At 37.8% G+C, this 57,671-nt stretch carries 41 protein-coding genes and 4 tRNA genes (1 of these 45 running past the window's edge); 31 read left to right on the top strand and 14 right to left on the bottom strand.

Translation table 11 applies throughout. The features are described from left to right. The 4 genes from H4J75_RS08100 to H4J75_RS08085 all read left to right on the top strand — a co-directional run. Window positions 1-89 carry the 3' end of a GntR family transcriptional regulator gene (locus tag H4J75_RS08100; RefSeq protein ID WP_070375969.1) on the top strand. Its footprint begins 580 nt before the window's first position, so the window shows 89 of its 669 coding nt (coding positions 581-669); its start codon lies off the left edge, out of view; it ends in the stop codon at window positions 87-89. 358 nt (window positions 90-447) lie between these two features. Beyond that, window positions 448-1,458: a UDP-glucose 4-epimerase GalE gene (galE, locus tag H4J75_RS08095; protein WP_182221829.1), complete on the top strand. Its 1,011-nt coding sequence runs from the start codon at window positions 448-450 to the stop codon at window positions 1,456-1,458. Window positions 1,459-1,574: 116 nt separating this feature from the next. Beyond that, window positions 1,575-2,336 carry a tRNA-uridine aminocarboxypropyltransferase gene (locus H4J75_RS08090; RefSeq protein ID WP_182221828.1) on the top strand — a complete coding sequence of 254 codons (762 nt, stop codon included), beginning with the start codon at window positions 1,575-1,577 and terminating at the stop codon, window positions 2,334-2,336. A gap of 83 nt (window positions 2,337-2,419) precedes the next feature. Further along, window positions 2,420-2,857 (top strand): DUF3010 family protein, encoded by a 438-nt coding sequence (locus H4J75_RS08085; protein WP_070375975.1) that lies wholly within the window; start codon window positions 2,420-2,422, stop codon window positions 2,855-2,857. Window positions 2,858-3,005: 148 nt separating this feature from the next. Here H4J75_RS08085 and H4J75_RS08080 read toward each other — a convergent pair whose 3' ends face one another. The 3 genes from H4J75_RS08080 to H4J75_RS08070 form a co-directional block, all read right to left on the bottom strand. Further along, window positions 3,006-7,109, bottom strand: a complete 4,104-nt coding sequence (locus H4J75_RS08080) for a hybrid sensor histidine kinase/response regulator (protein WP_182245216.1) — start codon at window positions 7,107-7,109, stop codon at window positions 3,006-3,008. Between the two features lie 308 nt (window positions 7,110-7,417). Next, entirely contained in the window at window positions 7,418-9,577 is a 2,160-nt protein-coding gene (locus H4J75_RS08075; RefSeq protein ID WP_182221826.1) for a M3 family metallopeptidase, read from the bottom strand. Window positions 9,578-9,852: 275 nt separating this feature from the next. Next, window positions 9,853-13,374 (bottom strand): BACON domain-containing protein, encoded by a 3,522-nt coding sequence (locus H4J75_RS08070; protein WP_182221825.1) that lies wholly within the window; start codon window positions 13,372-13,374, stop codon window positions 9,853-9,855. A gap of 191 nt (window positions 13,375-13,565) precedes the next feature. Between H4J75_RS08070 and H4J75_RS08065 the strand changes: the two genes are divergently transcribed. From H4J75_RS08065 to H4J75_RS08035, 7 genes are all read left to right on the top strand, one after another. Further along, window positions 13,566-14,012 (top strand): regulatory protein RecX, encoded by a 447-nt coding sequence (locus H4J75_RS08065; protein WP_182221824.1) that lies wholly within the window; start codon window positions 13,566-13,568, stop codon window positions 14,010-14,012. Window positions 14,013-14,056: 44 nt separating this feature from the next. Continuing rightward, window positions 14,057-16,681, top strand: coding sequence for an alanine--tRNA ligase (gene alaS / locus H4J75_RS08060; RefSeq protein ID WP_182221823.1), 2,625 nt, complete (start codon window positions 14,057-14,059; stop codon window positions 16,679-16,681). 412 nt (window positions 16,682-17,093) lie between these two features. Further along, a complete protein-coding gene (gene csrA / locus H4J75_RS08055; RefSeq protein WP_070375981.1) occupies window positions 17,094-17,303 on the top strand; it encodes a carbon storage regulator CsrA in 210 nt (69 codons plus the stop codon). 343 nt (window positions 17,304-17,646) lie between these two features. Continuing rightward, a tRNA-Ser gene (locus H4J75_RS08050) sits at window positions 17,647-17,738 on the top strand. A gap of 90 nt (window positions 17,739-17,828) precedes the next feature. After that, window positions 17,829-17,905 (top strand) — tRNA-Arg (locus tag H4J75_RS08045). Window positions 17,906-17,999: 94 nt separating this feature from the next. Next, window positions 18,000-18,076, top strand: a tRNA-Arg gene (locus tag H4J75_RS08040). A 178-nt stretch (window positions 18,077-18,254) separates the two neighbouring features. Continuing rightward, window positions 18,255-18,331, top strand: a tRNA-Arg gene (locus H4J75_RS08035). 912 nt (window positions 18,332-19,243) lie between these two features. Here the strand turns inward: H4J75_RS08035 and H4J75_RS08030 are convergent. Continuing rightward, on the bottom strand, window positions 19,244-22,060 hold the full coding sequence (locus tag H4J75_RS08030) for a diguanylate cyclase domain-containing protein (RefSeq protein WP_182221822.1): 2,817 nt from the start codon (window positions 22,058-22,060) through the stop codon (window positions 19,244-19,246). 237 nt (window positions 22,061-22,297) lie between these two features. Further along, entirely contained in the window at window positions 22,298-22,966 is a 669-nt protein-coding gene (gene mutH / locus H4J75_RS08025) for a DNA mismatch repair endonuclease MutH (protein ID WP_310733524.1), read from the bottom strand. A gap of 162 nt (window positions 22,967-23,128) precedes the next feature. Here mutH and rppH point away from each other — a divergent pair, with 162 nt between their 5' ends. The 4 genes from rppH (at window position 23,129) to H4J75_RS08005 (ending at window position 27,765) form a co-directional block, all read left to right on the top strand. After that, the gene (gene rppH / locus H4J75_RS08020; RefSeq protein ID WP_182216909.1) at window positions 23,129-23,635 is read left to right on the top strand and encodes an RNA pyrophosphohydrolase; all 507 of its coding nucleotides are present in this window, start codon (window positions 23,129-23,131) and stop codon (window positions 23,633-23,635) included. 113 nt (window positions 23,636-23,748) lie between these two features. Next, the gene (ptsP, locus tag H4J75_RS08015) at window positions 23,749-26,025 is read left to right on the top strand and encodes a phosphoenolpyruvate--protein phosphotransferase (RefSeq protein ID WP_182216907.1); all 2,277 of its coding nucleotides are present in this window, start codon (window positions 23,749-23,751) and stop codon (window positions 26,023-26,025) included. Between the two features lie 36 nt (window positions 26,026-26,061). Beyond that, window positions 26,062-26,883, top strand: a complete 822-nt coding sequence (locus tag H4J75_RS08010; RefSeq protein WP_070375985.1) for a sulfite exporter TauE/SafE family protein — start codon at window positions 26,062-26,064, stop codon at window positions 26,881-26,883. Window positions 26,884-26,931: 48 nt separating this feature from the next. Further along, on the top strand, window positions 26,932-27,765 hold the full coding sequence (locus H4J75_RS08005; protein ID WP_182216905.1) for a thymidylate synthase: 834 nt from the start codon (window positions 26,932-26,934) through the stop codon (window positions 27,763-27,765). A 58-nt stretch (window positions 27,766-27,823) separates the two neighbouring features. Here the strand turns inward: H4J75_RS08005 and H4J75_RS08000 are convergent, their stop codons facing one another. Then, window positions 27,824-28,069: a YfhL family 4Fe-4S dicluster ferredoxin gene (locus H4J75_RS08000; RefSeq protein WP_182216903.1), complete on the bottom strand. Its 246-nt coding sequence runs from the start codon at window positions 28,067-28,069 to the stop codon at window positions 27,824-27,826. Between the two features lie 7 nt (window positions 28,070-28,076). Then, the gene (gene yegQ, locus H4J75_RS07995) at window positions 28,077-29,477 is read right to left on the bottom strand and encodes a tRNA 5-hydroxyuridine modification protein YegQ (protein ID WP_182221821.1); all 1,401 of its coding nucleotides are present in this window, start codon (window positions 29,475-29,477) and stop codon (window positions 28,077-28,079) included. Window positions 29,478-29,748: 271 nt separating this feature from the next. On the opposite strand from yegQ, the gene H4J75_RS07990 reads away from it, so the two are divergent. Next, window positions 29,749-30,591: an HDOD domain-containing protein gene (locus H4J75_RS07990; RefSeq protein WP_182216900.1), complete on the top strand. Its 843-nt coding sequence runs from the start codon at window positions 29,749-29,751 to the stop codon at window positions 30,589-30,591. A 106-nt stretch (window positions 30,592-30,697) separates the two neighbouring features. Here the strand turns inward: H4J75_RS07990 and tolC are convergent, their stop codons facing one another. Beyond that, window positions 30,698-32,059: an outer membrane channel protein TolC gene (gene tolC, locus H4J75_RS07985; protein WP_182216898.1), complete on the bottom strand. Its 1,362-nt coding sequence runs from the start codon at window positions 32,057-32,059 to the stop codon at window positions 30,698-30,700. Window positions 32,060-32,254: 195 nt separating this feature from the next. Between tolC and H4J75_RS07980 the strand changes: the two genes are divergently transcribed. The 8 genes from H4J75_RS07980 (at window position 32,255) to arsJ (ending at window position 39,688) form a co-directional block, all read left to right on the top strand. Then, window positions 32,255-32,893 (top strand): NUDIX domain-containing protein, encoded by a 639-nt coding sequence (locus H4J75_RS07980; protein ID WP_182216896.1) that lies wholly within the window; start codon window positions 32,255-32,257, stop codon window positions 32,891-32,893. Continuing rightward, window positions 32,894-33,388, top strand: coding sequence for a DUF1249 domain-containing protein (locus H4J75_RS07975; protein WP_182221820.1), 495 nt, complete (start codon window positions 32,894-32,896; stop codon window positions 33,386-33,388). A gap of 5 nt (window positions 33,389-33,393) precedes the next feature. Then, on the top strand, window positions 33,394-34,155 hold the full coding sequence (locus tag H4J75_RS07970; RefSeq protein WP_220465267.1) for a metallophosphoesterase: 762 nt from the start codon (window positions 33,394-33,396) through the stop codon (window positions 34,153-34,155). 1 nt (window position 34,156) lies between these two features. Then, window positions 34,157-34,756, top strand: a complete 600-nt coding sequence (locus H4J75_RS07965; RefSeq protein WP_182216893.1) for a YqiA/YcfP family alpha/beta fold hydrolase — start codon at window positions 34,157-34,159, stop codon at window positions 34,754-34,756. A gap of 57 nt (window positions 34,757-34,813) precedes the next feature. Next, a complete protein-coding gene (gene parE, locus H4J75_RS07960) occupies window positions 34,814-36,700 on the top strand; it encodes a DNA topoisomerase IV subunit B (RefSeq protein WP_182175801.1) in 1,887 nt (628 codons plus the stop codon). A 211-nt stretch (window positions 36,701-36,911) separates the two neighbouring features. Further along, the gene (locus H4J75_RS07955; protein WP_182221819.1) at window positions 36,912-37,268 is read left to right on the top strand and encodes a metalloregulator ArsR/SmtB family transcription factor; all 357 of its coding nucleotides are present in this window, start codon (window positions 36,912-36,914) and stop codon (window positions 37,266-37,268) included. Window positions 37,269-37,290: 22 nt separating this feature from the next. Next, on the top strand, window positions 37,291-38,316 hold the full coding sequence (locus H4J75_RS07950) for an ArsJ-associated glyceraldehyde-3-phosphate dehydrogenase (RefSeq protein WP_182216890.1): 1,026 nt from the start codon (window positions 37,291-37,293) through the stop codon (window positions 38,314-38,316). A gap of 130 nt (window positions 38,317-38,446) precedes the next feature. Next, entirely contained in the window at window positions 38,447-39,688 is a 1,242-nt protein-coding gene (arsJ, locus tag H4J75_RS07945) for an organoarsenical effux MFS transporter ArsJ (protein WP_182221818.1), read from the top strand. 70 nt (window positions 39,689-39,758) lie between these two features. On the opposite strand, the gene H4J75_RS07940 is transcribed toward arsJ, so the two are convergent. After that, entirely contained in the window at window positions 39,759-40,922 is a 1,164-nt protein-coding gene (locus H4J75_RS07940) for a flagella assembly protein FlgT (protein ID WP_182221817.1), read from the bottom strand. Between the two features lie 195 nt (window positions 40,923-41,117). Here H4J75_RS07940 and H4J75_RS07935 point away from each other — a divergent pair, with 195 nt between their 5' ends. Further along, window positions 41,118-41,774 (top strand): FlgO family outer membrane protein, encoded by a 657-nt coding sequence (locus tag H4J75_RS07935; RefSeq protein WP_070375998.1) that lies wholly within the window; start codon window positions 41,118-41,120, stop codon window positions 41,772-41,774. A 36-nt stretch (window positions 41,775-41,810) separates the two neighbouring features. Further along, window positions 41,811-42,281, top strand: coding sequence for an LPP20 family lipoprotein (locus H4J75_RS07930; RefSeq protein WP_259368898.1), 471 nt, complete (start codon window positions 41,811-41,813; stop codon window positions 42,279-42,281). Between the two features lie 17 nt (window positions 42,282-42,298). On the opposite strand, the gene H4J75_RS07925 is transcribed toward H4J75_RS07930, so the two are convergent. From H4J75_RS07925 to fldB, 4 genes are all read right to left on the bottom strand, one after another. Next, the gene (locus tag H4J75_RS07925; protein ID WP_259366344.1) at window positions 42,299-45,187 is read right to left on the bottom strand and encodes a TonB-dependent receptor; all 2,889 of its coding nucleotides are present in this window, start codon (window positions 45,185-45,187) and stop codon (window positions 42,299-42,301) included. A 107-nt stretch (window positions 45,188-45,294) separates the two neighbouring features. Further along, complete coding sequence (locus H4J75_RS07920) at window positions 45,295-46,356, bottom strand: FecR family protein (protein ID WP_182216884.1); 1,062 nt, start codon at window positions 46,354-46,356, stop codon at window positions 45,295-45,297. Between the two features lie 184 nt (window positions 46,357-46,540). Beyond that, the gene (gene srmB / locus H4J75_RS07915; protein WP_070376001.1) at window positions 46,541-47,782 is read right to left on the bottom strand and encodes an ATP-dependent RNA helicase SrmB; all 1,242 of its coding nucleotides are present in this window, start codon (window positions 47,780-47,782) and stop codon (window positions 46,541-46,543) included. A 90-nt stretch (window positions 47,783-47,872) separates the two neighbouring features. After that, window positions 47,873-48,421 (bottom strand): flavodoxin FldB, encoded by a 549-nt coding sequence (gene fldB, locus H4J75_RS07910; RefSeq protein WP_182216882.1) that lies wholly within the window; start codon window positions 48,419-48,421, stop codon window positions 47,873-47,875. A gap of 296 nt (window positions 48,422-48,717) precedes the next feature. Between fldB and dsbC the strand changes: the two genes are divergently transcribed. From dsbC to lysS, 4 genes are all read left to right on the top strand, one after another. Next, window positions 48,718-49,527 (top strand): bifunctional protein-disulfide isomerase/oxidoreductase DsbC, encoded by an 810-nt coding sequence (dsbC, locus tag H4J75_RS07905; protein WP_182221815.1) that lies wholly within the window; start codon window positions 48,718-48,720, stop codon window positions 49,525-49,527. A 100-nt stretch (window positions 49,528-49,627) separates the two neighbouring features. Continuing rightward, window positions 49,628-51,373, top strand: a complete 1,746-nt coding sequence (gene recJ, locus H4J75_RS07900; protein ID WP_182221814.1) for a single-stranded-DNA-specific exonuclease RecJ — start codon at window positions 49,628-49,630, stop codon at window positions 51,371-51,373. 151 nt (window positions 51,374-51,524) lie between these two features. After that, window positions 51,525-52,623, top strand: a protein-coding gene (gene prfB / locus H4J75_RS07895) for a peptide chain release factor 2 (protein ID WP_182221813.1) whose coding sequence is annotated in 2 segments (ribosomal slippage) — window positions 51,525-51,599 and window positions 51,601-52,623 — 1,098 coding nt in all. Because the reading frame shifts where the segments join, the coding sequence is not laid out codon by codon here. 63 nt (window positions 52,624-52,686) lie between these two features. Then, window positions 52,687-54,237 carry a lysine--tRNA ligase gene (gene lysS, locus H4J75_RS07890; RefSeq protein ID WP_070377186.1) on the top strand — a complete coding sequence of 517 codons (1,551 nt, stop codon included), beginning with the start codon at window positions 52,687-52,689 and terminating at the stop codon, window positions 54,235-54,237. A gap of 947 nt (window positions 54,238-55,184) precedes the next feature. Here the strand turns inward: lysS and H4J75_RS07885 are convergent. Beyond that, the gene (locus H4J75_RS07885; RefSeq protein ID WP_182221812.1) at window positions 55,185-56,489 is read right to left on the bottom strand and encodes a DUF3667 domain-containing protein; all 1,305 of its coding nucleotides are present in this window, start codon (window positions 56,487-56,489) and stop codon (window positions 55,185-55,187) included. Between the two features lie 243 nt (window positions 56,490-56,732). On the opposite strand from H4J75_RS07885, the gene H4J75_RS07880 reads away from it, so the two are divergent. Beyond that, window positions 56,733-57,281, top strand: a complete 549-nt coding sequence (locus H4J75_RS07880) for a YkvA family protein (RefSeq protein ID WP_182217566.1) — start codon at window positions 56,733-56,735, stop codon at window positions 57,279-57,281. Window positions 57,282-57,671: the final 390 nt, after the last annotated feature.

Genomic DNA, 57,671 nt, shown 5'->3' with positions numbered 1-57,671 from the left:
AGTCTGTTGCTTTGTTAAAACAGCATATTTTGGGTTCTCGTGATGAAATAAAAGCGTTCCTTTGTGCAAGAGAGCTCGCAGAAGGATAATGTTAATTCAGCCAAACCAATAAAGTAGCGGTAAAGTCTTGTCTGTACTTTATATTGTTGGATAGTAAAACATAACGGCTACTATGTTTATTTGGGATGTATTAAATCACTTATAATATTTTTGCGTAGAATTTAGCCTGATAATATTAAGCATTGAGGCTAAGGTTAACAGTCGAGAAGACACGGTAGACATTTAATTATCCAAAAAATCCTTAGTAAGTTTATCGCGACAGTGTCAGAATATCACTCATAACACAGTGATTAAATAAAGTATCACTTTCCCATCGTCATCCTGAATGAATTTCAGTATCAATATGACGGCTTTAAGATCTCGGATCTATTTAAACAAGGACTAAAAATGAGTTTATTAATCACCGGCGGTACTGGATATATCGGTAGTCATACCGTGGTAGAGTTACTTAAATTAGATAAAGATATTGTTATCGTTGATAACTTATCAAATTCATCTACCTTAGTCCTTGATCGCGTTAAAGCGATTACCGGGAAAACAGTAACCTTTATTAAAGCTGATATTTGCGATGAAGCAGCGCTCGATGCTGTTTTTGAGCAATATAATATCGAAGCAGTTGTGCACTTTGCTGGCTTAAAAGCGGTTGGTGAATCAAACGAAATTCCACTGAGTTATTATCAAAATAATGTCTCAGGCTCTGTTACTTTATTTCAGGTGATGGCTAAACATGGCGTTAAAAATTTAGTTTTTAGCTCATCTGCAACTGTCTACGGTGAGAATAACCCATCACCATTAGATGAAACTATGCCAACTTCTGCGACTAACCCATATGGGCAAACTAAATTAATGGTTGAGCATGTGCTGTTTGATTTAGCGAAAAGTGATAGCGAATGGTCAATCGTATGTCTGCGTTATTTTAACCCGATTGGCGCACATGAATCAGGGACTATTGGTGAAAATCCTAATGGTATTCCTAATAATTTATTACCTTATGTTGCCCAAGTAGCTGTAGGACGTTTACCTCAACTACAAGTCTTTGGAGATGATTACGACACGCCAGACGGCACCGGTGTTCGTGATTACATTCATGTGGTAGATTTAGCGATTGGTCATGTTAAAGCGTTAGAGAGTTTAACAAAAATACAAGGCTGTAAAGCCATTAATATCGGTACGGGAAATGGTACATCGGTATTAGAAATAGTGAATACTTTTGAACAAATTAGTGGTCAAAACATCGCTTATAAAGTTGTACCGCGCCGCGCGGGTGATATTGGCACTGTTTACGCTAATGCATCATTAGCAAACAGCCTATTAGGCTGGCAAGCAACACGTAATTTAAATACTATGATTGCTGATACTTGGCGCTGGCAGTCACAAAACCCTAATGGGTTTGAGTAAGTTAATTTATTCAGTAAACCGCAATTTTAAGCATTGCACATCAAACTAAAAATCACTAAAGTAGCGGCCTTAATTGCCGCTATTTTTTTATGTTGGAATTGGTCTTAATTACACTTATGCACGCTGTACATAAACTTCATCATTATCGTATGAGTCTGAGCACGACGACTTACAAGTCTCGTGGGCAACGTGTTGTACGTTGTGACTTATGTCGTCTAGCAAAACCTCATTGTATTTGTTCATATTCGCCAAAATCTACCAGTAATGCCGGTTTTTTATTATTGATGTATGACACAGAAGTACTAAAACCAAGTAATACAGGCAAGTTAATTGCTGATGTCGTGCCAGATACCTTTGCATTTCTTTGGTCAAGAACTAAAGAAAATAAAGAAATGTTAGCCATTTTAAACGACGAGCAATGGCAACCTTATGTTGTTTTTCCTCAACAGTATGCACAGGCTGAACGTGAGGTTTTTTGTAATGAAATGACCATACCTTCAGGTAAAAGACCACTCTTTGTTATGTTGGATGGTTGCTGGCGTGAAGCGAAAAAAATGTTTCGTAAAAGTCCTTACTTGAACCAATTCCCCATTGCTGCTTTTGACCCACATTTACTTGACGAAGCGGCTAATACCTCTCGCTATCAAATACGCATTGCCGAAGAAAACTATCAATTTGCTACCGCAGAAGTCGCGGCAAAAATGTTAACAATGGCAAAAGAACCGGTCAATGGACAATTATTGGATCAATGGTTTGATATGTTTAGTTATCAATATCAAAAAAGTGTTTGCCAGAAAAATAAAGGTAACCCCAAAGCCTTAGAAGATTATCTTGATTTTACTAAGCAAAAGGGGATTAAATTAAAAGCAACACTATAGGGTAATACAACTAATGTCATTAACTGTTTCGGTATTCACTGTTTCGGTATATAATGCGACCGCGAATTTAATGAGGGTAAGTTATGAGAATATGTGGTGTTGAATTAAAAGGTAATGATGCAATTATTTGTATTATGTCACGTGAAAACGGTTTGTATGATATTCCGCAAACACGCGTGCAAAAAATATCTTTAGTAGATGCAGGTGATTCCGAAGCAGTACAACACTTCCAATTTACCTTTGCTAAATTGATGGAAGACTATCACGTTGATAAAGTTGTTATCCGTGGTCGTGCTTTAAAAGGTAAATTTTCTGGTGGACCGATTGGCTTTAAATTAGAAGCGTGTATTCAACTTATAAAAGAACTACAAGTAGAAATTATTGCGGGTAGTTTTGTTAAGAAAACCCTGGTAAGAAGTCAAATAGATATTGATTTTCGTGATACCGGCTTGAAGCAATATCAAGAACCTGCCTTTGATACCGTTTTTGCTTTTTTTGAAAGTGACCCTTACATGAAGTAAGTGTTTCTTTTAGTTTAAGCTGATAAAAACCCCAGTAAGTTTGCACTTACTGGGGTTTTTACGTTTAAGACGAACAGTAGGATATGGTGCTAATAGCCGGATTAATATGCTTCAAATGTGCTAACAGATAAAATGATGAGAAACGTTATCAGTCACTTTTGTTAATAACCGTTAATAACGCCGCAATAAGCTCATGGGTGCTAGATTTAATAGCGGCAGAATTTTTTTTCTTAATTTTGGACTCTAAGCTCATTGCGACTCGTGTTATGTTGCTATAACCAAACATTTGTGCGGCTCCAGCTAGTTTATGTGCTTGCTTAGCAAGTGCATCATTATCATTCGTTTGGTTCAACAATATGAAGTTTTTATGTTCTGCAATTAAACCCACTTCAAATTTAGCAACCAAATCAGATATATCAATGTTGCTATTAGTTAGCGAGCTATTGTCTTCGTGGTTGGTTTTGATAGGCTGTTCAAAATACTTAGCGATGGTATTGATAAAGTTTTGTCGCTCAAAAGGCTTAGCTTGAAATCCATTAAATCCTAGCGCTAAATATTGTTCTAGATCTTTGGCTAAGGTATTTGCCGTTAATGCAATAATCGGTACTTCACAAGATCTAGCTCTTAGAATTTTTATCGCTTCTATACCATCCATTTTTGGCATCTGAATATCAAGTAAGATTAAATCAGGTTTATTTTTAAAGTAAGACGCTATTACTTCGTAGCCGTTTGTCGCAGTATAAACCTCAAAACCTAGTCCGGTCAGTAGCCTGCTCATTAAATGCCTATTATCATCATGGTCTTCAGCCAATAAAATAGCGCCACTGAAGGTCTTCTTTGTTACTTCGAATTCTTTTACAATCTCAGTTGAACTGGTGGGAGTGAACGGTAATATCAAGGTAAAAATACTGCCTTGACCTATCTCACTTTCAACATCGATTATTCCCCCCATGAAGTCTGCTAATTTTTCAGATAAATTTAGCCCTAAACCTGAGCCACCAAAGCGCCGACTAATGCTGGTATCTGCTTGCGTAAAGGCGTCAAACACTCTTCTTAATTGTTCATCACTGATACCTATGCCTGTATCACGTATTTTGAAGGTTAATTCGTTGATATGATTATAATGTTGCGCGTATATTTCAATAGCAACATCCCCTTTTTCAGTGAACTTAATGGCATTTGAACAAAGGTTAATAAGAATTTGCTTTAAACGAAAGCCATCAATATTGATCATAAAAGGGGAGGGCAAAGTATGGTATATGGTAAAATTTAAGCCTTTAGATTTAGCTTGTTCTGAGAAAATATTTTTAATGTCGACAAGTATTTGTATCAGATCTAAGGCCGTTATTTCTAATTCAAATTTATTTGCCTCTATTTTGCTTAAATCTAGGGTGTCATTCAATAAGCTAAGCAAGTGCAAGCTATTATTATATATGACTTTTATGCTGTCAGCACTGTTATCAATATCACCATGTAATATCGCTTCAGTTTGGCCAATAATAGAGGTTAAAGGTGTTCTTATCTCATGGCTCATATTCGCTAAGAATTGAGATTTAACTTCATTCGCTTTAATAACCTTTTTCGATTCTTGTTTGATTGAAGCCGTTTGTGTGGAAACTTGATGCTCTAATTGCTTAATAAGGTCACGTTCAAAAATTGCTTTTTTTTGATGAGCCCTAATAAAAAAGACTAATATGAACAAAGATGAGATGAAATATAAGGTATATGCCCACCAAGAGTTCCAGAACGGTGGTTGCACGGTTATTTTAAGTGAAACACCTTCTTCATTCCAAATACCATCAGGGTTGCTTGCTTTTACTCTTAGTAAGTATTCACCACCAGATAGATTTGTGTACGTTGCTCGGCGATTTTTATAATCGGTCATTATCCAATGGTCATCAAAACCTTCAAGCTTGTATGCATATTGATTTTTTTTTGGGGCAGAAAAATGTAAAGCACTAAACTCAAACGCCACTAAATTTTCTTTGTGGGTTAAAGTGATTGCTGATGTTGCATGGATCCCTTTCTCCAAAAAAAATGTACCATCTTCTGGTTTTGCCTTATTTTTATCGTGTTCTTTATTGGCATCGATAGCGACTGATTGATTCAACAATAGCATTTCGGTGAAAACGACCACAGGTTTATTGTTATCCTGAATTAGCTTATTAGGAAAAAATCGATTAAAACCATTAATGCCGCCAAAAAACAATTCGCCACTGTCACTCTTATAAGAAGCGCCAGCATTAAATTCATTACTTTGTAAGCCGTCGGCAACATCATAATTTTTAAACGTTTTAGACTTGGGGTTAAATTGAGATAAGCCTTGATTGGTACTTATCCATAAATAACCTTGCTCATCAATCTCTATTGCATAAATGGTGCTATCAGGTAATCCATCCTCTTCGGTAAAACGTACAAACTCCCCCGACTTCATATCCATAAGGTTTAAGCCATTCATGGTGCCTACCCAAAGGTTACCCTCGTCATCTAAAGCTATTGAGCTAATATAATTATGACTTAAACTGTTTGGTTGAGTCATATCATGACGATAATGAGTAAATACTTCAGTCTTCGGATTGAAATAATTAAGGCCCTCAACAGTAGCCACCCAAAGATTTTTTTGGTTATCTTCAGTTATTGCTAAAACATGGTTATGGCTCAAACTGTTTAAATTAACTTCACTATGCTGATAGGTCCTGAATTTTGCAGTTTTAGGGAGAAAATAATCTAGGCCATTAGCAGTACCTACCCAAAGGTTATTTTGGCTGTCTTCAGTTATCGCTTGGATACCTCTGCTACCTAAACTGTCTGAATCATCCAAGTTATGCCGATAAGTACTGAATACCTCCGTTTTGAGGGTGAATTTATTTAATGCACTCCTAGTGCTAAACCAAATATTGCCTTGGTGATCTTTAGTTATTGCGTTAACCCAGTTATTACTTATATTTTCTGGGTTAGTTTTATTTATACTATAATGCTCAAACTGCTGAGTTTTTTTATTAAAGCGATTAATACCTTCTGAATCAACCCCCACCCAAAGATCGCCTTGCTGGTCTTCAACGATCGCAGCAACCCAATTACTACTTAAGCTCCCGGGGGTAAAGGCATCTCGACGGTAATGACCAAACTGCTCTATTTTTGGATTGAAGCGGCTAAGACCCGCTTTGTTAGTCCCTGACCAAATATTACCTTCTCTGTCCTCTAAAATAGCCATAACATTACCTGAGCCTAGGCTATTTATATTAGCCTCTTCATGACGGTAATAGGTGAAAGCCTCAGTTTCAAGGTTCAGTCTATTCAATCCCATATTTGTCCCAATCCAAAGGTTGCCGTTTTTATCAGCTGCTAACGTTAAAACTACTCCATCACTTAAACTATTAGCATTATTAGCCTCATGGCGGTAATGAGTAAATTGCTCAGTCTGCAGACTAAATCGATTTAAGCCGTCTTCAGTAATCATCCAAAGATTATCTTGCCTATCGGTAATTATTGACCAAACTGTTCCTTGAGTTATGCTATTGGGGTCGTTAGCATTGTGAACGTAATGAGTAAATTGCTCGGTTTTTGCATTAAAGCGACTAAGACCAGCATGAGTGCCAACCCAAATTTCGCCGTTATTATCCTCTAATATTGCCCAGACATTATTATGGCTTAAACTCTTTGGATTATTTATATTATATTTATAATGAGTAAACTGCCCTGTTTTTGGATCAAAACGATTAAGTCCGCCCCGAGTACCAATCCAAATATTGCCTAAGCGGTCTTGAGTTATTGCATTGACAACATCATGGCTTAAGCTATTTGGCTTATTAGCATTGTGACGAAAGTGGCTAAACTGTTCAGTTCTCGGATTAAAGTGATTAAGTCCAACTTCTGTACCTATCCAGAGGTTAGCACTTTTATCTTCAAATATAGTTCGAATCACATTGCCTGTTAGTGAGTTCTGATTTTTACCACTATGTTTAAATACTTTAAACGTATAGCCGTCATAACGCGCTAACCCGTTGGAAGTCCCTACCCATATAAAGCCTTGTCTGTCTTGTAGTATTTGAGTTACATCACTTTGTGGTAGGCCATCTTCAATAGATAGACGCTCAAACCGAGTTGATTGCACTGCAGCGAATGAAACGCAGGAAGGAAAAAGTATCAGCAAAAATAAAAACAGCGAAGGCTTTATTTTACGGTTATTGAAAATAACACTCATTTTTACAAAACCTTTCAATATGAGTAATACAGCAGATTTTAACTTCATAATTGGGGGTTAACTTTAGTGAGCTATATGGCGATGAAAGAATATTATTATTACATTATTAGGTTATAAACAATACAAATAAACTTTTATTAAAAATTTTTAAAGCTGGACGTTATTCCGCTGAAAAGGACTTTATTGGATATAAAATCAGCATGTAAATATAAGCACTTAGCTTTTTTAGCAACCATAAAGCGCTATGTCAGTTAATATCTTTTTCAGTTATAAATCGTCATGCTGAGACTCATATAAATCTAGTATCAGCATGACGGAGTCTTAAATAACGGATATTAATAATATTAGGGTTAACGTTACTTAGTTGTCGTTAAACCACGACGGTCAAGCAAAGGTTGAACTTTAGGGTCTTGACCTCTAAAGCGACGGTACATTATGGTAGGATCTTCACTACCACCGGGCTCTAAGATATGCTTACGGTATAAATCTGCAGTTTTCTCATCGAATATGCCATTTTCTTTAAACGCTAACCAAGTATCTGCATCATAGATATTTGACCAAATGTAGCCGTAATAACCTGATGAATAACCGCCAGAGAATATATGAGAAAAGTAACCTGTTCTATAACGAGGTGATATCTCTTTGATTAAGCCAATTTCTGATAAGACCTTTTTCTCAAATACTGCAGCATCTTGCAACTCTGCTGTTTCTAAAGAATGCCAACTCATGTCAAGTAAAGCTGCACCAAGGTATTCAGTGGTACCAAAACCTTGATTAAATTTACCTGAAGCTTGAATTTTATCAACTAATGCCATTGGAATAACTTCACCGGTTTTATAGTGCTTAGCAAAGTTTGCTAATACTTCTGGTTCAGTCATCCAATTTTCCATGACTTGTGAAGGATATTCAACATAGTCACGTGGTAAAGCAGTACCTGTTTGTGAGCGGTAATAACCGTTAGACAACAAGCCCTGAATTGCATGACCGAATTCATGAAATAAAGTTGACGCTTGATCAAAAGTTAATAATGTTGGCGTATCACCGACCGGGCGTGGATAATTTAATACGTTGTAGATAATAGGGGTAACTTCTTCACCATACATACGATGTTGTTTACGGAAGCTGCTCATCCAAGCACCACCACGTTTACTTTCGCGCACGTAATGGTCAGTCATATAAATACCAACATAGCTGCCGTCTTTATCAAAGACTTCAAAGGTACGTACATCTTCATGGTATTTAGGTAAGTCGTTGCGTTCTTTGAAGGTTACGCCCCATAATTTCTCTGCGGTGAAAAATATTCCCTGTAAAGTACCTTCTAGCGAGAAATATGGCTTAGTTTCTGCTGCATCTATATCGTAGCGAGCTTTACGAATTTTCTCAGCGTAGTACCACCAATCCCAGGCTTCTATTTCAATTTTAGTGCCTTGTGAGTTAGCCAGCTTTTGCATATCAGCTGACTCTTCTTTTGCTCTCGCTAAAGCAGCTGGCCATACTTGATTTAATAAACCAAATACGTTTTCAGGTGTTTTAGCCGTCGCATTTTCAAGGACAAAATGTGCGTGAGTTTTATAACCTAATAATTGTGCCTTTTGGTAACGTAAGCTGGCTGTTTCTGCAGCAATACTCTTGTTATCAAACTCATCATCATTGTTACCGCGCATGGTGTAACCTTTATATAAGGTTTCCCGTAATTTACGATTAGTTGCATAGGTTAGAAAGGGGTTTTTGCTAGGACGATGAGTGGTGAATACCCATTTACCCTCATGGCCTCTATCGCTTGCCGTAACAGCGGCGGCGGCAATAATATCATCAGGTAAACCGTTTAGATCAGCCTTGTTATCAATAACCATTTCAAAGCTGTTCGTTTCGTGTAATAAATTTTCGCCAAATTTTAAGCTTAATTCACTCAATTGCGTATTAAATTGGCGTAATTTTACTTTGTCAGCATCTGATAAATTAGCACCACCACGGACAAAACCTTTGTAGGTTTTCTCAAGTAAGGTTAATTCGTTTACTTGTAAATTCAGTTGATCTTTTTTGTCATAAACCGTTTTTACCCGAGCAAATAATTTTGCATTAAGATTAATGTCGTCATTTAGCGCTGATAATTGTGGTGATACTGCTTTGGCAATATTACGCATTTCTTCGTCAGACATTGAACCGGTTAAACCGTAAAATACATTACTGACGCGGTTAAGAAAGTCACCTGACTTTTCCATCGCTTCAATGGTATTTGCAAATGTTGCTGTGTTAGTGGCATTGGCAATAGTGGAAATTTCTATTTTATTTTCACTAATAGCTTGCTCAAATGCGGGTAAGTAATCACTTTTTTTAATTTGATCAAAAGGGGGGATGCCGTGTGGCGTAGTAAATGCACTGAACAATGGATTTATATGTTCAGCTTTTTTAATTTTTTGCTGACTTTCTTTGGTTTGATTCTTGTTATCGTCGTACGACTGACAACCGGCTAATGCGATAGCAATAGCAAGCGGGGCGAGTAAGCGCTTTTTCATAAATGACCTTTATTAAATGTTAGACAATTAAATGACTTTGTTAATATCGTATAGACAAAGCTAATGAATTTATTCTATGTTGCACTCGGCCAAGCTACAAGATGCAGCACGTTTAAAAACGGTGAGTAACCGGTTAAAAAAGCTGAATTGTTAAGTTGTCAGCTTTTACCTTGATTATTTTTGTAAAATACAGAATAAGATAAATAAGTAGGCTTTAGTGGAAATAAAAATCCCGTGCGAGCACGGGATTATATAAGTGCAATATGTAGCTGAGCTTAATCAGGAATATAATCAAGTACTAAGCTATTTGCAGTTGAATTGTAGTGAATAATTCGCTGGTAGTTTGGCGATATATAACTGTCAACAGAACCAGCTGTATATCCGACGGTAAATAAAGCTTGTTGGTTTTCATCATATTTACTAAGAATAAAAACGCCACTACTATCGAAACGATAGAAATAACTATTATTAGCCGAGTCAATGGCTACGTTAACCGTTCGTATACTCGCTCGTAAAACGCCTTGGTCAGTAAAACTTGTACCATCAAAAGTTGTCCACTCTGAAGTGGTGCTCGCTGTATAAAGGTCTGCACCACGACTACTGGTGACTATATTTGATAAAACGCCACTATAAGCGCTGTTAATATTTTCATCACTGGCAATTTGTTGAACACTTTCAGCAGTAAAGGCATTGTACGCTAAGGTATATTGTAGCAATGCTGAGGTGTTAGCGTTATAAGCAATAACATGATTGCTTGCAGGTACGTCATAGATAATGGGTGAGTTGAAAGTATTTTCTCTATCCCAGAACTGCACCGCTAAGGCTAAGTTTGCATATTCTAACGCTTGGCTGATAACAATGGCTTTACCGGCGACCATCGCGATAGTTTTAGGCCTAAATTGTAGATCTATGTCAGCAGCTGGCAGTAAGTTAATACTGAAATCGTTAAGGTTTATTTGATAATGATTAATACGCGTTTGTGGCTGCCCATTTTCATCGTTGTAGTTTTCACTATTTGAAGCTAACAAGAGTGAGCCATCTGGGTGAATAACCAAGTCGGTTAAATCAGCACCGCCAAGTGGTGAATTAATCGTTGTTATTGCAGCGCCAGTAATAATATTAAACACTTTTATCACATCACCTTGGCCGATATAAATATTAGGACGCAGTGGGTCTAATACGACAGCTGAGGTATTAGGTGTAATATCAGTGATAACAATTTCACTGATGCTTGTTGTGTCAAAATCGCCTTTTTCAAAGCTGACTTTTATTGTACCCTTGACGCTTTCAGAACTATTGACCGGTGCTAAGGTGATTTCGCCATAGTACAAACCATTAGTCGTTATTTTACTTGGATCGGCGTCGATCGCTAGGGTATTATTAACGGTATCAGCCGTTAACGTTAACCAATTAACATTACTTTGTGCTTGCCAAGCTACCGCACTGGATTTATTGGTGACAATATCTACCGTATGACTGAGCGTTGACTTGTCCGCTTGTGAAGTAAAGGTTAGTGCTGAAGCGTTACTGAATAACCTTATTTCATCAACCGCTAACTCAACCACTACTTGTACATTGATGCCCGTCTCTGGGTCGGTAAAAGTAATGATACCGGTAAATAACCCCCAACCGATGATCTCATTTGAATCAATGGAAATAACAAGCGTTTTACTCTCTTGCGTTGTTGTTTGAGTCAAAGATAACCATGAAACATCTGTTGTTGCTTGCCATGAATCACTCACGCCTGAAATAGTCAATTCCTGGCTAGCAACGCTGGCATTGCCTAAGGTAGTATTAAAGGACAACTGAGATGCCGACACATCAAACTGCGCTAAAGTTACCATTTCTATTTGAGTACTATTTACCGCGTTCACTAACAAGCGTTTATTATCAGATGAAATATCAATGCTGGTGGGCTGTTGTCCCTGAGTTTCAATGGTAGCAGTCAGTGCTGATGCTTGGTTGTAAACATTCACAACGAAGCCGCTAGCGGGAACAAAACGAAGATAATGGGCAAAATTGTTATTCGACTTTTCAACAAATAACGTCGTTGCACCGTCTGCTTGGTTGAGTAATCCCATATCGGTAAAAGCGTTGCCATCAAAGCTAATGTGTTCACTTGTTGGGCTAATAAGATAAAGCGCCGTTTCGTTATCATTAACGACAAAGCTTGAAATACTATCGGCTTCAGCTAACCGTTCTGGTTTATATTCATGGGTTAAGCTCGTAATGATTTTATCTTGACTGAAGTCATTAATTTTTGCGTTATAGCGATTTAAGGTTGCTGTTTGAAAGTCTAATGCATATAAAGCTTCTGTTTCACTGGCTTGGTCAATGGTTTCCGTGAAAAAGATATTTTCACGATCCCAAAATAAGCGTTGTAACTCTTCATTTGCGTATTCAAGTGTTTGCGTGACAAGAAAGTATCGGCCAGAAAATTGTACGTAACGGCTAGGTTCAAACTCTATGGTTGGTGATGAAATTTCAGTAAAACTATAATCGCTTAAATTGATATTATAACGATGAACAACTTCAGTGGTGGTCTCGTCTTCATTGATAACAACTTCAAGCGCTTTTGCTAGTAATTTACTACCGTCAGGATGAACAATAAATTGCTCAAGTAGGGTGTTATCAGGAGCGATAGCGATGGTTGCAATTAATTCACCACTATATTGTTGATAAACAAGTAAGTTGTTTTCTGAGCCAACATAAAAGTAGGGCATGTTAGGTGCTGCTATCACGGTATCGATATTTGCGGCTATGTCCGTGATGACTTTAGTTTCTGTTTGCTCAGTACTTTGAAATAATGATACCGGTAGAACATGCCCAATAACAACTTCATTTTCAATGGCATTGAGGGTTATTTCAGTTTGACTTATCGCCGCTACCGGCATGGCATTAACATCAACAGCAACTTTAAGAAAATCATTGTCGAGTTTTGTTAAGGTTAACCAGGTTGAGGCGGAACTTGCTTGCCAATTTATTTCAGCGCTGCTGTTGGTACTGACTTTGATGGTTTGCTCAAGCACTGAAATATTCGCGGTTGACGTAAAAGCCAAGCTGGCTTGGTTGGCATACAAATATTGATTATCTAAACCAACTTCTACAGGGATAAGCTTAGTATCACCCGTTGTTGTTTCGGTGAGTATAATATTTCCGCTTGCTAACTGCGCGGCAGTAAAACTGCTAATATTCGGGGTAACGGTGACCGTTGCATCACCTGAGCCCGAAGATATGTCAAAAGTTATCCAGTCAATATCACTGCTTAACTGCCAGTTATTACTCTCACTGGTGATAGCGATTGTTTGGCTAGGAATGCTGACATCACCAAAGGTGCCACGAAAACTGACCAGCTCAGTATCTATATTTGCTTGCCAAATAAGTAATGAAACGTTGATGTCATGATGCACTAAGGTTGCGCCATTATCAGAGAGTTCGCCCGTTGAAAAACGCAGCTTTGTGACGTATTCACCTAAATTAATTTGGTCTGCTTGGGTTAAATCAATATGAACAGTAGCAGAATTACTGGTTAGGTTTTCAGTTCTAAAGGCTAGCCAGCCCACGGGTTGGGAGTCAGGGGCATAACCCACTAATAAACCGTCGCCAGCAAAAGTAACATTAACGGTTATTGAATCGTCAAACTCAGTAATTATCTCATTGCTAAAGCTAATCGTTGAAACATCAGCGTTGATGGCGTAATTTTTTGATTTATCATTAGAACCACCACAGGCAGAAAGCAATAATGTTATACAAAAAATGGTGAACATTTGACTGAGGTTCTTAAAACATACCTTCATACAGATCCCTGTTTTATTTTGCTGTTTATCTGCAAACTTTACGCTTACTTTTATAACAACTTATTCTGCGTGATTATTCACTCAAAGTAAAAACTTATTATTTATCTAAAATTTAAATAATTGAACACTATAATTATCCGTTAATTTAAAGGTAAAATAAGCGGTAAAACGTCTTTAAAGGTGATGAATCATTGAACAAAGCTATCTTACATTGTTCGGTAGGTATCCTCTCTCGTCGCGAGCATTCTTATGAAGAGTTAATGCAAAAGCTCAAATTTCGTCAACACAGTGAAGATGAAATTACGCCAGTCCTTGAATTTCTAATTAAAAAAAACTATTTGAGTGACCAACGTTTTGCCGAATCTTTGTTTGGTAGCCGCCTTAATAAAGGTTATGGTTGGCTTTATATTAGCAATGAATTGGAACAAAAAGGTGTTTGCGATACTATTATAGTTGAACTGAGTAAAAATCAGCAAATTGATTGGTATCTTCAAGCCGAGCTTGCGTATAATAAACGCTTTGGCGAAAGTACAATTAAAGACCAAAAAGATAAATTAAAACGCATTCGATTTATGCAGTCTCGAGGTTTCTCTTCGGATGAAATCATGATATTGATTAAATATACTCATAGCGATTAAACGAATAAATTCAAGAATTAACTTTTCAGAGAGTGAACATTCCCATGATTAAAACTAGTGCACAATTACGACAGACTTTTTTAGACTTTTATGCTTCGAAGCAACATCAAATTGTTCCAAGTAGTTCATTAGTTCCAGGTAATGACGCGACGTTATTATTTACCAATGCTGGTATGGTTCCTTTTAAGGACGTTTTTTTAGGGGCAGAGAGCAGAAGTTATACCCGTGCAACCTCGTCGCAACGTTGTGTTCGTGCGGGTGGTAAACATAACGATCTAGAGAACGTTGGCTACACGGCGCGCCATCATACTTTCTTTGAAATGTTAGGTAACTTTAGTTTTGGTGATTACTTTAAAGAAGACGCTATACGTTTTGCCTGGGAATTTTTAACTGTCAAATTAGCCTTACCTAAAGAAAAGCTATTAGTGACTGTTTATGACAGTGACGAAGAAGCCTTCGCTTTTTGGCGTGACGAAATAGGTATTCCGGTAGATAAAATTATTCGTATCGGTGATAAGTCACCCAGTAAAAAGTACGAGTCAGACAACTTTTGGTCAATGGGTGATACGGGGCCATGTGGACCTTGTTCTGAAATATTCTATGATCATGGTGAAAATATTTTTGGTGGACCTCCAGGCTCACCAGATGAAGATGGTGATCGTTTTATTGAAATTTGGAACTTAGTCTTCATGCAGTACAACCGTCATGCTGACGGTACTATGGAAAACTTGCCAAAGCCTTCTGTTGATACAGGTATGGGCTTAGAACGTATTTCAGCGATAATGCAAGGCGTGCATAGCAATTATGAAATTGATATTTTTCAAGGATTAATTAAAGATACTGCTGAGTTATTACAGTGCAATGATTTAGAACATAAGTCTTTGCGTGTAATTGCCGATCATATTCGCTCATGTAGCTTCTTAATAGCAGATGGTGTTATGCCTTCAAACGAAGGTCGTGGCTATGTATTACGTCGTATTATTCGACGTGCCGTACGCCACGGTCATAAATTAGAAGCAAAATCACACTTCTTTCATCGACTAGTTGTTTCATTAGGTAAGCAAATGGGTGAAGCCTACCCTGAGCTTATTAGCCAACAAGCGGTTATTGAAAAAATATTACGTATCGAAGAAGAGCAATTTGGCCGCACCCTAGATCGTGGCATGATCTTACTTGAAGATATTTTAGCGAATCTTAAAGGCGACACTATTTCAGGTGACGATACCTTTAAACTTTATGACACCTATGGTTTTCCTGCCGATTTAACGGCAGATATTGCCCGAGAACGTCAATTAAAAGTCGACCACAATGGTTTTGACATTGCTATGGGACTTCAACGCGAACGTGCTCAGCAAGCAAGTCAGTTTGGTTCTAACTATAACGACCAGCTTAAATCTGATCACAACACGCAGTTTAAAGGTTATACCCGTAATGAATTCTCCGCAACTATTGTTGAATTATTCAATAACGAAGCGTCGGTTGCTGAATTAAAAGCAGGCGAGCAGGGCATTGTTATTTTGGACAAAACACCTTTTTATGCGGAGTCGGGTGGCCAAGCAGGAGACCAAGGCCTTCTTCATATTGATGACGGTATATTTGAAGTACATGACACCACTAAAATGGGTAACGCCTTTGCTCATAAAGGAATTGCTCGCGTAAATATTGGCTTAAATCGCCTAGTAAAAGCAGAAATAAATACTGAGCGACGCGCAGCTATCGTTAAAAACCACACGGCTACTCACCTTCTTCATGCCGCTTTACGTAGCGTCTTGGGTGAACATGTTACGCAAAAAGGTTCGTTATGTGATGCTGAAAAGTTACGCTTTGACTTCTCTCACTTTGAAGGGGTTACCGCGCAAGAGTTGCAAACTGTTGAACGTCTAGTTAACCAAGAAATACGTAATAACTTGTCTCGTGAAACCAACTTAATGCAGATAGACGAAGCTAAAGAAAAAGGCGCTATGGCTTTATTTGGTGAGAAATACGACGATGAAGTACGAGTGGTTACTTTAGGTGGTTTTTCTACCGAGCTTTGTGGTGGTGTTCATGTTGAGCGTACTGGCGATATTGGCTTTGTTAAAATAGTGTCAGAATCAGGTATAGCTGCAGGTGTTCGTCGTATAGAAGCTGTTTCCGGTGAGTGTGCACTTGCTTTTACTGAGCAGCAAGGTTCAAATCTAAGCTTAGTTGCCTCAATGGTTAAATCTGATGTGGCGAGTATGCCAGGAAAAGTTGAGCAATTAATTAGTCGTGGTAAGCAACTCGAAAAAGAAATTCAAATCCTAAAACAGCAAGTGGCGGCTCAAGCCGGTTCTGATTTAATCAGTGAGGCTGTAGATGTTAATGGTGTGAAAGTACTTATTGCAGATTTAGCAGGTACCGAGTCTAAAGCGCTTCGTGGCATGATGGATGAACTCAAGAATAAAATAGGCTCAGGGATCATTTTATTAGGCACAGCATCAGACGGAAAAGTAGGTTTGATCGCTGGTGTAACTAAAGATCTCACTGGACAGGTAAAAGCCGGTGATTTAGTTAATGCCGCAGCACAGCATGTCGGTGGCAAAGGAGGTGGGCGTCCAGATATGGCACAAGCTGGTGGCAACAAGCCAGAGAATTTACCTATGGCATTAGACACAGCGAAAGCATGGCTAATTGACCAGTTATCGTAATATTATAGTAAGCTAATATATTTCATTAAGGAGCGTTTTAGCTCCTTTTTTGTGGGTAAATCTTTTAAATAGTAAGTTAGGTTACTTAGCGGTTAATGCAGAGTTAACATACGTCAACTACAATATTAATAATAACAAATAGTTATAATTATTTCCAAAAAATAACTTTATTGCTTGAATAAGCTTGCTAGAATGCCAATATTGGTTATAAGTGCAAAGTTAATAACTGATTATCACTCGTGGTAATAAAATCTTTGTAAATAGTGGTAAAACTGGGTCTTAGTGAACTTAAGTAACTATTTTTTACAAAGTTTTTAATTTTTATTATGTACTTTTACCAAAATTAAACTAAATTTATTACTAGCTTATAATTTTTTAGTGGACTGGCTTTTAAACATAAAGGATATTTAGGATGTTAATTTTAACTCGTAGGGTTGGTGAAACGTTAATGATTGGTGACGAAGTTACCGTCACAGTTTTAGGTGTAAAGGGTAATCAGGTTCGTATTGGCGTAAATGCGCCAAAAGAAATATCTGTTCACCGTGAAGAAATTTACATGCGCATACAAGCAGAAAAAACAGGAAGTGACAGTAGCGAAGCCGAAACAGGTAATAAATTTTAGCTTTGTTGAACACCTTCATTAAAAAAAGTCGGCAATTGCCGACTTTTTTAATGACTAATATTAATTTTTTTCAGCATTAATTTAGTGACAATAATCTTTTTGAGCTTGAAAAATAGCCTTGTTGGTTGAAATCTCGGCAAACAGATTTAAAAGTACAGAAAAATAGAAAATATTGTTGACTTATTTTCTCGATCCATTAGTATTCGCACCCACTGGAGATGTGACCGATTGGTTGAAGACGCTCACCTGTTAAAGGAGTATCTGGCTACTAGCCTGATAGAGAGTTTTTTCTAAGATGTATTTCAAAGTACGTATTAGAACTCAACAGTAAAGAAGTAAAAATGGAGAGCTGTCCGAGTGGCCGAAGGAGCTCCCCTGCTAAGGGAGTAACGGCTTTAAATCCGTTCGAGAGTTCGAATCTCTCGCTCTCCGCCATTACTTTTATTAAAGGTAACTGCGGTAAAAGTAATAAATGAAAAGCAATTTGCTATCTTTAGACTAAGATATAAAAAATAGTTCATGTGAGGGCGCGTAGCTCAGCTGGATAGAGTACCTGGCTACGAACCAGGCGGTCGCAGGTTCGACTCCTGCCGCGCCCACCACTTTTCTTTATTGAAATGTGGACTAAGCAAATATCATCGCTTATAAAATTAATAGATATTATCTTCAAACGAGATATTAAATAAGGTTTAATGTGGGCGCGTAGCTCAGCTGGATAGAGTACCTGGCTACGAACCAGGCGGTCGCAGGTTCGACTCCTGCCGCGCCCACCACATTTGCTGTAAAGCTGGAATAAACCAATCTTCGGATTGGTTTTTTTTCTTCTGTAATATAGCAGTTAAAAACTCAAGTATCATCCTTAGGAGGTATTTTGAGTTGTTAAGCAAATACCAAGGCTTATAAAAATAATGGGTGTTATCTTTGAACAAGATAGTAAATAAAGTTTAATGTGGGCGCGTAGCTCAGCTGGATAGAGTACCTGGCTACGAACCAGGCGGTCGCAGGTTCGACTCCTGCCGCGCCCACCACATTTGCTGAAAAGCAGAAATAAACCAATCTTCGGATTGGTTTTTTTTCGTCTAAAGTAAAGTGATAGTGTATCGAACCTGCTGGAGAGACCGAGCATATAATAGCAGCTACGAAACTAACCGCTTCCGATCGCAGGTTCGATTCCTGCCGCGCCCACCACATTTGCTGAAAAGCAGAAATAAACCAACTTCGAGTTGGTTTTTTTTCGTCTAGATTTTACCTAGAATAAATATTATATAGAAGAGTCGCTACGAAACTAACCGCTTCCGATCGCAGGTTCGATTCCTGCCGCGCCCACCACATTTGCTGAAAAGCAGAAATAAACCAACTTTCGAGTTGGTTTTTTTTCGTCTAGATTTTGCCTAGAATAAATATTATATAGAAGAGTCGCTACGAAACTAACCGCTTCCGATCGCAGGTTCCACTCCTGCCGCGCCCACCACATTTGCTGAAAAGCAGAAATAAACCAATCTTCGGATTGGTTTTTTTTCGTCTAAAGTAAAGTGAGAGTGTATCGAACCTGCTGGAGAGACCGAGCATATAATAGCAGCTACGAAACTAACCGCTTCCGATCGCAGGTTCGACTCCTGCCGCGCCCACCACATTTGCTGAAAAGCAGAAATAGACCAACTTTCGAGTTGGTTTTTTTTCGTCTAGATTTTGCCTAGGATAAAGTGATAGTTTATCTAACCTGCTGGAGAGATCGATTATATAAGAGTCGCTACGAAACTAACCGCTTCCGGTCGCAGGTTCAACCCTGCCGCGCCCACCACATTTGCTGAAAAGCAGAAATAAACCAACTTTCGAGTTGGTTTTATTTGCCTGGAATTTGGTTTGTTCCGTCTGTAAAAAGTTAAAGTCGCTTTGGAGGAAAGCTTGCTAGATAAACAGGGTTTTTTAATATAGCTATTTTAAACGGATCTATTTCTGCCTTGCTTTTTGGCTAAGTATAAATTTTCATCGGCTTGGCCAATAAGCTTTGTTATGAACGTTATACGTTCAGACCTATTTTTCAGGGGCTCTACAAGTGAATTTACTACGCCTACGCTAATGGTAATATTTGATGATACCGCAGAGTGTTCATGGTTTATGCCTAATGTATTAATGGATTTTATGCAAAGGTCGGCAAAATTTTTAGCTTGTTGTTGGTCAATTTCTGGTAATGCAATAATAAATTCTTCCCCGCCGTATCTAGCCAAAATGTCACCGCTACGGTGCAAGCAAGATAAAAGATTTTGTGCAACCAGCTTTAAGCATAAATCACCAGCTAAGTGACCATAATTATCGTTATACTGCTTAAAATAATCTATATCTATCATTAGAATACTAAAGTGATACTTATTTCGGCTGGCTCTTTTTATTTCTTCATCCACGAAATTTTGAAAGGCCCTACGGTTATTTATTCCAGTTAATTGATCTTTGTTTGACAGTAGCTCTAATGATAGATTCATCTCCTGCAGTTTTTGATTGGCAATTGACAAATCTGCCGTTCTTTTTTCGACAATCCTCTCTAGTTCTAAATGACTTTCATATAGTTTCCAAAAATTTTTGCGCTGTTTAATTTTTATGATACTGGTTGCTATGGCTTTTTTTATCCATGTTAAAAGCTTAAAAATAGTCCCTTTCCTGATCACTTTTATTAAAAGTAGTTTGATCTTTTGATTTGACTGGGCTAAACCGCACTTAACCTGAACTTCTAGTAAATATTCTCCAGAAGGAAGGGCTGAGTACATTATTGGTTCGTGTTTGGTTTTTCGCCAATTATCGTGAAATCCAACCAGTCGATAGTGATAACTAATGCTTTTTTCTTTCCACAACCAATAAGAACAAAGCATAATGTCGAGGTTCCAACTACCTTCTTCTATGGTTAATATATTGCCATCAAGCAGGAATTGGCTACTGCTCGAAACAGATTTTATCTCAGGTATTGGTGCTTGTACGGTATCAATTAATCTGGGTATTTCAATGACGTTTAAGCTTTCATTGAGACCACACCAGTAACTATCTTCACCTTTCCTCAATAGGCTACGGCTGGTTGTAAACTCCCAAAACTGACGTTCGGGAACATTATTAATAACGTACTTTGGTTGCCGACAATTGATGTCAAACAACTGCAGACCTTGCGACGTACCAATGAGTATTTCATCTTGATTGTGCCATCGGCAGGTCCAGGCTGCGATAGAATCGCTAGACTCGAAAATTTCGGTGACTTGTGAGTCAATCATCAATAATAGTTTATTGTCAGCTGCTATCGCGTATGCACCCTCTTTATTAACGTTGATATCGTAGATGTTAAGGTATTTATTCTTTAATTCGACAGAAATGAGCGTGTTGTCATCGGTGTTATAGATCCACAGTCCTCGACCAAGTGTTGTAACAAAATAGTTATTTGTATCTTTTGGGACTATTGTGTAGATATAACTTAAGGTTTTTCCTAATGAATCATTGATAGGTTCAAACTTTTTACTGCTTGGATAAAATATGAATAAACCGTAAACACTGCCATATAGATAATTTTCTCCAATATTCTGAATACAACGTCCAGCACCAATGTTTTTGTCAGTAAAAAGTTGTACAGAAGAATTATCTGTCATTTCACAGATGGCTAGCCCTTCATTACAGGCAGCAAAGATTTTTAGCTGTTTGTCTTGGTAAATATCCCAACAAGTTAAGTTTTTTAAGCTGCTTATTTCACTCTGTATCGCATCATTTTGCGATGAAAGTGAATAACTATGGCCTGTGCCTCCAATAAGAATGTCTTGTCCATTTTGAGCCAGTCGAAGCGTTAGTATTGATGTAGCTTTTTTAGGTACAAACGTTCGAATATAGTCATTCAAAGCTGGATACTTAATTAATCCACTGAAGTCGGTAGTAGCCCAAAGATTGTTGAATGAATCGTAACAAAGATCGGTGATTTTTGCGGTGGTAAATAGCGTCTTTCCTTTTTTCCAAATGTAATCGTGCTTTATTAGTTCGTATACACAGGTTTTCTCTGCAATGATCATATGATTCGAATGAGGAAACAATATACGGACAATCGTTGACTCTATATCAGGGAGTTGGATATGCTCTTTAAGTTTTAAATCAAAATCTAAAATGATGATGCTCTTGTTATTAGCAATGAGAAAGCCTTGCGTCGATGCACTAATATGGTTCGCCGAGTTAAAGCTCTTGGTGTATTGATTAATAAGAGGTCGAATCATTTCATTTTGGTACACCCAAATGCCTGACTGTGACATTTGAATAAGAATAGTTTGATCTTTGCTTTTAACAATACTGAGTACGCCTTCGCCGGAAACGTCAAGGCTTACTTTGTTCAATTCATCCGACTTGCTATTCCATCGATATAGCCCTTTGGCGCATCCTAATAAATAGTCGTTGTTATCAATAGATATCGCGCATTGGCACCAACCAAGGCCAAGGTCAACTGTATTAAGATCAACGATGGATTGATGGGTTTCAGCGTTTATAATTGAAATGCCTAAATCTGAGCAGGCTAAAATAGTATCTCTATTTGAAGTAACTGAACGTTGACCGTGAGTTAAAAGTCCTGAATGTTGATTAAGAATTTCAACGTGTTCACCATCATATATAGCTAATCCATTAGGTGTGCTTAGCCAAAATTTTCGGTGAGAATAACACAGACTATGTATTTGTTGTGATGGCAGTCCTTCAAGGCGGGAGATATTCTCGATTATTAAAGAAGGCTTAAGGGGGTGACTATTCATAGAATGACCATAGTATATTTCAGATAAGCCTTATAACGTATTCTTTCAAAACCAGTAACAACGAAGTGAATCAACGAGTAATAAGATCAGTACCTGTAACAATAGTTTAAATTTTACTTTTTAGCATAGATAAGTTCATAAATTCAGTAGTTAAAGTAAATCAGTCAATTAATAATTACCTGATGGTTTGTGTATTTAAGATAAGTTTCAATTGAAATATGAATACCGCAGATATCGTTAATCAATACGCAAATGATTACGTAATAACATGTGTGTAAAAGATGTTTTTAAATAAAAGCCACGAGGCAGTGTTCGAAAGGGCTCGCCGTGTTTATTAAAGGCTTGTGTTTTAGCTTGGCTATTGGCCGCTTTGGGGCGAAGTTGTAACACTTGGCCATGTTTTCCTGAGATGTTTTCTACTTCACCTAATACAATCATATCGGTAAGCTCTTGCCAGTCTAGGGCGAGTAATTGTTCTTCTTCATAAGACGGGGACCAAATAAAAGGGGTGCCAACTATACGCTCGCCTATTGGTATATGTCGTTCAGAAATTACCGGTACCCATAAAACACGTGCCATTTTGTTGCGTATATGGCTGGTTTTCCAACTAGCCCCTACTAAGCCAGTCAAAGGTGCAACACATACAAATGTTGTCTCTAAAGGTTTGCCTTGCATGCTAATGGGTAACGATTTTAATTCAATACCTAAATGTGGAAAGTCAGGTTCAGGTTTTGACCCCGCACTAGCGCCAAGAACCTGCTCAAGTAAAAGACCTATCCAACCTTTTTCTCTCGTTAAATTCTCAGGGACTACTACGCCTGCTTGTTCAGCTATTTCAGCTAAATTAAGTCCAGCAAGCGCTTGCGCTCTTTTTAGTAAATCATCTTCGTTAGTAGGGATATTAATTTTAATGAGTAAACTCTTTAGTCGTGACTTTTCTTTACTCAGTATAAAGATTCATAACTTTTGACGCTATGGTCTAGATAAAATAAAAAATTAATTAATTGCCCGCAAGCCCATATTATGGAAGAATCAAGATATATTTTATGAAAGTTATTGGGAATTCCTTTGATAGATGCCGAAGGCTATAGAGCTAATGTCGGCATAGTCATAATCAATGATAGAGGACAAGTATTTTGGGCTAGGCGTTATGGTCAACACTCGTGGCAATATCCACAAGGGGGGGTTGATGAGGGAGAAACAGCAGAAGAAACCATGTACCGAGAATTACACGAAGAAGTGGGATTAAAACCGGAACATGTCAGTATTGTTGCTTCGACCAAACACTGGTTGAGATATAAATTACCAAAACGTTTAATTAGGCATGAAAGTAAACCTGTTTGTATTGGGCAAAAACAGAAATGGTTTTTACTTAAGCTAACTTCAGAAGAGTCTGCGGTTGATTTACTTCACTCTGATCATCCAGAGTTTGATGATTGGCGTTGGGTAAGTTACTGGTACCCAGTGCGTCAGGTAGTGTCTTTTAAACGTGAAGTTTACCGTAAAGTGATGAAGGAATTTGCTCAGGCGTCTATGCCTTCTTATCGCCATCAAAACCGTAAACGTCGTAGTTGATTATTATTATGTAGCAGTTTTATACGACAAAACAAAAATGTATAATATACCCGTATCACTTAAAGATGACCCTATATCTTAAAGTGAACGGGCATTTTTATTTAAGGAGCCGTATGTTAACTATCCTACGGAGAATTGTTCTAGAATTTAGCCAAAACGCTGAACTCGACAGTGCATTACATCGTATGGTGGAACAAATAAAAGAAACGATGAATACTGACTGTTGTTCAATTTATCTTGCTGACCACCTCAAACAACATTTTTTATTGGTTGCCTCTGACGGTTTGGCAGAAGGTTCATTAGGTCAAACAACCATCGGTTTTACTGAAGGCTTAGTCGGTTTAGTGGGCCAGCGAGAAGAACCACTTAACATTGCTAATGCGCAAAACCATCCTCAATTTATTCATGCCCCTGAAGTTGAGGAAGACGAATTAAATGCCTTTCTGGGGACCCCCATTATTCATCGACGAAAAGTGCTGGGCATACTGGCGATTCAACAAAAAGAGGCTAGGCATTTTACTGAAAATGAAGAAGCATTCTTAGTTACCTTATCAGCCCAACTAGCTACTTCATTGGCCAATGCTGAAGCTAATGTGTTAATCACAGAGCAAGATGCTAATAGTCATTGGACTAAAGCATTACAGGGTGTTGCTGGCTCCTCAGGGGTAATGATTGGTGAAATGTTTGTTGTGTATCCAGCGGTAAGTTTAGCTTCTGTTTCTTTACAACGAACTAAAACCCCAACGCTAGAGTTACAATTTTTTGAAGAAGCCGTGGCGAAAACACGCATAGATTTTGATTTCATGGCCAGTAAGTTACAAGGGATTATTGCGGAGAGTACTTTAGATATTTTCGATATGTATAAGCAATTATTAAATAATGCAAATATTACTAAAGAAGTTACCCAGAAAATAATATCAGGTTGGACTGCTGAAAGTGCTTTAAAACAAATCATTGATAGCTATATTATTCAGTTTGAAGCCTTAGATGACCGTTATTTGCGTGAAAGGGCCAGTGATATACGCGATTTAGGTAATCGATTATTACTTAACTTAAAAAAACTAAATATAAAAGAGCAACAACTTCCACGAGAATTTATACTAGTTGCTGAAGAAGTAACGGCAGCTATGCTTGCACAATACCAGCACCAAGGCTTAAAAGGTGTAGTCTCGCTTCAGGGCTCCAATAATTCTCATGCTGCTATTTTAGCAAGAGCACTAGGTGTGCCAGCGGTAATGGGTATTGAGAAAATTTCGCTTAGTCGATTACACCAGAAGAACTGTATTGTAGATGGCTTTAGTGGTGAGCTTTTTGTTCAGCCTAATGAAGCCTTACAACGTGAATATCAACACTTAATCACTCAAGAGATATTACTCGCCGATAAGGTTAAAAAAGTAGCGCAATTGCCTGCTATTACCAAAGATGGTCAAACCATTGAGTTGCAACTTAATGCTGGGCTTTCATCAGGGTTTGAATATTCAAAAAATTCAGGTGCTGTAGGGATCGGTTTGTATCGTACTGAAATTCCTTTTATGAACCGCAGCTGCTTTCCCTCTGAGTCAGAGCAAACTGAACTTTATCGTCAAGTATTAAGTGCTTTTCCTGATCAACCTGTAACTATGCGTACCTTAGATGTTGGTGGTGACAAGTCGTTACCCTATTTTCCGATAAATGAAGATAATCCATTTCTTGGTTGGCGTGGTATTCGCATTACACTTGATCATCCTGAAATTTTTCTCTTACAAGTACGAGCAATGTTGCGAGCGAATGTTGGCTTAAATAATTTAGAAATTATGTTGCCGATGATTTCAAGTACTTTAGAGGTAGACGAAGCAACTCGTTTAATCAATCAAGCTTATTATGAACTGTCTGGTGAACTTGATTTTATCGGTGAAGAAAAGCTCACTCGTCCAAAAGTTGGTATAATGATCGAAGTGCCAGGTATTATTTATCAATTGCCTGAATTAGCCAGTAAAGTTGATTTCTTTTCGGTGGGCAGTAATGATTTAACTCAATATTTATTAGCAGTTGACCGAAATAATGCCCGCGTATCAGCGTTATATAATTCATATCATCCAGCTGTTTTAAGAGCGCTTAACCATATTGCAGAACAATCAGCTCGCTCATTGGTACCCTTGAGCCTATGTGGCGAGCTAGCCAGTGAACCAGCAGGCGCTTTATTATTATTAGCGATGGGATATGACAAATTGAGTATGAACGCGCATAATATCGCAAAAATTAAATGGGTGATCCGCCATGTTGATTTTCATCAAGTAAAAATGATGTTGGCACATGTGTTAACCCTTTCAACATCCAAACAAGTACACAGTTATTTAAATGAACAACTTGAACAATTCGGTTTAAGTAGTTTCGTACGTGCCGGTAGGTAATGTATCCGGTTAATTTAACTTAAAAAGCAGTAAACAATGTTATTAAGTATCTTTTTAATTTGCGTGTTACTCGGCTCAGTGGTCGGTTTCTCTGCTGGTCTTTTAGGCATAGGTGGCGGGTTGATAATTGTACCCGCTTTGGTGTATTTATTACCGCAGCTAGGGATTGAACCGAACTTAGTTATGCCAATGGCGCTTGCGACCTCGTTAGCCACTATTGTTGTTACTTCACTTTCCGCGGCATTAGCTCATCACCGTAATAGCAATATACCTTGGCCACTTGCTAAGCAACTCATGATGGCGATTGCATTAGGATCGTTACTTGGCGGATTTATTGCTGATATGCTTTCTGTTGTTGCACTAAAAAATACTTTTGCTATTGCTGTTTTTTTACTTTCGTCTTATATGTTTATTGCTATAAACCGAGCGAAGAAAAATAAATTAATTAATCACAACGATGATGAAAAACTACCCAAAAATATCATTGTTAAAGGTATTGGCTTTTTTACTGGTATTTTAGCAAGTCTAATGGGCATTGCTGGTGGTGCTATTCTAGTCCCGATATTAAGTTACTTTAAAGTTCCTTTACGCCAATGTATTGGTGTTGCCACGGTCAGTGGTATGGTTGTGGCCATATTCGGTGTTAGCGGCTATGTGATTGCTGGTTGGGGAGAAGAGAACTTACCCAAATATAGCTTAGGCTATGTTTATTTACCTGCCTTGCTTGGTATCATTATTACGTCTTCTCTTTTTGCTCCAATAGGTGTTAAAGCGGCGAGTAAGTTACCGGTCGGTACTATCAAGAAAGCATTTGCGATATTTTTGATGCTAGTAGCAGTTAAAATGATATTAAGTTAGTACAATAGCGTTTGTTTAAAATTAAAATTTTTTAGAGAAGGAAAGACAGTGAAAGAATATTTAGATCTCATGCGACATGTTCGTGATAACGGCGTACAAAAATCAGACCGCACAGGTACAGGCACCAAAAGTATTTTTGGTTATCAAATGCGTTTTGACTTAGCAAAAGGCTTTCCACTGGTCACCACTAAAAAATGTCATCTAAAATCAATTATTCATGAATTATTATGGTTTATTAAAGGTGAGTCTAATATTGCTTACTTAAGTGAGAATGGCGTTAAAATTTGGGATGCTTGGGCAACAGAGTCGGGCGAACTAGGGCCTGTATATGGAGTACAGTGGCGTAATTGGCCATCAGCCAATGGCGAAACAATTGATCAACTTACACAATTGATTGATGATTTAAAAAATAACCCAGATTCACGACGTCATATTATTACCGCTTGGAATCCTGCATTATTACCTGATACATCTATAAGCCCTGCAGAGAATGCTGCACAGGGCAAGCAAGCATTACCCCCGTGCCATACGCTTTTTCAATTCTATGTACTCAATGGCAAGCTGTCGTGTCAATTATATCAACGCAGTGCCGACATCTTTCTAGGTGTACCCTTTAATATTGCAAGTTATGCACTATTTACCATGATGATCGCCCAAGTCTGTGATTTAGAGCTAGGTGATTTTGTTCATACTTTCGGAGATGCTCATTTATACTCAAACCATATGGAACAAGTTGATGAACAACTAAGTCGCACTCCGCTACCTTTGCCAACTATGAAAATTAATCCTGAGATAAAAAGTATTTTTGATTTTACTTTTGAAGACTTTGAATTAGTGAATTATCAATGCCACGCTCATATAAAAGCCGCTATATCTGTCTAAATACAAACTTAATCGACTGAGCAATTGCACGTTATTGTTTCAGTCGTAGTAGGTGCTGTTAACCATGCATAGCGATAAATTTAGCTAATAACGTTTGCTCATTTTCATTATGCTTTGGATCTTTTTTGATACAATCAATAGGACATACGCTAATACAAGTCGGCTTGTCATAATGGCCAACACATTCAGTACATTTATCCACGTCAATTTCATAAATCATGCTACCCAATGCAATGGCCTCATTAGGACATTCTAGATCACACATATCACAGTTAATACATGCATCTTCTATAATCAGTGCCATGGCCCTATTACGCTACTTGATTTTGTGTAAACGGTTGGCGTGTTGTGCCACCTTCATTAAGGTAGCGCATAATAATACCAAAAGTTAAATCGTGCTCGCTTACTAGCGAAATTGATACTTTATGACCGGACCCTTTTGCGTCAATAATAACTTCACCTTTGGCGTTCTCCATATGAGATAAAACAAAAGATGTATTACCTAGCGGTGTCATTAACTCTAAACGGTCACCGACTAGAAATTTATTTTTTACTTCTATTTCTACTAAACCTGTTATTTCGTTGCGGCCTAATATTTCACCAACAAATTGCTGAGTATCACTTTTTGAATAACCGTAATCAGAATTTTGTGTGTCACTATGGCGGTGACGTTTTAAGAAACCTTGGGTATAACCTCGGTGAGCAAGATGTTCTAAATCGGTATTTAAATTTTGATTAAAAGGTTTATTACTTAAAGCATCAGAAATAGCTTGGCCATAAATTTGTGCTGTTCGAGCACAGTAATAAAATGATTTAGTTCGACCTTCAATTTTTAATGAATGCACGCCTATTTTTATTAAACGTTCTACATGTTCAACGGCACGTAAATCCTTTGAATTCATTATATAAGTACCGTGCTCATCTTCAAATGCTGGCATATATTCACCGGGTCGACCTTGCTCTTGCAATAAAATAATATCCTCAATTGGTTGTTGCTCTGGAATAATGATTTTAGCTGAATCAGGGATAAATAGTTCTGGTTTTACTTTAGTGTCTGGCTGTACCGCTATTATATCACCGGTTTCGTTTTCTTTTGCTTGGTGGCTATCATATTTCCAACGACAAGCATTTGTACATGTTCCTTGATTTGGGTCGCGTTTATTAATGTAACCAGACAACAAGCAACGACCAGAATATGCCATGCATAAAGCACCATGAACAAAAACTTCTAATTCCATTTCAGGGCATCGAAAACGAATCTCTTCAATTTCATCAAGCGATAATTCACGTGATAAAATAACGCGCTCAACACCTTGTTGATACCAAAACTTTACGGTTGCCCAATTAACCGCATTAGCTTGCACAGATAGATGAATTGGCATATCAGGGAATTTTTCCCGTACCATCATGATAAGGCCGGGATCAGACATGATCAGGGCATCGGGCTGCATTGCTATAACGGGCGTAATATCTTTAATAAACGTTGTTAATTTACTGTTATGTGCAGCAATATTATTGACTAAGTAAAACTTTTTACCTAGGGAATGAGCTTCATTAATACCAATTTTAAGATTCTCTAAATTGAATTCATTATTTCTCACCCGTAAAGAGTAACGGGGTTGCCCTGCGTACACAGCATCAGCTCCGTAAGCAAAAGCATAACGCATATTTTTTAAGGTTCCAGCAGGCGATAATAATTCAGGTTTTAGCATAATGAACAACATAGATGATTTATATTAGCGGTATTATAAAAACATCGTTTGTCATAGGTAAACAGCTTATCAGGCGGTTCTTTGATGAAAATCATATTAAGTGATTAAAAACTAGAATTTTAAATATTTGAGCATTTGTCTAATAAAGATACAGTATTGAAAAATTTACTAATATTTGACCTAAAATAATAATATAAGCAAAAAACTGTGCTACTTTTTAATGTAATACAATTGATAATTGACAAATGATAATAATAATTAAGGTGAGACTATGGGAACTGAAAATGCCCTTTATACAATTTTAGTAGAAAAAATTAAACAAGATGCGCTTGTACTTCCAACCTTGCCAGAAGTAGCACTGAAAGTGCGCCAAGCGGCGGATGACCCAAACATTAACTTAAAACAAATGAGTGATATTATCGGTCATGACCCTGCTTTATCTTTGGGTATGTTGAAAGTAGCGAATAGCGTTATTTTAGGACGTTCTGTTAAAGTTGAAACAGTCAACCAGGCTGTAACTCGCATTGGTTTGCGCCAAATCAAAAGTATCGCAACAGCGATGGCGTTAGAGCAAGTATTTGTTTCAAAAAATGAAATAGTTTCAATGTATTTGAAAAAGTCATGGAAAAAAACCGTCGATGTAGCCGCAGTTGCCATCAGTTTAATGACTTTTTATATCCAAGACCATAAACACACATCATTAACGTTAGACACCTTAACATTGGCGGCACTGGTTCATAATATAGGTGTTTTACCCATTTTAACTGAAGCTGAAAATCATCCTGATGTTTTCGCTAACCCGACTTTTTTACAGCAAGCTATTGCTAAGTTAGCTGCGGATATTGGTGGAGAAGTGACTAAAGCGTGGGGATTCTCAGATGAATTTGTCACTTTAGTAACCAGTTGGAGTGATTTAACGGTATTACCTTCTGAAACTCATTATTTGGACTTCATTCGTGCAGGTGCTATTCACAACGGTATTTTCAAGAATGTATCAACCTGTGAAGTGTTATTAAAAAGCTATGTGAATAAAGGTATTTTACCTGACGTGGACTTTATGAAAAGTGAAGAATTTCAACAGATGGTTACTGATGTAAAAACTATGTTTAGTTAATAACAATAAAGTTGTAGACAATAAAAAACCCTGAAATATCAGGGTTTTTTTATATCTATAACTTTTAAACCTACAATTAATACTTCACAAAGGAAGTTTAATAAGCTTACTTAGCGGCACTTAACCCTTGATTGATGTTGATTAAGTCTTGCTCACTGATTGTACCTGCCGCACGTTTTAACGATAAAATTGATTGTACATAATTATAGCGCGTTGATGATAAGTTACGTTTTGCGTTATATAAATTACGCGTGCTATCTAACACATCAACAATAGTACGAGTTCCTACTTCAAAACCAGCTTCCGTTGCTTTTAATGCACTATCAGCACTAACAACAGATTGCTCAAGGGCTTTGATTGCCGAAACAGCAGCAATAACGGTGTTGTAAGCATTACGTGTATTACGAACAACATTACGATAAGTTAACTCTAAATCTTGGCTGGCAGCAACATAGTTGCTCTGTGCTTCGCGAACAGCACTTGACGTAGCGCCACCAGAATAAATAGGTACGTTTAACGTTATGCCGATAGACTGACTATCTAAAGCAGGGTTTTCAAAAGTGGCATTGTTTACTTCGTTATCTTGATCTCTAGCACCATAACTGCCCGATAAACTTAATGTTGGATAATGACCAGATCTTGCGATATTAATATTTTCTTTAGCAACATCAACCGCTATTTTTTGGCTAATTAAATCTAAATTTTTTGCTTCTGCTGTTTGTTGCCATTCATTTGCACTGTCAGGTATCGGGCGTGAGGTACTGAAACGTTCAGTGTTTAAAACACTTAAGTCTCTTGGATACACATTGGTAATTACCCTTAACGCTTCTTCTGCAGTGTAAACACTGTTTTCAGCGCGAATTTCAGAAGTAACGGCATTATCGTATTGCGACTGTGCTTCATGCACGTCTGTTACTGCTTTTAGACCAACAGAGTAACGTTGTTTTGTCTGTTCTAATTGACGCTCAATAGCCGCTTTCTCAGCTTTAGCAAAATCTAAATCGTCTTTAGCACTTAAAACATCAAAATAAGCGGTCGTTACTCTAACAATCAATTCTTGTTTTGCTGCTTGATAAGAAACATCACTGCGGTGCGCGGCTTTTTTGGCATTATCTAATCTTAACCATGTACTATGATTGTATAATGACATACTTAAACTCAAGCCATAGCGCAAAGTATCAGATTTATTGGTCAATGTTCTATTTGATGATTGCCCATCATCCGATGTTGGAATAAATTGATCTTTACTCATTGTGTAGCTAGCTGAAGCACTGATCTCTGGTAATAAAACAGCTCTGGCTTGATCTATGCCTTCTTTTGATGCGTTAAATAAAGCCTTTGATCTCAATACGGTAGGATCATTTTTTTGTGCTTGTTGATAAACGCCCAATAAATCTTCAGCGTTAACTAACGTAGTATTAGTTACACAAACCAAACCAATGATCAGTGCCGTAATTGTTTTTTTCATGAGTGAGCTATTCCTTTGAGTGTGCCATGTACGCTATATTATTATGATACTATCGTATCTTGATTTTTGAATTAGCTAAATAAAATAAGTGTTTGCGAATGCATTCTAGTGTAACAAAATGTTTTATGCTAGTGCTCGCTTTATTATAGTATCTTCATTTATTTTAAATTTTTATATGGGAAATAAAGCCACTCAATGCCTAACAAAAATACAAAACCATCAAAGTTTTCAAATAAAGACGTCACCATTTATCAACAAAAAACCTGCTACCAAGGTGTGTTTAAAATGGATGAGTATCAACTTAGTCATCGATTATTTGATGGTGGCGAAAGTAAAGTATTAACGCGCGAAGTTTTTGAACGTGGTCATGCGGTAGTCGTTATTCCTTACGATGCGACCTATGATCGTGTTGTGTTAATCGAACAATTTCGAGTTGGCGCTATTGGTCAAGGAGACACGCCATGGCTATTAGAGTTTGTCGCCGGTATGTTTGGTCAAGATGAATCGCCTATTGATGTTGCTATTCGAGAAGCTAAAGAAGAAGCCGACTTAACGTTAAATGCTAATCAACTCGATAAAGTGCTGGAGTATTTTTCAAGTCCTGGTGGTATGAGCGAAGTTATACATTTATATGTTGCTAATATAGATAGCAAAAATGTCTCAGGGGTGCACGGTTTAGAAACTGAAAGTGAAGATATTTTGTTGCATGTCATGTCAAGAGAACAAGCCATGTCGTTGTTAGAAAATGGAAAAATCACCAATGCAGCAACAATAATTGGGTTACAATGGCTACAGAATAACTTTCATCAACTACAGCAGAAATGGTCTTCGTAAATGATACAGCAAAGTAAAAAATATCAGCCAAGATTATCAACCTTAATGAATCTTTGTGAAGTTAACTATATGTTTTTAGTTCGCTTATTGGCCAGTCATAACGATGAAGAAGCGGTTGGTGATGAGCGGTGTTTTTTTATTTCTGATTTTTTATCTTACAAGATAACAATACTCGAAATTACTCGCTACACCAGCTTGGTGAGTATTCGCCAAGAACTGCCTAAGACAAAAGCAGTCGTTACTGGAGAAGATAACAATAATAAAACGGTGTTTGACCACATTTTACGTCCCAAAATGATTATCCGTTTATATCATGATGCTCGAATGGCTGAGGTGATCAGTAATCAAGACATTAAACAAGTTCAACCTCGTTACGATTACCCCAATAGTAAAATGCATTTACCTGATGAAAAAGAGCAAATTAATCAGTTTCTTAAAGAATGGCTGCAACTTTGTTTAAAGTTAGGCCAAGTCAACTTATCACTTTTTGAGTAATCCTTTTGTCTTCTATTTTTAAAATTGCGCAAATAAGCGACTGCCATTTGTTTTCTCAAACAGATGGTTTGCATCATGGTGCTAATGTTTACCATAATTTAGTCAGTGTTTTAGACGACATTAAAAATCAGCATTTAGTCGATGCTATTGTATTCACCGGTGATATAACTCAAGACCATAGTGAAAAGTCTTATCAACTTTTTGTGCAAGTTGTTGTTGAAAGTGACATAGCGATACCTTTTTATTATTTGGCGGGGAATCATGATGAACTCGAGTTATTGGATAAATATTTATCTGTTCCTCCTTTCAATCGTGAAAAAGTCTTTAATGATAAATATTGGCAAATTGTTTTACTTAACAGTAAAAGTGAAACACCGAAAGGTCTGGTAACACCAAGCGATTTATCTGCATTTGAGTCAATCGTTGATGATAAAAAACATCAATTAGTGATGATGCATCATCACCCATTAGATGTTGGTTATTTTATTGATCAACACGGTTTAGAAAATCAAGCAGAGTTTTGGCAAACGATTAATAAGTTTTCGAGTATCAAAGCTATTACCTGTGGTCATGTGCATCAAGCATTAACCTTGTATTCAGACCAATCACCAGCCATTCCCTTATTTACTTGTCCCGCTACATCGATTCAATTTGACACCAATAAAAGCGCTGGTGCTTCAAATGGACAAGGGCCAGGCTATCGTGTTTTTTCGCTATTTACTGATGGAAAAATAAAGTCAGACAGCTACTTTTTAACAAAGGAATAAAATGTCTAAACAGGTTAATATTTTATATCTACATGGTTTTAATTCATCACCACAATCGATGAAAGCACAACTGACAAAGCATTACTTTAATGAACATTTTCCCGAAGTCTCATTTTTTAGCCCTCAGTTAGCTTCGTCACCAACGGCTGTTATCGAACAATTAACGACACTAATAGACTCAAAAAGCGATAAAGAAAACATTTGGTATTTTATTGGTTCATCACTAGGTGGCTATTTTTCAACGTATTTATCAGAGAAATATCAAGGCAAAGCCGTATTAATTAATCCGGCAGTAAAGCCCTTTGAATTATTAGTTGATTATTTAGGTGAACAAACTAATCCTTACACACAGGAAGTTTATTACATTGAAAAGCATTTTATTGAGTCATTAAAAAGCCTTGAACAACAATTTATTTCGAAAAATAATTACTTGGTCATGGTACAAACAGGCGATGAAGTGTTAGATTATCAAAAAGCTGTCGATAAATATTGTGACTGCCAAATAATTGTCCAGCAAGGCGGGGATCACAGCTTTATTGATTACTCGAAAGTGTTACCTAAAATTGCGATGTTTTTTAATTTATACCCAACGAGTCAATAAAGTAGACCGATAGGTATTAAAACATTTTTTAATCATAATCATTATTAGAATAGTTAAATGAGCGAACAATATAATTCAGACTCCATTGAAGTCCTCAGTGGTTTAGACCCAGTACGACATCGTCCAGGTATGTACACAGATACTTCTCGCCCTAATCATTTAGGCCAAGAAGTTATTGATAACTCGGTTGATGAGGCTTTGGCTGGGCATGCGCAAAATATCACCGTTGTGCTCGATAAAGACCAATCACTGGAAATTATTGATGATGGTCGAGGCATGCCAACCGATATTCATCCCGAAGAAGGTGTCTCAGGTGTTGAGCTTATTTTCTGTAAACTTCATGCCGGTGGTAAATTTTCTAATAAAAATTATCAATTTTCTGGTGGTTTGCATGGTGTTGGCATTTCTGTGGTTAACGCACTTTCTACCCGAGTTGATGTTTCAGTTCGCCGTGACAGTAAAGTGTATGAAATGGCTTTTGAGCATGGTGAAAAAGTTGAAGAGTTACATGAAACCGGTACGGTTGGCCGAAGAAATACCGGTTCACGCGTAAAGTTTTGGCCTGATCCTAAATATTTTGACTCAGCAAATTTTTCAGTGCGTCGCTTAGTACATTTATTAAAAGCGAAAGCTGTTTTATGTCCAGGCTTGACCATCAAGTTTCATGACAAGAATGAAGATAAAAAATATCAATGGTATTACGAAGATGGTTTAGTCGACTACCTGAAAGATTCTCTTAAAAGCTGTATTTGTTTACCTGAAGACCCTTTTGTTGGGACTTTTTCTTCTTCGCATGAAGCCGCTGATTGGGCCGTAACTTGGCTCTCTGAAGGTGGAGAGGGCATTGGAGAGAGTTATGTCAATTTAATTCCAACCATCCAAGGTGGTACACACGTCAATGGTTTACGCCAAGGCTTATTGGAGTCAATGCGCGAATTTTGTGAATTTAGAAACCTCATTCCTCGCGGTGTAAAATTAACGCCAGATGATATATGGGACAAATGTTCATATATTTTATCGGTGAAAATGCAAGAACCACAATTTGCAGGACAAACTAAAGAACGTTTATCTTCTCGACAATGCGCCGCTTTCGTTACCGGTGTGGTAAAAGATTCTTTTAGTTTATGGTTAAATGAACACACTGAAATCGCAGAAAACCTTGCTGAATTTTGTATTTCAAATGCTCAGCGACGCTTGCGTGCCAGTAAAAAAATTATTCGTAAAAAAATTACTCAAGGACCTGCTTTACCCGGGAAATTAACTGATTGTGGCAGTCAAGATATTGCCCGAACAGAATTGTTTTTAGTGGAAGGAGACTCGGCGGGAGGTAGTGCTAAACAAGCTAGAGACCGTGAGTTTCAAGCAATTATGCCGCTTAGAGGTAAAATTTTAAATACCTGGGAAGTCGATTCCGGACAAATACTGGCTTCACAAGAGGTCCATGATATTTCAGTGGCATTAGGCATAGATCCAGATAGCGATGATTTATCAGAATTACGCTACGGTAAAATTTGTATTCTTGCCGATGCCGATTCCGATGGTCTTCATATCGCAACGTTATTATGTGCTTTATTCATGCAACACTTTTTACCTTTAGTGCAACGTGGCCATGTTTATGTGGCTATGCCACCACTTTATCGTATCGATGTCGGTAAAGAAGTTTTCTATGCCTTAGATGAAGCCGAAAAAGACGGTGTTTTAGATCGAATAGAAGCTGAGAAAAAACGTGGTAAAGTTAATGTACAACGTTTTAAAGGTCTGGGTGAAATGAACCCTCTGCAACTACGCGAAACGACTATGGATCCAAATACACGTCGTTTAGTGCAATTAACGGTAGATGAGCACTCTGAAACGATGGAGTTAATGGATATGCTACTGTCAAAGAAACGTAGCCCAGATAGAAAAACATGGCTGCAAAGTAAAGGTGATATGGTCGAAATTTAGCCATATTTAGTTTCTTAACACCAAAGCATGAGTTAACTCATGCTTTTTTTTGCGCTTTTATCTAACAACTGTTTTTTTAAAGGTTATTTGCATACTCTCTCAATATGAAATAACATATGTTTTTCCATATATATGAAAAAACATATGTTAAATGTGTGTTGTTATTTTATGTATGTTCCAAATAAGCTTTCGAATTAATGCGGTGCCAGTTATGAATAATGATAGGGTGGTTCAATTTTTTAAAAATTTAGCTGATGATACTCGGCTAAAAATAATTTTACTTATACAAATGGAAAAAGAACTGTGTGTCTGTGAATTAACGGCCGCTTTGTCTTTATCTCAACCTAAAATATCACGTCATATTGCCCAACTTAAATTACATCATATTCTCAGTGAACGAAAAGTAGGACGCTGGGTTTTTTATAGTCTCGTTGATGCAATGCCATTTTGGCAAAAAGAAGTCATCGAGTTATCAAGTCTTAACAATCAAGCATATTTAACCGCATGTGTAACAAACCTTATTGATATGGGCAATCGTCCGAGCAGACAGCAAAAATGTTGCGAATAACCTTAATAAATAGGAATAAATCATGACAATTAAAGTAGGTATTAATGGCTTTGGCCGCATCGGACGTTTAGTTTTACGTGCGGCATGGCAATGGCCAGAAATAGAGTTTATTCAAATTAATGATCCCGCAGGTGATGCTAAAACATTAGCACACTTACTGAATTTTGACTCTATTCATGGTCGTTGGAAATTTGATGCACAAGTCGACAATAACCAAATGATCGTCTGTGATGAAGATGGTGAACATCACATTAATATTAGTCATAATTTAACCATAGCTGAAACTGACTGGTCACAATGTGATGTTGTTGTAGAAGCTTCTGGAGTGATGAAAACGACCAAACTATTAAGCGCTTATTTAGCACAAGGTGTTAAACGGGTTATGGTTACAGCACCCGTAAAAGAAGAGGGCGCCTTAAATATTGTCATGGGCGTTAATCATCATCTTTATAACAAAGCACAGCATAAAATTGTCACTGCTGCTTCTTGTACCACTAATTGTTTAGCGCCAGTGGTTAAAGTTCTCCAAGACAGTGTTGGCATAAAACACGGCAGTATGACGACTATCCATGATATTACCAATACGCAAACTATCCTTGATGCGCCTCATAAAGATTTACGTCGAGCGCGAGCTTGTGGCCAAAGTTTAATTCCAACGACTACCGGGTCTGCAACCGCTATTACCCATATTTTTCCTGAGCTAAAGGGAAAATTAAATGGTCATGCCGTGCGAGTTCCGTTAGCGAATGCCTCAATTACTGACTGTGTATTTGAGCTAAATAGAGCCGTAACAGTTGAAGAAATTAATCAATTGATGTCTACGGCGGCACAAGGAGACCTAAAAGATATACTTGGCTATGAAGAGCGTCCTTTGGTCTCTGTTGATTATAAAACGGATCCACGTTCATGTATTGTTGATGCGCTATCAACCATGGTTGTTAATGACACCCAATTGAAAATGTATTTGTGGTATGACAACGAATGGGGTTATGCCAATCGAGCTGCAGAGTTAATGTTGTTAGTTGGACGATCTGATATTAAGGACTAGTCTTTGAGAATATCGACATAGACTGCGTTTTTAAACGAATAATATCTTGGCGTTACGCTAATGTTTAATACTCTTGATTATTTATTAGCATACGCCAACATCAATCGAAAATACCATCATTGGTACCTTTATGTTAAACAAAATAACTGCACTGCCTAGTGCGGTAAAACAGTACCTATTAATTACCGCTAACTATTGGTTTTTCACCTTAACCGATGGTGCTTTGCGTATGCTGGTATTATTACATTTTCATCATCTAGGTTATTCCCCGCTTGCCATTGCGATGTTATTTCTATTTTATGAAGTTTTTGGTGTGATAACCAACCTAGTTGGCGGGTGGTTAGGAGCAAAAATTGGTGTGAATAAAACCATGAATATTGGTCTGTTCAGTCAAGTTTTTGCTTTATTAATGCTAACAGTTCCTGAACAATACTTAACCGTTATCTGGGTTATGTTGGCACAGGCGCTGTCGGGTATAGCTAAAGATCTTAATAAGATGAGCGCTAAAAGCAGTATTAAAACGTTGGTACCAACGAGCAATAACAACCAAGATCACGCTGTTCTTTTCCGTTGGGTTGCTTATCTTACAGGATCAAAAAACGCCTTAAAGGGTATCGGTTTTTTCCTAGGTGCCTGGTTACTAAGTACCGTGGGATTTTCAGTAGCCATGCTAATAATGGCGAGTGTGCTAGCGATTGTTTTTGTGCTTAGTCTGTTATTATTGCAAGGTGATTTAGGTAAGGCAAAGCACAAAGTTAAATTTAAAGAGATATTCTCAAATCACTCATCATTAAATTATTTGGCGGGCGCGCGCTTATTTTTATTTGCTGCTAGGGATATTTGGTTTGTTGTCGGATTACCGATATATTTGGTCAGTAATTTAGGTTGGCAACATACTAATGTTGGGATATTTATGGCGTTATGGATTATCGCTTATGGTATTGTTCAAGGCTCAACACCTAAATTTTTTATTAAAAATAACCAACATAATATCAAGGGTCATTTGTTATTTACTTGGGGGATGATTTTATCCGGTGTTACCTTGTTGTTAGCACTGTTGATGTTTTATGCGACCAAGCTCAACATCAGTACTGAAATCATTATTATTGCAGGCTTATTTATTTTTGGGGCTGTTTTTGCTATTAATTCTGCGCTACATAGCTATGTGATTGTAGCCATGGCGAAAGAAGATGGCGTTTCTATGGATGTTGGCTTTTATTATATGGCTAATGCCCTGGGAAGGTTATTAGGGACTGTTATGTCAGGTGTTATTTATCAATTTACTAACTTAATTACCTGTTTAATCATTTCCGCTTTGTTTGCTGGACTTTCAGCCTTATTGATTAAACGTATTAGTCTGTCAAACGAATAAGGCGCAAAACAGTGACAATGTTAACGTTAACAGCATGCTGGTAACGTTAACATTCTATATAGCGATGAAGTTAGTAACGCACCGCTAAATCATTTAATTGGATGTTACCCAATAATTGCCCGTCAGTAGTCATTGCCTGTGCGCTTTGCTGAGACACTTGGGTTATTTTTACTGTGTAAGGGCTAACGTTAAAACCTGCATAGGTTTTTCCTGAGTCAGTAATGATATTATTTAAGTGTAATAGAGAAAACTCATCACCAACTTTTACGCCATGCCTTTTACCTAAATTAATCGTTAACGAATTACCAGCTATTTGCACTACCTTGCCACGAGTAGGTTGACACATCATATTTTCGTCGATATCAATGATCATATCCCCTAACACTTTTTCAATGGCCATTCCGTATTGGCTTTGCCAGAATACTTCGCTATGAACATCAACTTGCTGACGTTTGCCAAATTCCCATGGTGCAGAACTACGGTACTGCTTAGTGAAGACAGATTCACCATTAGTACCGTTGTAAATATATAGGCTGACATTAAACTGACGGTTAAAAACATCTTCTTGCCAGAACTGCCAACCGTTGGTTGAGGCTTGTGCAAAGCTAATGTCATTAATTTCAGAATACATGACATACTGAGTATCGCTGATATTAGCTAACGACATGGTGAGATTTTTTATTGCTTCAACTTGTAAGCTGTTATTTAATCTTGAGAACTGAGACTTCTCTTTTAATAACAATCTGGTGTCTAGATAAATACCTTGGTTGTTAATTTTATAAGCAAGTTTAGCCATCAATTTATTATCAAGAGCATAAATTTTACCGATACTCGCTTGCTCTCTATGCATTAAGTTACTACGGGTAATTAATAAAGACTTTCGATAATCAGAAGAGAAGCACTGTTTACTTTGTGGGAAGATGTCAGCACGAATGGTTACGGTGACCAAATTGCCCTCATAATTTTCATCAACCAGCTCAAAAGAGTTTACGGTACCGCTGGCGCGAATATTTATTTCATTTTGTGTCAATAATCCGTTAACCGTTTTTTGCACACTCGATACGGAAGCTCCGGCAACGAGTAAGGCTTTTTTTAATGCATTCTCTATGGCTAATGTTTTTGCTCGTTCGGCATTGCCCTGCATTATTACTGACTTTCCCTGAGCTTCATACCACTGGGCATCAGCAGAATGAGTGATAAAAAATAAAAGTAGAGCTGATATAAATAAGCGCATATGAAGTCCGTCAGTAAAAAAGGTTTAATATCTACTGTCGAATATGCAGTTTCTATGCCCACTTATTTTAATACGCAAGTAACTTTATAGATTGGCGCGATTTGTGCTTTATTTATATTAGAAACTATTTGATGTCGTTTATCGATATTACTGCAAAACTGATTATTCGCTTTCAGAGCGATCAAGGGGAGCTCAATGAAAAAGTGGCTTATTCCATTATTTATTCCAACGTTGATGTCGTGTTCATCAATGAATATGATGAGTGATGAAGATAATTTTTATAAATCAAAGCAAGAAGTACGAGGTGAAATTGACAGTTTCAATCTACCTCGACATGCGATAGCAGATGTTGTTAAAGGGCTTACTTATCAGATGCTTGAAAGCAGCTCTTTTGTAAACCCTAAAACACCTATCGCGGTAGCTTCTTTTGTCGAATTAGAAAACCTTGAGTCAACTAATTGGCTGGGTAATCAAATATCAGAGAACTTTGTTCATGAATTACAGCGCCATGGTTTAGTTGTTATTGATTTTAAAACGACGGGACATATTCGTGTCACTGCTCAAGGTGATTATGTTTTTAGTCGCGACTGGAAAGAGCTGCCAGAGCGGCAGATTATTGACTATGTTGTAACCGGTACCATGATGGAACAAGAAAATGGTGTGATGATTAATGCTCGGATGATTGGTATGCAATCACGTGTTGTTGTTGCCACGGCACAATCTTTTATCCCAAGCTGGGTAATTGGTGAACAGATTAATCAAGATGAAAGTGTTCGGATAAAAGATGGATTAATCATTCGAAACAGCGTTATGTTAGCAGAAGACGAACGTTCAATTAAAATTGTTAATTAGTTTTTTATATTGATGTAGGACTAACTTTTGGTATTTATGATGAAAAAAATTATTCTTAATATATTAACCGCTGGTAGTTTAGCTTTGTTACTTGCCAGCTGTTCTAGTGTTTATGACAAACACGTACAATGGCAAAGTGTTAAGCCTGAAACCTTCCCTGTGTTACATGCTATTGGCCAAGCGCCGATAAGTTTGCAAAACTCACAACATGAAACGCAGCGTATGTTGATGGCGATTAATGCCTCAAAGCTTGCCGCTTATGCAGAACTTGCAGAACAAGTTTATGGGCAAAAGATAAATGGTGAAATGACCATGTCACAACTGATAATGGGTAAAAATGAAGTGTCAGCGTCAGTTCAAGGTGTCATCCGCGCAGCTAAAGTGATTAAAAGCTATCCTGTTGGCGACAGTTACACCACAGAGTTAAGTTTAGACTTTGAAGATGTTTATAATATTTATTTAGCTTCTTCACCCAAACGTGAAATTAAAGCGGTTACCTATTATTAAGTGTTAACAGCACACCCTTAAAAATCATATTGCAGACTTGCATAAAAATATGCGCCGTTAAAACCGAAAGGAGCTGATCGGCGTGAATATTTGAATACACCTGTGCTATCAACAATGATATTACCTTGTTGATCTTCAATTGTGCCTCCTCGAGAGTTTCCTATACGATTTTTGTCAGGCATAACATCAAATAAATTATGACTACCCACAGTGACCGCAAGATTTTTTGACATTTGATGGCTAACGCTAATATCAGTTAATAGCTCTGCGCCATAAGTTTGTTTACCACCATCGGTTATTGTATATTTACCATAGTGATTGAACAATATATTGATGGTCCAGTGCTGGTTTTTATAAAGGGTGTTTACACTTATTTTATTGCGTGGTTGCCACTCTTCAATGATAGAAATATCTTGCTGTGAAAAAATTTCTTCAACGCTAATGGTATGCAGTGTGCTGTGATCAGGTGTAAATAACTTGGTTACCTCTGTATTGGTAAAGTTTGCCGCTAAGGTGAAGTTAATATCTCCAGAAAAAGCTTGAGTCTGCCAAGTAGCAACAATATCTGTGCCTTGAGTTGCGGTATCTGCACCATTTAAGAAAAACTGTCCTTTGGTAACAGACTCCTCAGTAAAAGCTTGGTCGAGTAGAGGTGATATTCCCATACCCAATTTACTACTAATGACAATACGATTATCAATATCAATCTGATAAAAATCAAAGCTAATATCTACATTTTCAGTAGGGCTATAGATAAAGCCAACACTGAGGTTGTCAGATTCTTCTTCTTTTAAAGAAGGCACCCCGAGTCGAGTGGTCAAAGTACTATCATTTCTGAATGTTTCCACTTCCTCACTCAACAATGAGCCACTTTCGTCAACAATAAACTGTGTACTGATATTATTGAAATACATTTGCTGCATAGAAGGTGCACGAAAACCTGTGCTATAGGCTCCGCGCAAAATAAGTTGCTGGTGTGCTTGCCAATGCACCGCAAGTTTTGTATTGGTGCTGTTACCAAATATATCATAATCATCATAACGAATGGCCGCACTGAGCTCGATAAAGTCATTGATTTGGGTCACAGACTCCGCAAAAAGTGAAACAACATCACGGCTCTCGTTAACCGCAAGTTCAGGTGCAACCCCCGGAAAACCTTGAATACCACCAGCGGCATCTTGGTCAAACAATGCTTGATTATTGTCGGTATCATAATCCTGAAAGCTGTAGGGGTTACCTGGTATTATTTGGTATATTTCTTGGCGAAACTCTGCGCCTAACGCGAGTGAATAATTTTCATAGTCTTGGCTAAAAAGTAAATTTACTGTCTCAAGTGACAAGGATAGCCCGTAAGCAAAAGCAGACTTTGGTAATTGAGCACGTAATTCATCTACTGTTAAGTCACTGGTTTGTAATAGATAGTTAGCGTAAGAAGCATTAAGTGAATCTTTAGTCGTATAGTCTATTTGGTTCTTGCCATAGGTATATGAAATATCAATGGCGCTGTCATTATCGAAAGCCACTTTATAGCCAAAATTGTATGACATATCTTTTATATCTGAATCTATTTTGGGTAAATAACCCTGAGGAATCGTTGCTTGACCATCGCTTAATAGTGGGTTTTCATTGTTATTCGCGCTGTGACGAAAGAATGCGGCAGATTGGTTTTCTCGATGTGAATAGGTTAAAAAGCCATAAAGTTGCCCGTTATTCAGTTCAAATGTACTGTTTGCGGCAAAAGAAAGTTGTTGATACGAAGGGTCGCCAATACGAAATGTTGCTCGGTTAGCGGATAACTCTCGAGGATCATCGGTTTGCCAGTGACCATTGTCCAATTGAGTGCACTGGCCAAATTGGCAGGCACCATGTAAACCTGAGCGGTTGGTACTTTGATGGTCGACTAAACTTAATGTGGCATTGATAAAGCCATCATCACCCAGCGGTAAACCTTGCGTATAAGATAGCTGAAAATCTTGACCATCACCTTGCTGATAAGCACCAGCTGATGTTATTAAGGTCGCTTGCTCATTACTATCGTTTAGCACAATATTAATAACACCCGCTATGGCATCCGAGCCATATTGTGCGGCTGCACCATCACGTAAAATTTCAATACGTTTAATGGCTCTTACTGGAATGGCGTTCATATCTGTACCAGCTGTACCTCGGCCAACAGAGCTATTAATATGAATTAAACTCGCTTGATGACGACGCTTACCATTTAATAAAATCAGTGTCTGATCCGGTCCTAAACCACGCAATGTTGCTGGCTGTAATACGTCACTGCCATCACTTATTGCTGAACGAGAAAAATTAAAAGAAGGTACTAGTGCTTGCAATATTTGACCAAGGTTAGTCTGGCCACTATTACGCAGAGTGTCCGCAGATATAATATCAACAGGAACAGGTAACTCTTTTACGGTTCTGCCATTAATATGACTACCAACAATAACTATTTTTTCAATGGCTTTGACTTTTTCTGTGGTCTTAATTTCTTGTTTAGATTTGCTCTGCGCTGTAACGTTATTTTTCTGCTTTATCGACCATTGGCCTTTATTATTTATTTCTGCATGAAGCCCCGTGTTTTTAAGGAGCTTCCTCAAAGCCAAAGAAACTGAGTAATAACCCTCTATGGCATTACTGTTAAAACTTCGGGTTAAATCATAAGAAAATATAATGGTCTGATCGGCCTGCTGGGCAAGTTTAATTAATGCTTGATCAACGGATTGAGCGGCGACAGTAAAGTGCGTTATATTGGGTGCAATAGCTTGTACTTTAGCTTGAGTGGTTAAACTAAAAGATAATGGAAAAATAATAAAGAATGAACAAAAAAAATGTGTCAATAGTTTTGTTAAAACGGCACGGTGTTGCTGTTTTTTTCTTTCTTTAAATAAATAGTTTAGCAAGGTGTCAACTAGTGCTTTGATTGTGATCGTTGAATACAGAAAGCTCACCTTCTATTTATAATTTTTATTCATTGTACTTATCTATAGCCTATTTGAGGCGTTGACCATTAAATTATGGCGTCAGTTGCTTTGGTGATAACTACAGTGTTGTGACTTGTCTTGGTATATTTTAGGTCGAAATTATAGCTAATTGAATCTAATAAAGTACCAACATCGTCTGACTTAAAATAACCGGACACTTTCATTTGGGCAAGCGCTTTATCTTTGATGGTAAATTTAACATCGGTATAGCGACTAATTTCATCAAGTGCAGTGGCCAGTGATTCACCATCAAAAATAAGTATGCCTTTTTTCCAGGAAAGTTCCTGAGATAAAGTGAGTGATGAAATTTTATTTGTCGGTGATTGAATTTTGTTGATTATAGTCGATTTTTCACCTGCAACTATAATGCTATTTTTTTGCGGAAATTGAACCGTACTGGCTATTTTTTTCGTTAATGCCGGTAATGCTTCATTCGAATCAGCGATTAATACTCGCCCTTCGGTAACAATTAACTCTAACTGATTATTATCGCTTTTTTGTACATTAAAAATGGTGCCTAAAGCGGTAAATGATTGTTGCCCAGACGTGACACTAAAGGGGCGTAATTTATCTTTTGCGACTTCAAAAGAGGCTTCGCCTTTGATCAAATTTAATTGACGATGTTCTTCACTGAAGCTAATAGTGAGTAAACTATCAGTGTTTAACTCGACATTTGAACCATCGGGTAAGGTCACTTTTTTATGCTCGCCTATTTTTGTTGAAAATTGATCATAAATAACTTCAGATGACGTTGATTGAAAAAACGAAAATATAGGTTTATTTAAAAAAAACTCACTGGTAATGATACCAAAGAAAATAACACTGGCAGCCATTGATAATTGCATGAATAATTTTTTAGAGTGAGGAGAATGTTTTTTTTCTAAAGGAAATAAACCATTAAACTCGGCAAGTAACTTAGAAATTTTGGTCGAAGGTGAGTACTTATGAAGGGCTAAGTGATGATTGTTTTCTTGATTAACCCAAGCAACAAAAGCTTGTCGCTCTTGTTGCGATAATCCTTGTTCAATGCGAGATAGCCAATACTTGGCCTGCACTTCTATTTCATTATTATATTGTATTTTAGCCATAATAAATATTTTGTCTTCATTCAATTCACGCAAACATCGATATATTTATTCGACCATGCCGTGCATCCTAGCGTAATAGCAAACGGTTTTTTATTATCAAGTAAAACTTACTCTACCTAACAAATCAATATGATAATCAGGGCTTTCAAAACTAGAAAACCCTCCTATATTTTCTACTCTACCTTTATTTCTTTTTGTTTGCACGTTTTGCTTGTTTTTTCGCCTTAGCTTTTTTCTGTGATTTACTAATTTTGATCTTAGGTTTTTTCAAGGCAACTTTAGACTCTTTATATTGTGGTTTTAAGCCTTCAATATTTCGACGTGATAAACGCTCGTCCATGTAACGTTCAATCTTGGCAATGACAGGCATATCGTGTGCTTCAACTAAAGAGATAGCCGTACCTTTATTACCCGCTCTGCCTGTACGACCAATACGATGTAAATAAATATCTGCTTTGCGTGGCATATCAAAGTTAATAACATGAGTAATGTCATCAATATCTAAACCACGAGCAGCAACATCAGTAGCAACCAATACTTTTACCATACCTGAGCGTAAACGGTTAATGGCATGATTACGTTTGTCTTGTGGCATTTTACCTTCAAGCCAAGCACAGGGGATTTCTTCAGCGTAGAGTTTTCCTGACAAATGCTGGACCGTTTCACGTTTGTTGGCAAAAACAACCGTGCGTTCAAAGCCTTCTTGTTTTAACAAGTTGATTAATAATTTAAATTTATGTTCTTTGTCATCTGCTAAGTGAAGCCATTGGTGAATTTTGGCTTTTTCTTTTCGTGATGGGTGAGACTCTAAAAATACTGGCTCGTTAAGTACTTCTTTTGAAAAACGTAAAACACCCGCACCTTCGAGGGTTGCTGAGAAAAGCATGGTTTGCTTACGCCAGCGAGCTTCACCAACAATACGGTTAATCGCATCAGAGAAACCCATATCAAGCATACGGTCAGCTTCATCAAGTACAAGAATTTCAATGTCGCGGGCTTCAAATTGTTCTGATTCAAGATATTCAAGTAGACGGCCTGGCGTAGCAACTAGAATATCGGTGTTCTTAGTTAAGACATCTTTATGGCTGTCATAACTAACACCACCAGTGATCAACCCAGTTTTAATATCAGTTAATTCAGTTAATTGTGTACATTGCTCACTGGTTTGAATAGCAAGCTCGCGCGTTGGTGACAAAATAAGTACCCGAGGAAAACCTGGGCTTTTACGCGGGTAATCTAGCAGATGTTGAGCGATAGGTAATATAAAAGCAGCTGTTTTACCTGTGCCCGTTGGCGCTGAAGCTAAAACATCTTTACCTGTCATGGCGACAGGTAAAACCAACTCTTGAATAGATGTTGGTTTTTTATAGCCAGCATTTGTAATGCCGCCTAGTAGTGCTGAATCTAGGTCAAATTGCTCAAACATAAAGTATAATTTCGGTCAGGATAATATTGCCGTGAATTATAAAGCGAAACAGGCTATTTAGCTAAAGCTAAAGCTATTTATTTTTAGTTTTTATTCACTTTCAATAATCTCAGCTATTTCTCTTTGAATTTGTTGACACCACAATGCAATACGTTCATCACTTTGTTCGTATTGATTGTCTTCATCTAATGCCAAACCGACAAATTGACTATTATCTTCGGTGAGCGCTTTAGAGGCTTCAAACTCATAACCTTGGTTGGGCCAAAAACCAATAACAAAACCATCTTGGGCGATGACTTGTTCATGCAACATGCCCAGCGCATCTTGAAACCACTCGGTATAACCAATTTGGTCACCCATGCCATAAAGGGCGATAATTTTTCCTGATAAATCTAAAGTCGCGATATCATCCCAGTGGCCCTCCCAATCTTCTTGAATTTGACCATAATCCCAAGTAGAAATACCCATGATAACCAGATCGAAATCGTCAATCTTACTTAGTGGTGTCTCTTTGATATTAAACAATTCAACGTCGAACTCTGTCTTGAACTTTGCTTTGTCAGCAAAATATTGTTGAATTTTCTCCGCCGCCATTTCAGTATAACAAGTGGTAGAACCGTAAAATAAACCAATTTTCATGAGGTAGCCTTTAGCATCTTTTTTGAGCTTAGAAGTAAGATATTGACCGATTAACATTAGGGTCACTATTTTTGCGAGAGTTTAACAGATAGTTTATATCAAGGCAGTAAAATATATATATCGTTATAAAGTGGCTGTTTACACTTATTAATAGAGTGATATGACTAGGTTTATTGCATTTTATTTCAATTCCCTGTAATTTTACTCACTAAGAAACGGTCATGTTATATAGCTCAATTAATCTTGTGTAATCACTGAGATTACCGATTGTTAGTTCTACTTTTAGGAAGTCATTAATGTTTAAGAAAATTTCCCTTGCCCTTACGGCGGTTTGTATCGGTGTTGCTGGTTTAGTGTTTGCTGTAGAGCAGCCGACTGTGGTTGCAAGTAGCGCCTCAACCACCACATCTACCATCAATAATCCTACCGAATTCGATGCGGTTCAATTAAAAGCAAAGCTTAGTTTAATGTTAGGCCTAGAAATTGATGCGGTTAAACCATCAGCTATGCCTGGTTTAGTTGAACTTATCACTAACCAAGGTTTATTCTATGCGAGTGCCGATGGTCAATTTTTCATTCAAGGTAAACTTTATGGTTTAGGCGGCAAGGTTGTCAATTATTCAGAAGCAAGTTTAGCGCAAGTTCGACTTGATGGTTTGGACAAGTTTGCTGATGCGATGATTGTCTATCCAGCAAAAAATGAAAAGCATGTTGTTACCGTATTCACCGATATCACTTGTGGCTACTGCCGTAAGATGCATGAACAAATGGATGAATATAATGAAAAAGGTATCACGGTACGTTATTTAGCTTACCCTCGTTCAGGTGTGAAAGACCGTTCGGGTCAATATTCTCAAGGCTTTAAAGATTTACGCTCTATTTGGTGTCACGAAAATCCAGCAGATGCGTTAACAAAAGCTAAAATGGGTTCAAATGTTGCACAACGTATATGTGATAAACCCATTGAAGATGAGTTTGATTTTGGCCGTCAAGTTGGGGTTAGTGGCACACCGGCTGTTATTTTAGAAAACGGTATGATGTTACCTGGCTATCAAGAACCGGATGCGCTTGTTGCTATAATTGAACAGATGAAAGCGGCAGGATAAATTATAATCGTTTGTTAATGATTTAACCTAAGTGGCAGGCCAAATAGCCTGCCATTTTGCTCTCTTAACCTCATTCAATTAATCATCAGAAACTCTCCTTATGCAAAAGCAAATAGTACGCCGTGTCAAAGTTGAAGATAACCATCTTCCCAATCATCTTCATCCACTTATTAAGCAGATATATGCCAGCCGCGGTATTGATAAGGCAATTGAACTCGAACTTAATGTCAGCCAACTCTGTGCCATTGAAAGTTTAAAAGGGATTAATCAAGGCTGTGAGGTTTTATATGAAGGCTTAGTCGCGAATAAAAACATTGCCATTATTGGGGATTTTGATGCAGATGGTGCGACTAGCACTGCATTAATGATGGAAGCTTTACGTTTGTTTGGCTGTGATAATTATCAATTCCTAGTACCTAATCGATTTATATATGGTTATGGTTTAACACCTGAAATTGTCGAAATAGCTGCTAAGCAAGGCGCTGAGCTATTAATAACCGTTGATAATGGTATTAGTTGTGTTGCCGGCGTCGCTAAAGCCAAGTCATTAGGATTAGGTGTTATTGTTACCGACCATCACTTACCGGGCATGACACTACCTGATGCCGACGCTATTATTAATCCAAACCAAGTTGGCTGTGACTTCGCCAGTAAAGCGCTGGCGGGTGTTGGTGTTGCTTTTTATTTTATGATGGCAATGCGTAAATATTTACGTGACAAGAACTGGTTCGTTGACAAAAAAATAGCAGAGCCTAATATTGCTCAACTCCTTGACTTAGTTGCCTTGGGGACCGTAGCCGATGTTGTTTCTCTTGACAACAATAATCGAATTTTGGTTGAACAAGGCTTGAAAAGAATTCGTGCGGGAGTTACGCGCCCAGGCATTCAAGCGTTGCTCGAAATAGCCGGTAAAGATCAGAAAAAGATAGTTGCTAGTGATTTTGGTTTTGCTTTGGGTCCAAGAATAAATGCCGCAGGGCGTTTAGACGATATGTCTTACGGTATTAATTGTTTGCTTGCCAAAGACCTTGCTTCTGCTCGAGTAATGGCTGCTGATCTTGATGATTTAAATAAGTCGCGCCGAGAAATCGAGCAGGGCATGCAGCAAGAAGCAGAACAAGTGCTGAAAAGCTTAAATTTTTCTGATGATAACTTACCGCACGCGATTTCTTTGTTTCAAAAAGATTGGCATCAGGGGGTTATCGGTATTGTTGCTGGTCGTTTAAAAGAAAAGTATCACCGACCCAGTATTGTTTTTGCTGGCACGAGTGATGACCTTTCACTTGAGAAAACAGGAAAAACCAGTGAAATTAAAGGTTCAGCACGCTCTATTCCTGGTTTACATATTAGAGATTTACTGGAACATATTGACACGCAGCACCCAAATATCATTATTAAATTTGGTGGCCACGCCATGGCAGCTGGCTTATCAATAGCAGAAGAAAACTTTGAAGAATTTCAGCGCTTATTAAATCAATATGCCGAGCTTTGGTTAAGCAGTGACGATCTCAAAGGTACGCTCGCCTCCGATGGCGAACTACCCACCAATGAAATGACCTTATCTTTTGCTCAGCTATTACGTGATTCTGGCCCTTGGGGACAAAACTTTATCGAACCTTTATTTGACGATAAATTTAAGCTGGTTCAGCAACGTATTGTCGGCCAGAAACATCTGAAACTGGTTGTTGAAAAAGCGGGGCAAGTTTTTGATGCTATCGCTTTTAATGTTGACTTAAGCCGTTGGCCTGACCATCAAACTCAACAAGTCCACCTTGCTTACCGTCTCGATATTAATGAATTTCGTGGCAAGCAAAGTGTGCAATTTATTGTGGAATACCTTGAATAAAAGCCTGGCGATTCATTGCTTTATTTTCAGCCAGTTTAGTCAGTTAAATCGTTTATTTAGCGATGAAATTACGCTATAATGCGCGACTATTTTATTTTATTCTTTCGGGCGTGCATCTTGACGCCAAATTTGCGATGTAAAATTATAAACTATGATTGAAGCTAACCCGGTATTAAACAAGATTAAAGACATCCGCGAGCGTACAGATATGCTTCGGGGGTATCTTTGACTACGACCAAAGATCAGAACGTTTGGTTGAAGTGGTGCGTGAATTAGAGTCACCTGAAGTTTGGAATGATCCTGAACGAGCACAAGCACTCGGTAAAGAGCGCTCTTCTCTTGAAGCCATCGTTGAAACCATTGATGAAATGGATCGAGGCTGTGAAGACGTTGAAGGTTTAGTTGAACTTGCTCTAGAAGAAGACGACGAAGAAACCTTTAACGATGCGAACGATGAAATTCAAGCGCTAGAAAAAAGTTTAGAAAAATTAGAATTTCGCCGGATGTTTTCTGGTGAACATGACGAAAACAGCTGTTATTTAGATATTCAATCGGGCTCTGGTGGCACTGAAGCACAAGACTGGGCTGAAATGTTAATGCGTATGTATTTGCGTTGGGGTGAAGCACACGGTTATAAAACAGAAGCGATTGAAGTGACTGACGGTGATGTTGCCGGTATTAAAGGGTGTACGATTAAGTATACCGGTGAATACGCTTATGGCTGGTTACGTACAGAAACAGGTGTTCATCGCTTAGTAAGAAAATCACCATTTGATTCCAGTGGTCGTCGTCATACCTCATTTGCTTCGGCATTTATTTATCCTGAGATTGACGATAATATTGAAATCGATATTAATCCTGCTGATTTACGTATTGATACCTTTCGTGCCTCGGGCGCTGGTGGTCAACATGTTAATAAAACTGATTCAGCTATTCGTATTACCCATGTTCCAACGGGCGCTGTTGTCGCTTGTCAAGCTGACCGCTCTCAACATAAGAACCGTGCAACGGCGATGAAGTTGTTAAAAGCTAAGCTCTTTGAAATGGAAATGCAAAAGAAAAATGAAGGCAAGCAAGAATTAGAAGATGGTAAATCTGACATTGGCTGGGGTAGTCAAATACGCTCATACGTTTTAGACGACAGCCGAATTAAAGATTTACGCACAGGCGTTGAAAATCGAAATACCCAAGCAGTTTTAGATGGCGATTTAGACAAATTTTTAGAAGCCAGCCTAAAATCTGGTTTATAAAGTAGAAGAGCCTTGCGTGGCAAGGTTCGACAATCAAAACTTAAAAAGTTAACGAGAAAAAAAATGACCGACCAAGCACAAGTAAATCAGCAAGATGAAAACAAATTAATCGCCGAACGTCGCGGTAAATTAGCGAAAATTCGTGAAAACTGTCCGGCTAATGGCCACCCAAACAAGTTTGACCGAAAACACTACGCTGCTGATTTACAAGCTGAGCATGGTGAGAAAGATAAAGAAACACTTGAAGCTGAAACAGCAACCTATAGTATTGCTGGTCGAGTTATGGCTAAGCGTGGGCCATTTTTGGTACTACAAGATATGTCTGGTCGCATCCAAGCTTATGCACATAAAACAGTGCAAAAAGATATTAAAGAGCGTTGGGGCACTTTAGATATCGGCGATATTATCGGTGTTACCGGCACTATGCATATGTCTGGTAAAGGCGATTTATATGTCAATATGGACGAATATCAATTACTCACTAAGTCATTGCGCCCGTTACCTGAAAAATTCCACGGTTTATCTGATGTTGAAACTAAGTATCGTCAACGCTATGTTGATTTAATCATCAATGAAGAAACGCGTAATACTTTCCTTATTCGTTCAAAAATTGTTGAAGGTATTCGTCAGTTTTTAACTGTTCGTGGTTTCATGGAAGTTGAAACGCCAATGTTACAAACTATTCCTGGTGGCGCAACGGCTAAACCTTTTGAAACTTTTCATAATGCCTTAGACATTCAAATGTATATGCGTATTGCCCCTGAGCTTTATTTAAAGCGCTTAGTCGTTGGTGGTTTTGAAAAAGTATTCGAAATTAACCGTAACTTCCGTAACGAAGGCTTATCTTCACGTCATAACCCAGAATTCACTATGATTGAATTCTATCAAGCTTATGCAGATTACATTGATTTAATGAATATCACTGAGGATATGTTACGTACTCTTGCTGAAAACGTACTAGGTAGCTCTGTTATTCGTAACACAGTTAAAAATAGTGATGGCGAAGTCGTTGAAGAGAAATTTTATGACTTTGGAAAATCGTTTACGCGCTTATCTATGGTTGATGCTATTTTATTATACGGTAACGACCTAGACGAAAACATTTTACGTAACCCAGAAGCAAACTTCGACGCACTTAAAGCTATGGCCAAAACTGTTGGTGTTAAAGAAACAGAAGCATCAAAAGTATGGGGCCCAGGTAAATACATTTGTGAAATATTTGAAGAAGTTGCTGAGCATATGCTTGATCAACCTACTTTCATTACAGAATACCCTTGGGAAGTTTCACCATTAGCACGTCGTAATGATGACAACCCATTTATTACTGACCGTTTTGAATTTTTCGTTGGTGGCCGTGAATTAGCGAATGGTTTCTCTGAGCTTAATGACGCAGAAGACCAAGCAGCACGTTTCCGTAACCAAGTTGAAGGCAAAGATGCTGGTGACGATGAAGCGATGCATTATGATGAAGACTATATTCAAGCGCTTGAATATGGTTTACCGCCAACTGCGGGTGAAGGTATTGGTATTGACCGTTTAGTGATGTTGTTTACTGACTCACCAACGATCAAAGATGTTATTTTGTTCCCTCATATGCGTCCTTTAGCTGAGTAACCTTTATAAAGAACGCTTTTAGAAGCGTTCATTTTATTTTATAAAAGCCGGATAAGTTAATTACTTATCCGGCTTTTCTGTTTAGAAAGAACGAAGGTGTTATCAAAATGACTGAGTCTTATCCCTTTATCGTCATGCTGAATTTATTTCAGTATCTGCTTTTTGTGTTGTTAACGACGAGATCCTGAAACAAGTTCAGGATGACGGATGCTTATCCCTTTACCGTCATGCTGAATTTATTTCAGTATCTGTTTTTGTGTTGTCAACGACGAGATCCTGAAACAAGTTCAGGATGACGGAGGTGGTATCAGGATGAAGGAGGGGGTATCAAAATGACTGAGGCCTATCCCTTTACCGTCATGCTGAATTTATTTCAGTATCTGTTTTTGTGTTGTCAACGACGAGATACTGAAACAAGTTCAGGATGACGGATGCTTATCCCTTTGCCGTCATGCTGAATTTATTTCAGTATCTGTTTTTGTGTTGTCAACGACGAGATCCTGAAACAAGTTCAGGATGACGGAGGTGGTATCAGGATGACGGAGATGGTTTTAGGATGATGAAGTTAGTATCAAAATAATAGCCTGGGTTCAGACTAACAGTGTCTAGTTATCCCTTTACCGCCATACTGAATTTATTTCAGTATCTGCTTTTTGTGTTGTTAACGACGAGATCCTGAAACAAGTTCAGGATGACGGAGGTGGTATCAGGATGACGGAGGTGGTATCAAAATGACTGAGGCTTATCCCTTTACCGTCATGCTGAATTTATTTCAGTATCTGCTTTTGTGTTGTCAACGACGAGATCCTGAAACAAGTTCAGGATGACGTAGGTGGTATCAGGATGACGGGTGAGTTATCAGGATGACGACGGATACGGTATCTGGTTGACGGAATCCATATCAGCATAACGGGCTTGTATCAGGGCAGGGTAACTGAAACTGTTAGTTAAATATCTGTTAAGCCCCAAACGAAGGCAATTACACCTGTGAAGCCAATAAGTATCATATAAGCGGTACCGATAAACGAATATTTGATAAAGGTCAAAAAATAACCCTGTTTATAGACGCGCTTTTGCATGATAAATAAATATATCGGGATCCAAATTAATAAGGCTTTACTGGCAAATTCAATCGAGCCAGTAAGTACAGGGAGGACTGTTTCACTATAGCCAGCAAACACATCTAGTAACTCTACCAACAATATAGTAAAGAAAATAAAACTATGGCTGTGCAAGGCAACCGTTAAATGTTCCATATACAGTCGTTTGGAAAATATAAACATTATTTTTAATAAAACAGCAAAAAGAGGTAGTAAAACAAACATTAATTGCGGTAATTTTCCAATAACTTCTTGCACTAGTGGCGTTGCATCAGAGCGGAAGGCATTTTCTGCTTTCTTGATCAAAGACTTTGTAAACACATTAAGGCTTTTATTATTCTCGTCACTTAAAAAATCAAAAGACAAGGTACCATCGGCATTATTGCCTATGGTCGTAGAAGTTTTTTCTACATTATCTAGTTCCTCACCATTTTTAAATTTTGCAATATTTGAGGTTAATAAATCATAACGTTCTTTTTTATTCCCGCTAAGTGCTTGTCCATCTTTAAATTGTCTTAATTCTAAATCGACAAGTGTTTTGGTCATATCAATTAACCGTTTATTTTTTTCAATACTGTAATCTTTATTAATATCGGTTAAATAGGTTTCAAATTTTGCGATACTTTTTGTTGTTTCTGACAAATCAACGGTATTGTCTGGTGAGCCATCAATGGCTTTAAGCTTGTTTTTTTCAAGTAAAATAAGCTGATCTTTGATTTGAGTGATTGATGTCTGATTGTCGCTTACCGCGAGAAGAGTATTACTGTCTGAGAGCACAAAAAATTTTAAGGTAATAAAAAAGACAATACTCACAAAAAGGTACAGACGTAGCGGAGGCACGTAATGCACGCGTTTTCCCGCAATATACTCATTAGTTAAAAAACCAGGACGAGCAACTAATGGCAATATAGTTCGGGCGGCACGAGAATCAAAACTAAAAATATCATCAAGAAGGTGTAATATCACCACCCAAAAATATTTCAATGTTGATTCTGCTTGTTGACCACACTGACCACAAAAAGGACCGTTGAGTGGCTGATGACAATTATCACAATTGTTATTTACTGAACTTCTCATGCTATCAGGCTGTTCAGAGACTGATGGCGTGATATCAAGATCACTATTTTTTTTAACTAACTCGGTATTTTGCATAAAAGTTTCAGAATAAATACAAACAATAGAACAAAATCATAGCATTATGTTTATAAAAGTGTGAATGAAAAGTTATAAATATTTACAAATTAATTGAGTTAACTGCGTGCTGTTTGTATAACTATCTGCTAAATTTACTCTAATAAGAAAAATAGGGTTGAATGTACTATGTTTACTATTATGCAAAAAAGTAAATAATAAACAAAGTGTAGTAATAGAAAAGCCAAATACAGGAGAATTATAATGGCGTTTGAAGTTAAATTTGAATTAACAGAGTCAGACTTAGACCACTTCCGTGATGTAATGCGTAAAGCGCAATCAGGAGCTGCAAAACTTAGTGAAGCAGTTATTTTAAGTAACGCTAAGAGTATTAGCCAAGATATTAAAGGAAGTGTTCCAGAATTTGTCAGCGAGCGCATTAAAAAACTAGAAACTTTAGTGGCGATGATAGAAGACTCTGAATGGAAAATTCCAGCAGAAGAGCGCAGTGATGTGCTAAGTGCATTGGCTTATTTTAGTGATCCAGAAGATTTAGTACCTGACCATATTCCTGTATTAGGCTTTTTAGACGACGCCATCATGATTGAATTAGTTGCCGAAGAACTGAAAGACGATATTGAAGCGTTTCTAGAGTTTTGTGCTTATCGTAGCCGAGAAGAAGGTCGTAGTGGTGATGCTACAGTGACTCGTGAAGAGTGGCTAGATTCTAAACGTCGCGAACTTCATAGTCGTATGAGAAACCGACGCTCTACACGTCGTAGCGGTCGCTCATCATTTCGTTCAGTTTTTTAAACACTACTTTAAAAACATTGAATTCTAAAAGCTTACTCATTTTTTGAGTAAGCTTTTTTTATGTGTTTTTTATGAGGAGATCCTGAAACAAGTTCAGGATGACGGATGTGGTATCAGGATGAAGGACAACGGGGGTGTTATCAGAATGACTGAGGCTTATCCCTTTACCGTCATGCTGAATTTATTTCAGTATCTGCTTTTTGTGTTGTTAACGACGAGATCCTGAAACAAGTTCAGGATGACGGATGTGGTATCAGGATGACTGAGGCTTATCCCTTTGCCGTCATGCTGAATTTATTTCAGTATCTGCTTTTTGTGTTGTCAACGACGAGATCCTGAAACAAGTTCAGGATGACGGAGTTGTTATCAGGATGACGGAGTTGTTATCAG

The sequence above is a fragment of the Colwellia sp. BRX10-1 genome, from assembly GCF_014077545.1.
Classification (GTDB): domain Bacteria; phylum Pseudomonadota; class Gammaproteobacteria; order Enterobacterales; family Alteromonadaceae; genus Colwellia_A.
Note: the sequence above shows the minus strand (reverse complement) of the source record. Positions and strands in the feature narration are given on the sequence as shown.

What these genes read in the sequence shown, in the direction of transcription:
- yegQ (WP_182221821.1), bottom strand. Translation starts at nt 29,477, where the DNA reads ATGCTAAAACCTGAATTATTATCGCCTGCTGGAACCTTAAAAAATATG.
- H4J75_RS08085 (WP_070375975.1), top strand. Translation starts at nt 2,420, where the DNA reads ATGAGAATATGTGGTGTTGAATTAAAAGGTAATGATGCAATTATTTGT.
- H4J75_RS08030 (WP_182221822.1), bottom strand. Translation starts at nt 22,060, where the DNA reads ATGAATAGTCACCCCCTTAAGCCTTCTTTAATAATCGAGAATATCTCC.
- H4J75_RS07940 (WP_182221817.1), bottom strand. Translation starts at nt 40,922, where the DNA reads ATGCGCTTATTTATATCAGCTCTACTTTTATTTTTTATCACTCATTCT.
- H4J75_RS07920 (WP_182216884.1), bottom strand. Translation starts at nt 46,356, where the DNA reads ATGGCTAAAATACAATATAATAATGAAATAGAAGTGCAGGCCAAGTAT.
- H4J75_RS08070 (WP_182221825.1), bottom strand. Translation starts at nt 13,374, where the DNA reads ATGAAGGTATGTTTTAAGAACCTCAGTCAAATGTTCACCATTTTTTGT.
- arsJ (WP_182221818.1), top strand. Translation starts at nt 38,447, where the DNA reads ATGTTAAACAAAATAACTGCACTGCCTAGTGCGGTAAAACAGTACCTA.
- H4J75_RS07885 (WP_182221812.1), bottom strand. Translation starts at nt 56,489, where the DNA reads ATGCAAAATACCGAGTTAGTTAAAAAAAATAGTGATCTTGATATCACG.
- H4J75_RS07975 (WP_182221820.1), top strand. Translation starts at nt 32,894, where the DNA reads ATGATACAGCAAAGTAAAAAATATCAGCCAAGATTATCAACCTTAATG.
- H4J75_RS07955 (WP_182221819.1), top strand. Translation starts at nt 36,912, where the DNA reads ATGAATAATGATAGGGTGGTTCAATTTTTTAAAAATTTAGCTGATGAT.
- H4J75_RS07930 (WP_259368898.1), top strand. Translation starts at nt 41,811, where the DNA reads ATGATGAAAAAAATTATTCTTAATATATTAACCGCTGGTAGTTTAGCT.
- parE (WP_182175801.1), top strand. Translation starts at nt 34,814, where the DNA reads ATGAGCGAACAATATAATTCAGACTCCATTGAAGTCCTCAGTGGTTTA.
- srmB (WP_070376001.1), bottom strand. Translation starts at nt 47,782, where the DNA reads ATGTTTGAGCAATTTGACCTAGATTCAGCACTACTAGGCGGCATTACA.
- galE (WP_182221829.1), top strand. Translation starts at nt 448, where the DNA reads ATGAGTTTATTAATCACCGGCGGTACTGGATATATCGGTAGTCATACC.
- csrA (WP_070375981.1), top strand. Translation starts at nt 17,094, where the DNA reads ATGTTAATTTTAACTCGTAGGGTTGGTGAAACGTTAATGATTGGTGAC.
- ptsP (WP_182216907.1), top strand. Translation starts at nt 23,749, where the DNA reads ATGTTAACTATCCTACGGAGAATTGTTCTAGAATTTAGCCAAAACGCT.
- dsbC (WP_182221815.1), top strand. Translation starts at nt 48,718, where the DNA reads ATGTTTAAGAAAATTTCCCTTGCCCTTACGGCGGTTTGTATCGGTGTT.
- lysS (WP_070377186.1), top strand. Translation starts at nt 52,687, where the DNA reads ATGACCGACCAAGCACAAGTAAATCAGCAAGATGAAAACAAATTAATC.
- H4J75_RS07880 (WP_182217566.1), top strand. Translation starts at nt 56,733, where the DNA reads ATGGCGTTTGAAGTTAAATTTGAATTAACAGAGTCAGACTTAGACCAC.
- H4J75_RS07965 (WP_182216893.1), top strand. Translation starts at nt 34,157, where the DNA reads ATGTCTAAACAGGTTAATATTTTATATCTACATGGTTTTAATTCATCA.
- H4J75_RS08010 (WP_070375985.1), top strand. Translation starts at nt 26,062, where the DNA reads ATGTTATTAAGTATCTTTTTAATTTGCGTGTTACTCGGCTCAGTGGTC.
- H4J75_RS07980 (WP_182216896.1), top strand. Translation starts at nt 32,255, where the DNA reads ATGCCTAACAAAAATACAAAACCATCAAAGTTTTCAAATAAAGACGTC.
- H4J75_RS08000 (WP_182216903.1), bottom strand. Translation starts at nt 28,069, where the DNA reads ATGGCACTGATTATAGAAGATGCATGTATTAACTGTGATATGTGTGAT.
- H4J75_RS08090 (WP_182221828.1), top strand. Translation starts at nt 1,575, where the DNA reads ATGCACGCTGTACATAAACTTCATCATTATCGTATGAGTCTGAGCACG.
- H4J75_RS07935 (WP_070375998.1), top strand. Translation starts at nt 41,118, where the DNA reads ATGAAAAAGTGGCTTATTCCATTATTTATTCCAACGTTGATGTCGTGT.
- H4J75_RS07990 (WP_182216900.1), top strand. Translation starts at nt 29,749, where the DNA reads ATGGGAACTGAAAATGCCCTTTATACAATTTTAGTAGAAAAAATTAAA.
- H4J75_RS07950 (WP_182216890.1), top strand. Translation starts at nt 37,291, where the DNA reads ATGACAATTAAAGTAGGTATTAATGGCTTTGGCCGCATCGGACGTTTA.
- fldB (WP_182216882.1), bottom strand. Translation starts at nt 48,421, where the DNA reads ATGAAAATTGGTTTATTTTACGGTTCTACCACTTGTTATACTGAAATG.
- recJ (WP_182221814.1), top strand. Translation starts at nt 49,628, where the DNA reads ATGCAAAAGCAAATAGTACGCCGTGTCAAAGTTGAAGATAACCATCTT.
- tolC (WP_182216898.1), bottom strand. Translation starts at nt 32,059, where the DNA reads ATGAAAAAAACAATTACGGCACTGATCATTGGTTTGGTTTGTGTAACT.
- alaS (WP_182221823.1), top strand. Translation starts at nt 14,057, where the DNA reads ATGATTAAAACTAGTGCACAATTACGACAGACTTTTTTAGACTTTTAT.
- H4J75_RS08080 (WP_182245216.1), bottom strand. Translation starts at nt 7,109, where the DNA reads ATGAAGTTAAAATCTGCTGTATTACTCATATTGAAAGGTTTTGTAAAA.
- H4J75_RS08075 (WP_182221826.1), bottom strand. Translation starts at nt 9,577, where the DNA reads ATGAAAAAGCGCTTACTCGCCCCGCTTGCTATTGCTATCGCATTAGCC.